The sequence below is a fragment of the Leuconostoc miyukkimchii genome (genome assembly GCF_019656055.1).
Lineage (GTDB): Bacteria > Bacillota > Bacilli > Lactobacillales > Lactobacillaceae > Leuconostoc > Leuconostoc miyukkimchii.
The window spans coordinates 1-57671 of sequence record NZ_BPKY01000004.1; the positions used below are offsets into that span (position 1 = coordinate 1).

Sequence of the window (57671 nt, forward strand, 5' to 3'; positions counted from 1 at the left end):
CTACCCGCTCGTCAATACTTTTCTTCCTCCTTTTTTCCCTTTTTATTTTCCGCTCCCTTTCTTCCCCTCCTTTCCCCCTTTCGTTAATCTTTTACTTCCCTTTCTCCCTCACTTCCTTCCCTTCGTTCGCTTTTTATGAATTTTTAAAAATAGATAATTCGCCTATTCTTTCTGCTGCCTCTACTAACCGACTTTCTTCAATTGTTAAACCAACACGAATATAACCTTCTCCTTGATCACCGAAGCCTGAAGCATCCGCTACCGCAACATTTGCTTCATGCAATAATATATCAGCAAATTCAGCTGACGTGTAACCATTGGGTACGGGCATTAGTATATAGAATGCACCCTTGGGTACATAGGGCTCCCAATTAAACTTCCGTACAGCAGCAATGAATGCGTTTCGTCGACTCTCATATGTCTCTTGTAAAGAAGTGACTGCCTTTTGACGTGCTATTGTGTTACTTAATGCTTCAACTGCAGCATCTTGCATTGCTGGGAATATAGAAACAAAAAGATGATCTTGAATCAAATTAATCCCTTCGATGATATCTGCATTACCAACCGCAAAACCAACTCGCCACCCTGCCATATTAAATGTTTTCGAGAATGTATACGTCTCAATACCAACCGCCTTAGCACCAGGTGTTTCTAGAAAAGAAATTGGTTTATTCCCATCATAGCCAATTGCACCATATGCAAAATCTGAAACAATTCCAACACTGTTTTGATTCGCAAAGGCTACTGTGTCTTCGTAAAATTTAGGCGTTGCAATTGCTCCGGTAGGATTGTTGGGGTAGTTCATATAAAGAAATTTAGCTTTCTGAGCTGTTTTTTCCGGAATACTAGCATAATCTATTAAAAAGTCATGTTCTTGTTTAAGCGGCAGTAATTCATAGTTTACACTGCCTAGAGATGCACCTGATAAGTAATCTGGATAACCAGGGTTAGGTAATAAAAGCGTATCTCCTGGGTTCATTAAAGCCCATGGTAACTCAACTAACCCAATTTTACTGCCCGCTAAAATAGCCACTTCTTTTTGTGGATCAATTGTGACACCATATTCAGATCGATAAAAATCAGCAATTGCCTCTTTAAAGCGTAATTCACCACGGAACAATGAGTACTTATGGTCGGCTGCTTGTGCTGTAGCCTCCTGCATGGCTTTAACGATATAATCAGGCGTTGGTAAATCTGGGTTCCCTTGTCCCAAATTTATAACATCAGCACCATCTGCAATTTTGGCATTTACTTTAGCAACAAGTGATGCAAAAAACTGTTTTGGTAAGGTTTTAAGTAAATCTGATTCTTCAAAATGCATAATTTCTCCTAGTAGTATAAATCCGGTCGACGATCGTCAAAAACAGGTATTTGACCTCGAACTAATTTTTCATCATCGATATCAATGTCAGCAACCAGTAACATCTCGTTATCATCACCAGCTTGACTTACAATTTGCCCCAATGGGTCAATAATTAACGATCGTCCCCCAAAAACATTGTCATCATCAGAACCAACACGATTTGCGGCAACAACAAATGCTTGGTTCTCAATAGCTCGTGCTTGTAACATGATCTGCCACTGCTCAATACGTTGAATAGGCCATTCTGCTGCAATATACAAAATTTCCTGTGGACCAGCAGCCATCATTGTGCGTAACCACTCTGGAAAACGAATATCATAACAAATCGCGCCTGCCGACAGAGCACCCGCTAATTTAAAAATATTAACACTTGATCCAGCAGACACGTATTTTTCTTCATTCATTAAACCAAAAAGATGCAATTTATTATATTCTGAAACCTTTTGTCCTGAACTATCAAAAACAAACATCGTATTATAAAACTTACCATTCTGTTGTGTAGCAACTGAACCACCAACAATATTTAAATGGTATTGCTTAGCTAGTTTTTGCAGTAGGTTTTGAGTAGCAACCCCATCATTATCTGCTAAAGTTTCTAACGACGTTAGTGCATATCCTGTATTCCACATTTCAGGATAAATCAAAACATCAACACCAGAATCGGCAGCCTTTTTAGCATAATTTTCAACTGTTTGTTGGTTTTTATTAGGGTTTCCTAAGGCAATATCAATTTGTGCTATCGCAATTTTGAGCGTCATAACTAATCCTCTTATTTGTTATTGTGCATTGTATTATACTTTTTGTCAAATTAATATCATTTTAAACTCATTATTTGGCAATAAAAAAACACCCATTGGTGTTTTAAGGAAACTTCGGATATTGTTCAAAATCAGGATTGCGTTTTTCTTTAAATGCGTCACGACCTTCCTTTGCCTCATCTGAGGTATAGTAAAGCATTGTTGCATCCCCAGCAAACTGTTGTAATCCTGCTAAACCATCAGTATCAGCATTCATTGCAGCTTTAATAAATCGCAAAGCTGTAGGGGATTTGGTTAACAACTCATCAGCCCATTCAATCGTTGCATCTTCAACTTCAGCCAAAGGAACAACTTTATTAATCCAGTTCATCTGATATGCTTCATCAGCAGTATAAAAATGGTTTAAGAACCAAACTTCTTTGGCACGTTTATGACCAATCACACGTGCAAGATACCCAGACCCATATCCAGCATCAAATGAACCAACCATTGGCCCTGTTTGCCCAAACTTAGCATTATCTGCGGCTACTGTTAAATCAGCTACCAATTGCAATACATTGCCACCACCAATAGACCAACCTTTAACCATAGCGATGATTGGTTTTGGTATAATACGCATTAACCGTTGTAGGTCTAAAACATTTAAACGCGGAATACCATCATCACCGACATATCCACCGTTGCCACGAACCTTTTGGTTGCCACCAGATGAAAAGGCTTGATCTCCAGCACCAGTCATAATGATGACACCAATTTTTGCATCATCTCGAGCAATCGTGAAAGCTTCAATCATTTCAGCTACCATCTTTGGTGTGAAAGCATTATGGGTAGCAGCATCATTCATCGTGATTTTGGCAATTTTACCAGGATTTTGGCCATCACTGTTTGTTTCAAATAAAATTTCTGTGTACGTCTTTACGGCGTTCCATGTTGTCATGTGTTATACTCCATTCAGAAAGGGGATTTCGTTCTTATGAATATTATAGAACTTTTAGGGTTAAAAACCACCTTATTATCGGCAGAAAAAACAATTGTTGAAGTCCAAGTGAGTGAAAAATTAATGCAGCCATTTGGCATTGTTCATGGCGGTGTTAATGCTCTACTTGCCGAAACAGCAGCCTCTCTTGGCGCAAATGAAGCACTATCTAGCACACAGGTTCCCGTGGGTGTAGATATACAAACTCATCACTTACGGGCCGTAACTAAAGGCACTTTGATTACAACGGCGATACCAATCAATATTGGCCACTCATTGCAAGTTTGGTCTGTTAACATAAAAGAAGAAAATACCGGTCTGTTAACAAGTACAAGTACTGTAACCCTTAAAAATCAAAATTTAAACTCATAACACGCTACTGCGTGTTATTTTTATTTTTTGTAAAAAAATTTGAAATGATATTTTTTTTCGGATGTGCTAGGTCATATGCCTGTTGACGACGGACTTCATCAGGTGTTGGGGTTTCGTATTCCAACGTACTCAATCGTTCATACTTTGGGTGATTTACAATAAGATTTACTTGATGGTTTGGCGCGATTGGATTGGTCAGGTATGTGACATCATCAATTGCACGTATGATTTTTAGATCTGCCCGTGGTTCTAGATTAACATCATCACTAATGACTGCCAAACTACCCTTAAATTTATTTTGATAATACAAAGCAGCGTAACTTGATATTGGTCCATAACCTACAAACTCAAGTTTATTAGCACGTGCTTTTTGACGTGAACTTTTAATAGCATTGATTATTTCTGCTTCATATTGGCGGTAAAATCCCGCATCAATATCCCCACTGGCAATATATTGCACTGCTTGCTGGGTTTCTTTGATCCATTCTGACATGTAATCTACTGTACCTGCTTCAGGTTCAGAAAAAATTACACGTAACGTTTTTGTCGTTACCTTATCGGGTATTTGGAGATATGTGTAAACTTTAGGCGCTATACGCGTGTCATTATCACGCAGTATACCAGTTGTTTTTTGACGTATCACAAAATCGTGAAAGACAAAACTACCACTACCTGCTGACACTAAATCTATTGTATAAAAATCATAATTATCCGGCACAGTAACCGTTATACTATCAGCGTTTTGACTGTTTTTTGATAACTGTTGGTATTGTTCATCAAAGAACGTAACAACCAGATAAGCAAACATACGATCACTGTTTTCAATATCACGTGCAATCGTGTAAGTCGCCCCACGTAATAGTTGTGGTAAATCGGATACCATTTTTTCACGTTGATAATAACGATTCGAACGCCAAGTTGCAATAGCACGTCCACTCGGTAAAAAATAGTGCTCATAATATACGTTATCTACTGCACGAAAATCTATCGTTGCCCCTTGTAATTCAAGTAATTGTGTTTGTGGTGTCCAATATATCTTATATTGCATAACAATTATTGATCCTCCTGACGCATACTATTTTTTAAAATGGTCAACTGCTTTTTCAGAAACGTGAGTATTTCAGGTGATTTAGCTGTATGTGTTCCGTCTTCACGTCTGTGTGTTAGCGGCACTTTTTTCAGTTTCAAAAAGTCTAATAATTTTGGTAAACTTTGACCATCATATTCATCTTGATTTAACGTCAATAGCGACACTTTTATTTGAGACCAATCGACATTTTGAATGTGTTCCCAAAAAATATTGTTTAACGTTTCAGTATCATTCGGATGCATTCGTCCTGCAAGGAATCGACGCACATCTAATGTCCAATCCTGATTAACCTCATGCGGGAATTCGGTATTAGCCGTAAATGTTCCTAAATTAATAATTGGTTTCGTAACCACCACAGCGTGTGGTTTTAAATCTGCAGCATAGTACATCGCAGGCAAACTACCCATAGCAGAGCCTGTCAAAATAATATCTTCTGGTTGTAAATCAAGCGTTGCCATTGCTTTTTTGATTGTTTCAATGACTTGTGTTTCATACGTTTTTATACCAATGTGAAACACGCCACTCTGCATCCTGACATCAGAAAACAATAAATAAGGTGTCCCTAGTTCGTTCAATGATTCTCTCATATCAAAGCCATCGGCATTTAAATGAACATCTGAAAAATTAACAACTAACGGTGCCTTACGATCTCCAGGATTAAAATAGCTTAGTACTTCTTCATTATTTGCTGTTAACCACCAATTGTCACCCGGCAACAATGTGCCGAATCCATGGCGATTACGTCTTTGATGTAAAACATGCAGATCTAACATCCCCTGACCTTTAGCAAATACTAAAATTTGATAATTTTGATAATCATTGATGTTACCAATAACACTTTGCTGCCGGAGCATATCCCCAGATATGATTTGAGTTGTTTGTATATGATTATCCTTAAAAAAAGTAAATCGCAATTGTACAGCAGCTGATTGCGTTTGTTCATAATCTAGCCACACGACATTTTCTAGATGTGCCGAAAAATCATCACTAAACGGATTCAATGTGCCAATCTGTTGCCATTCATTCCCAAAATCACCGCTAAATTGGGTTGAAAATCGCCCTTCTCTTTTAAAATGAACACCCTCTGGCACTATTGGTAAAAATTGCGTTTCACTAAATCGGGTTGAAAAACCAATTTGATCAAAAGATAAGTCATTTTCAATAAAGTTAATGACTGCCTCGGGTGTGGTGCTGTCCTTTATATGAAAAGCACGTCTCTCATCTAATATCTTTTGAAACGCCGGTGTCACTTGATTTGCAAAATAAATTGTTCGCAATGCAGGCCACTCACTAATTTGACTTGATAGCAAAGTACTAGAAAGGCTATCGTCAGTCAACAACACGTAAGTTTGTTCCAAAACATATGGATCTTTTTGAAAAGTTAACTGGGTAGGCAAATCTAGAATCGTCGTATAATGCCAGTCTATACGTGATGTATCAATTTGTGGTGTCCAGTCAGTGGCACCAATTTGAAGAACTGAAGTATCTGCCATTTATGCTTTCCTTTGCTTGATTTTATTGAAAATTTGTTGCCATTTAATCCAAATCATTTCTTCGCTGTATGCTTTACCAAGTTGTCTTGTTACTTCACGCACTTTTGACAGCGACTGTGGATTCTCCACATAAAAATTTAGGGCATCAGTCAATTCGGTTGGATGAGTTACTAATTTGCCATTCTCATTTGGTATCAAGTAATCCGTTTTAACGCGATTTATTTGTGGCACACTGTGCGCAATTGCCTGTGCTTGTAAGAACTGATCCGGTTGGTCGTTAAGGTCTAACAAGACACGCATATTTGACATATATCGTTGACGCTGCACTTCACCTTGTGGTGGTATAAACTGAAACCGCGTTTCATATGCCATCTGACTATCACTATCAATAATGCCATGTTGATTCGCGGCTGTTAAACTTGCAGCATGAACTATTGCATCAAATTTTTCATGTGTTTGCGCCGTTTCAATGAGAATCAGTACATTTAGATATCTTGCCAATAAGTTCGTTACAATTTCAAAATCAGACTCATTTATTGTTTGCGCTATCCAATAAATGGTTACAACAGGTTGTTCAGCCGATCGATTAGCTTGCTGTGTTACCGTATATGGCGGAATGACAGATATTGTTGATTCATCATTTGTTTGTTTAATAATTTTTTCATACGTTGCGGGCGTATCAGCAACAGAAAAATCAACACCATTATCAATTGCCAACAATTGATTTTTGTTATGTTGCTTTTCCCTCAGATCTGATTGGTAACTTAAAATTACTGGTTGTTTTGGTGTCAATTTATTCATAAAGAAAGTTGCTATTTGACTTTGTGCTACAACAAGAAATTCGTTTTCTGGCACTGTTTGTAAATGATATGCAAGCGTTGCAGCAATTAGTTCATCCATATTTGTAAAGGTTGTTTGAGATGTCCATGTCTGCTGTGTGGTCACAACACCTGACACACAATCCTCTTGCACCGCAACATCCCCGCTAGGTGTCAAATAATCCCGTCTTATTATGTCACCATGCGCATTAAAAGTAGTGACACGTGAAACAAAACCACGGTCGTCTAATAATAATTCTTGTGTTTTAACATCATTTTTCAGTAGATCAATACTTTGAAACCGTGACATATTCGGTTTTTGAAGATGGACTGTTGCAAAATGATCAGCTCCAACATGAACCAAAACATAATCGGTCATGTAAACAAATGTGGCGTTTTGAGGCCAAGAAAAATCCGTTAAAGCTAAGGGCTTATCGGTTTTCAAACGTATGCGTTGTAATAAATCATAAGCTGACCATGTGTCAGCTGCTTCTATTTTTTTTTGTGATAAAATTTGACGTAAATTTGGTAAATAATCAACTATAATTAACACAACCTTTTGACCTTGTGATAAAAAAAGTTGTGTTTGATGAATTGTATTGTTAAATTCTGGCAATTTTATACTGTAAGCATGCCAATCTGGAATAATATGCAATGTCATGTTTTACCTCTTATGTACGGGGGCACAATAAGTCCCCAAATTACTTAACCGCTAGTTGGACGTTTCACTTTTACGTGCCATAGCCATTGATATTATTATACCAATTCTATCCATGAGTTTGACATACATTCCCTTATAATCGTTCAAACGCTACGATACCATGATTATTAGTTATCACTTTTTTTAAAATAGACCCTTACGCTATCTCGGCATAAAGGTCTATTTTAATTAAAATGTTTCACGTGAAACATACAAATTATGACAAAAATTGAACTTGCCCTGATTCAAAAGATTGAATTCGCGCTAAGCTTTCTACCTGTATGCCTCGATCATCTAATATCTGACGCCCCTTTTGAAATGTTTTCTCAATGACAATACCAACACCTACTACTTGCGCATCAGCTTGTTGTGTAATGGCCAACAATCCTTCGATTGCCTGACCATTAGCTAAGAAATCATCTATCAGTAGGACGTTCTCCCCCGCCTTTAAAAAACGGTGATCAATCATAATATGATTAGTTGTTTGCTTTGTAAATGAATAAACATCTGCTATCCAGACATCATCTGGTAATGTCAATGACTTGTTTTTTCTGGCAAACACCACAGGTACATGCAATGCTAATCCGGTAAACACTGCTGGGGCAATACCTGAGGATTCAACGGTTAAAATTTTATCGATATTTTTACCGGCAAACAAACGTGCAAATTCTTCCCCAATTGCAGACAATAATTCTGGATCAATTTGATGATTCAAAAATGTATCAACTTTCAAGACATCTTGTCCTAACACACGACCATCTTTTCGTATTCGTTCTTCTAATAACTTCATAAACGCCTCTTAATCTAACCCTACTTGATTTTTTACTGTTGACTTGTTGCAAACTTGAAAAGTACTACTATTTTCTAAAAAAACCACTCAAAGCTAATATCAAGCTAACAATCGCCATGAAAAACAGCGTAATTACTAACGTGATCCACCAACCATCTTGCGTATCCGCAAATGGCAACCATTTAACGTTTTCACCATAAAATCCACTGACAATTGTCGGCACCGTCAAGACAATAGAATATACTGTCAAAACTTTCATGGTCCAATTCAAATCACGATTGCTTAAATTCCCATAAGCATCAGAAACCGAGTTAATAACAGCTATTGCGATATCTGCCATGTGTTCAGCTTGCCCGATCTCAATACGCACATCATCAATATGTTCTACCTCAACATGCGACAATTTGGCTTTAAAGTCTTGTTTAAATTCATTAATCATAACATGGTTGTTAGCAAGAGAATTTTGAATATAAATCATCTGTGTCTGAAGACGTAACAAGTCATTCATTTGTTTTGTAGTTCTTTTGTGCTGATGACCTAATTGTTCTTGTATCACACGTCGATTACGATTGATTTCTGTCACTTGTGACACATAACGTGTCATTAATGCACGTAATCCAGTCATGGCAAAATCAATTGCATTCAAGTTTTTATCATTATCAGGATGTAGCCGATTTTTAGGATCCAACATCACTGTTTTGATGTAATCCGTAACCGAATGTGAGAATGTATATAAATCACCATGTGCAAACAAGAGTCCAATTGGCCTTGTCTCAACAACATCATGCCGGTATGATATGACATCAATAACCATTAATGACTCGTCAGCGTCAACATCATATGCCATGCGCACCGATTCGTTATAATCAATTGCATATCCAATAATTTTAGCCGTTAAACGATGTTCACCAACTAATATTTGATTATCTTCTGCCGTTAAATTTGATACATGATACCATGTAAAATTATTAAATTTTTTGACTGTTTCGATCATCTCTGTATGTCACATTCGCTGGATTGTTTGTATTTGAGTGTGCGATGTTTTTAAAACCTTCGCGCTCATAAAAATGTCGTGCCCTCGTATTGTATGTCACTACTTTTAATTCAAGTGGTTTTTTAGCAGTTTGACGCGCCCATTTCAACAAGGCAGCGCCTATACCCTTTTTTTGAAAATTATCTTTAACAAATAACAGATGCAAAAAACTATCCCATGTTGATAAAGATGCAAATCCAACAATCTCACCATCAATCACTGCAACCTGTACTAATTCTCCTGAACTATCGGCACTAAAATCAGACAATGCCGGCGACTCGAGCCAAAAAAAATTAGCAACACGGGTATCTAAGTAAATATGTGAAAGTATATCGGTATCTTCAGGTTGCATTGGGCGTAATATTAAAAACCCATTTTGTGAGTTTGTTATTTTCTGTATCATTAACATGCCCGTCAACCTCTCCATACTATTAACTTGTGTTGAAGTATATTATAACAGTTTTTCCATTCCGTATGACATACTGATCACTGACTAAACAACCTAAATATTTGTTTTTTGTAACATCACAACATGCAAAACTGCGTTAGCGTACACTGCATGGTGCGATAACTTCTGCAAAAGCGTACGTGTTTCTTTTGGATAATCCGTGATGTACCCTTTCACGCCTAGTGCATAACTCGTATTAATATCCGCTTGTTTGTTTAATGTCCAGACATATAGTGCCTTATCGTATTTAACGAGTTTACGACTTATATCTGTATTAATATTAGAATATTCAATGGCATAAAACGTATTAAATCGTGCAGCATTGACATTATTAACCACTGGTGATAGCAACCCAATGGGTCGATCTGAATATTTAGCTAATCTTTTAATAGCGTTTTGATTCATTGACTGAATTTGAGATTTATTTTTAGTTAAGTATTGGCCATACTTGTTTTGAAAATCAATCAACTGTTTTGTTGTAATTGTTGTATTTATCTTCAACTCAACAAGCAATTTTTGCTGCAACTGATTTGCGCGCTTAATATACTCAAGAAATGATGTGGCAGTGATCGTACGACCGTTTTCTTCATAACGTATATTTTTTAAAACATGCCACGGTGTGTCATCAATTTGGTACGTTTTGCCATTTTTAGCTTTTATTTTAGCATCATGACTTAAGACATACACACCATCACGCGTTTTTTGGATATCTATTTCGACATAATCTGGTTTTTTACTGGCAACTTTATCTAAATTAATAATGCTATTAGCGGTTGCATTTTCTGATGATACGCCCTTATGAGCAATCACAATGTAATTTTTAATTGGCTGACCAAGAGTTTTCCCCGAAAGTGTACTACTAGCAAATCCAATAAACACGATAACAACTGTGTTAACAACGATTCTATACCATTTTCGATCACGTAAAAGTTCTTGGTATGATTTTTGATTTTCAACAATAAAAAGTAAGAATACTTGACTCGTTGCAAAATAAAAATACCCAATCCCTACTGCAATGAACATATTGGCAGTGTCTCTATTCAAGCCACCTTTTAAACTGTGGTCAAAGCTAGCTTGCAGTAAAAACAACGCGCCCATAACAATGAATACACCTAGTAAATATCTACCAATAGACAATAAAAACTGTCCATTTTGGTATCTCGTTTGCTGCCAACTTTTCTTGATATTATTTCCCAAACCATGACGTGTTGATATTGCTAAATAAGACACACGTCTCAATCGATAGACCAATAATAATATACCAATATACATTGCCACAACTGGGACCAAAATAATTGGTTGATTAATTGGGTCAATAAACGTTTTAGGAATCGTCAAGTAATGGGCAACCGGGAATTTAAAACCCAATTGATCTAAAGGTATCAGTAATACTATCATGATAAACACCGAAAAATGGATCTGAACAGATTTCAAAGCCTTGATATAATTCTGTTTACTCAACATTTGCCACGTATATAACATGACAGTGGTTACCATGGTAACGAGTAACAACCATACGACAAGATACGTTATAAGCGTTAGCCCATACGTTAACCAGTTGCTACGAATATATGTGACAAATGATCCAGTACTACCTGTTGCTATATTATAAGCACTAGGTTGATAGGACTGGCTGATGTTAATCATTTTTGATGATACATAGTTAAATAAAAACAATGCTATAATCAAGCCAGCTACAGATTTATGCCTCAGCATGCGATCTTTATTCATCTCAAATCCTCCAAAAAAGATATCTTTCTTACTTTAGGATATCATTATAATGTTGATTTGAGACGTTTTGTCGTAAATTAAGACAATAAAAAAATATGCTACCATTTAGGTACCATATTTTGATCGCTTAACGCTTCGTATTGCGTCTTGCTTTTTTAATTTTTCGTTTCAATTCGCGTTCTTTTTGTTCTTTTATTTCACGTTCACGACGAATTTTAAATGGATTTTGTAACATAAAGGTTTGAATCGTTTGAAAAAGGTTTCCAACAACCCAGTATAACGACAATGCGCTTGGCACTGCAAATGCTGAGAAGAAAATCACAACTGGAAAAATATAGGGCATTGCCTTGGTTATACCATTTTGATCAGGTGTTGCCTGAGTGGATAGCCATGATGAAGCAAAAGTAAACAGTGCCGCAAGAATTGGTAAAATGTAATATGGATCATTGCTTCCTAACTGTAGCCATAAAAACTTTCCAGATCTCAAGACTGGTGAATTATAAATTGACTGGTACAATGCAATCAACACTGGCATTTGAACGATTAAAGGTAACATCGATGCAAACGGATTCACCCCTGCGTCCTTATACAAAGCTTGTTGCTCTGCCATCATTAACTGACGACTTTCAGTATCCTTACCAGGATACTTAGCTTGCAATGCCTTAAGTGCTGGCTGTACAACCTGCATTTTCATCATTGATTGAATTTGATAGACCATTAATGGCAAAATTAAAAAACGAATTAAAATTGTAAAAACAATAATTCCCATACCATAATTATTACCAAACCATTGTGAAGCACCTAAAATCGCAGACGTAAAGGCCGCAACAATGCCACTCCAAAAACTATGTGAGGCAACCTGTCCGTTAAAACTCATAGCAGCAATAATGATGATAATTAGCGCGATAACAGCTAGAATAAGTGGTAATGGACCGATTTTCTTTAAGATATTTGTAAAACGTTTCATTCTTCTTCTACTTTCAGGATGTTAGCTAATTTTAGCACATGCACGATCTGTTCTTTAATAAATTTTTGGCTTTGCTTTGCAACTGCCGGCCGTGCGATTACTAATATATCAATTTCACTAGGCAGCTGTGGTTTTAATTCCAGAATACTCTGACGAATACGACGTTTGACCCACACACGATCATGCGCCTTACCTACCTTTTTACTAACAGAAATTCCTAGCCGAAAATGTTTTTGTTCACTTTTTTCTAGTTGATAGACAATAAAATATTTATTTGCGACAGACCGATGCTTATTAAAAACAATCTGAAAGTCGGCTGGCTTTTTAATTCGAAAGGTTTTTCTCATTTGATCCAGTCTCTCTTGATAATTTATGATTTCATATATTAGTTATTTGCGCTTGTTTCTTAAGGCCAAACTACTGCTTTATAGCCTTTTATCTAAATCAAAAAAGCCACTGCATAGCAGCGACCTTGTTAGGCTGATAGAACCTTGCGGCCCTTTGCACGACGGCGAGCCAAAACTTTACGACCGTTGCTCGTGCTCATGCGCTTACGGAATCCGTGTACGCGTTCACGATGGCGTTTCTTTGGTTGGTATGTACGCTTCATGTGTGTTCACCTCCATTCACGATTTTTACCTGCAAAAACTTTGCAATTCGATTTTAATCATAACATGAATCAACTACGTAAGCAAGACAATTCACCTGGTTTTATGTCTAAAAATGTTTTTAGTAAATGCAATACTAACATTGTACCCTTTATTATGATCAAGGACAATAGCCAATAGTCAGTTAATACATATCAAAATGTGCCCCATTATGCAGCCGTCTTTTCAAATTAACGATATCAATAATACTTGATATCACGGCCCCTAACGATTTATTTGCTTTATAATTTATCATAAACAGAAATAGGTGAACATCTAAACTTAGACGTTCACCTATTTTTTTATCAACTACAATGCTACGTTATGATGAACTGTTTGCACATCTTCATCTGATTCAAGCGCATCAATCAATTTTTCAAAAGTTGCTAAATCTTCCCCTTCAAGCGTTGTTTCTGCTTGTGGTAACATTGAAATTTCTGTCGTTGAAAACGCTGACACACCACTTTGACGAAGCGCCGCAATAGCCTTATGTAATGCGCTTGGTTCCGTATAAACAACAATTTGATCATCTTGTTGTTCGGCATCACGAACGTCCACATCGGCATCTAACAATGTTTCCAAAACAGCATCTGCATCACTACCTTCAAAAACAATAACCCCTGTTTCATCAAACAAATAACTTACTGAGCCAGCCGCACCATACGTGCCACCATTTTTGTTAAATGCTGTACGGACATTTGTCGCCGTGCGATTCACATTTGATGTTAAAGTGTCAACGATAACAAGTGAGCCATTAGGCCCAAATCCTTCATATCTACCTTCAATAAATGTTTCATCCCCTGACCCACTAGCCTTTTCAAGCGCACGTTCAATGACATGTTTTGGCACTTGTGCCTGTTTTGCACGGTCAATAACAAACTTTAATGTCGAATTAGCTTCAGGATCAACACTTTCACCCTGCTTTGCTGCAACATAAATTTCAATACCATATTTACTGTTAACTTTGGCAGCAGCACCGTCAGTCTGCGCCTTCTTCATTTTAATGTTTTCCCATTTACGTCCCATGCTTGCACCTCATTTATATTTATATCTTTTATCATTATAACGGTTTCCCATTATTTTGCACCAAAAAAGAGCTTATTTTAAAACACGGTACTGACCAGGTTTTAAATCAGCAATATGATAATCACCAATATGGGTTCGAATGAGACGCAATGTTGGTATCCCTACTGCAGCTGTCATTCGGCGAACTTGACGATTACGACCCTCTTTAATCTTAATTTGAATAAAACTTGTGGGCTGATTTTGTCGTACACGAATTGGTTTTTCACGTTCCCATAGCCACTTTGGATAAGGGATGCGTTTCACTTTAGCTGGTAATGTTAACCCATCTTTTAGGACAACACCTTGCTCCAATTGTCGTAATTGATCTTTGGTTGGGACACCTTCAACTTGGACAACATAGGTTTTATAAGCCTTGTTTTCAGGATCAGTCAACGCATGATTCAGCTTACCACTATCCGTCAAGAGCAATAACCCTTCACTATCCATATCTAGGCGTCCTGCAGCGTAGACGCGCGGAATGTCAATATATTTAGCTAGCGTTGCCCGCCCTTGATCATCAGTGAATTTTGTCAAAACGTTATATGGTTTGTTAAATAGTACAATCATAACCTTAATTATAGCAAAGTTACGTGGCTATAAGACGACAAATATTAAAGCCCTTAACCTTTTCTTTACTATTCACAATCTTATCCAAAACAAGTCACAATGCTGTGCACTACCTGGATTTCTAACAAACATAATCACATACCTGTTCACAAGTTATCCACATATCCACAACTTGTTATTGGTAAATTGTGGATAATGTTTATAACGAACCTCAAATATTGTCCTTACCCACTTTTAGATGTGTACAAAGTTGTTCGTTTGTGGATAACTCGCACATTTGTTCGTTCTTATATCCACAAACTGTTCTTTATTTTGTCCACAACTGTTGATATTTTTTAAAATTGTCATTATCCTGTGGAAAACTCATTTTCTTACTGTTATAATAATCATTGCTACTTCTTCTTTATATAGAAAAGTTGATCGGTTCGTAACGTCAGTTATAAATACTGTCGTTATTTTGGAGTACACCGAATTTATAGGAGAGATTTTCGTGACGAAACCCATAACAAAAGAAGAATTATGGAATCAGGTAAAGGCCAAATTTTATCAAGAAATTGGCCCTGTTTCCTTTGATACCTATATTGAACCACTTGCCCCAGTTACTTTGACAGAATCAAGTATCATTTTAGAGGTACCTATTGATGAAAGCACTGATATCATTGATAACTGGAATAAATCCTATGCTATGAGCTTTGTGCAATATGCCATGGAAATTGCCGAAGGTTTTATCAAACCAGAACTTCGTGTTGCTGAATCTATGCCAAAATCAACATTGATTCAAACAGAAAATCTGACGTTCACGCGAGAATCCGATTTAAACGAGAATTTCACGTTTGATAAATTCGTTGTTGGTACAGGTAATGAAAATGCTTACGCCATTGCTCGAGCAGTTGCTGAAGACCCTGGTCGTGTATACAATCCATATCTAATTTATGGTGGGGTCGGCCTAGGTAAAACACATTTAATGCAAGCCATTGGTAATGCATACTCAAAAACAACACCTTCAGCAAGAATTAAATATGCCACTGCAGAAGATTTTTTAAACGATTTTACAGAATCCTTACGCGCTGGAGAAGGTGCTACTGCTGCCTTTAAAAAGGAATATCGAACCGTTGATCTACTGTTAATTGATGATATTCAATTTTGGTCTGGTAAAGAAAAGGTACAAGAAGAGTTTTTCAATACTTTTAACGTGCTTACTAAAACAGGCAAACAGATTATCATGACATCAGATAAACTACCAACAGAGATTGTTGACTTACAATCACGCTTAACATCACGTTTTGAGGCTGGTATTTCAATGGATATCCAAAAACCTGATTTACCAACCCGTGTCGCTATCCTCAAAAACTTAGCAGAAACGGATAACTTGGATATTCCCAATGATGTTCTTGAATTAATCGCTGATAAAATAGATTCCAACATTAGAACATTAGAAGGTACATTCCATCGTTTTGAAGCCATGCTTCGATACCGAAATAAACCCGCCACTAAAGAAACCGCCCAAAAAATATTAGGCGATTTAAATATTAACCAAGGCTTTAAAATTACAGTAACCCGCATTCAACAAGTCGTCGCAGACTATTATATGCAAACCATCGACGATCTCAAAAGTACGAGTCGTAAAAAAGATCTCGTTACTGCACGACACGTTGCAATGTATCTCACTCGGACACTAACTAATGAGAGCTTACCGGATATTGGTCGTTCTTTTGGCGGGCGAGACCATTCATCTGTTCTACATGCAACAAATAAAATTACAGAAAAAGCCGAATCAGATTCACGGACAAAAGAAATGCTAGAAGCATTAACAGATGAGATAAAAAATGGAAAATAGGGCATGTGTATAACATGGCATAAGTGGGGAAGTTTTCCCACAGTATTGTGAACAAGATAAGTGTATGCCTGCGTTATGCACACTTAGTTTTCCACAACTTCAACACCCCTTATTATTACTACTAGATCTTTTATTTAATATATTTAAAAATGTCGCTACTGATGTTGCTAACCTGAAGGAGTATAATTATGCAATTTTCTATTAATCGTCAAGCTTTTATAAAATCATTAAATGATGTATCTCGTGCTATTTCATCTCGAACAACTATTCCAATTTTGACAAATATCAAAATTGTCTTAACTCAAGAAGAATTAATTTTAACTGGATCAAATAGTGATATTTCAATTGAAACACGTATTGATCAATCAGATACTAGTGCGCAATTAATTATTAAAGCAGCAGGTGGCATTACTTTATCTGCAACTTTCTTTTCAAATATTGTTAAGAACCTCCCAGCCGAGACAATGACGTTAACCGTTGATGGGGTACGTGCAAATATTACTTCAGGTGCATCAGATTTCACAATCAATGGGCAAGATGTTCGTAATTATCCTCAATTACCCGAAATGGATGATGTTCAAAGTTTGAGTGTCTCAGCAGCTCAACTTGTTGATATTATTTCACAAACCAAAATTTCTGCATCAACACAAGAAAGTCGTCCAATTTTAACGGGTATTCATTTGGCATTGAACGGAAATGATGTGAAAGCAGTCACAACTGATTCACATCGGTTGTCTCAGAGAATTGTGACACTAACTGGCACAGATGCTCATGTAAATGCTGATGTTATTATTCCTGCTAAATCGTTTAACGAACTCCAAAGTTTGCTAGAAGGACAGGACCGTGTGGATATTAAGTTGGCCACTAACCAGGCAGTCTTTGATTTAGGACACACAACATTTTATTCTCGCTTGCTAGAAGGAAACTATCCAGAAACAGATCGCTTGATTCCAACAGAAAGCACAACACAACTGACAATAGATGCTGGTGCGCTACTGGGTGCAATTAATCGTGCCAGTTTGTTGAGTCATGAAAGCCGAAATAATGTTGTACAACTGACAATTAAAAAGGGTATTGTGACACTAATTGGTACATCACAAGAAGTTGGACGTGTTCAAGAAGAATTAGTAACAAAATCTGTTGAAGGCGAAGATTTGGAGATTTCTTTTAATCCAGATTATGTACGCGACGCATTGCGTGTGTTCAATGGCAAACCTGTTGATTTGAAATTTACCAGTAACCTACGACCATTCACGTTAACACCAGCCGGTGAGACAGATAATAAACAGTTACAATTAATAACACCTGTACGTACGTTTTAAATAAAATTTGGTGTAAATAAACATTTATCCTTAAAACGGTCTAAAATCGCTTAAAATCGATTTTAGACCGTTTTTTTAGGAATAAGCAACAAAAAAATGGTATAATACAAAGGTAACTAAATATGACAAAAAATATAAAAATCACAACTGAATACATCACACTCACACAATTACTCAAAGAAGAGAACATCATTTCTTCTGGTGGCCAGGCAAAGTACTATCTAATGGATTCGCCAGTTTTGTTAAATGGTGAACCTGAAAATCGGCGTGGTAAAAAGCTGTACAACCATGATGAAATATCTGTGGCTGGCGAAACATATACCATTACATTAGCGGAAAACGCTGATGAATTAATTGCAATTGCTCAGCAAGAGAAAGAGCAACGTGCTGCAGCAGCCAAAAAAACAGTGCGTGATGATCGCATTAAGGCGCAAAAAGCTGCTGTTGCAAAGGAACGTAAGGAAGCACGATTTGCTGAATTACGAAAAAAGAATGGTACACGTGCTGGTGGCTTTGGACGTCCAAATCAGGGTAGTCGCCATACAGGGCCAAAGGGACCGGGTTCTTGGAACTCACATCGCTAAGGCTTGTTAATTATCGCAACTATACCGATTTAACGTTGAATTTTAGTGATGGTGTGAATGTTTTTTTAGGTGAGAATGCACAAGGCAAGACAAATTTATTAGAAAGTATCTATGTCTTAGCCTTAGCACGTTCACATCGAACAAGTAGTGATAAGGATTTGATTCGTTGGCAAGAAAAAGAAGCAACAATTAGTGGCCGTGTTAAAAAGAATATAAGTAATGTGCCATTGTCGCTGTACTTTTCAAACAAAGGCAAAAAAGCACGGGTGAATCATTTAGAAAAATCTAAGTTATCACAATATATCGGTCAATTAAATGTTATTTTATTTGCGCCAGAGGATTTAGAATTGGTCAAAGGTGCACCAAATGTCAGACGTCGGTTCATTGACATGGAATTTGGGCAGATGAATCCTTTATATTTGTATCATACAACACAGTATCGTCGTATATTGAAAGATCGCAATGCGTACTTAAAACGCCTGCAAATGAAACAAACAACCGATACGATTTTTTTAGACGTATTAACACAACAACTCGTTGATATTGGTTCACAAATCATATTGGCACGACACAATTTTTTAGCGAGATTAGAAGAAGCGGCGCAGCCTATCCATGCAGAAATTTCAGATCAACGTGAGATATTAACTATTAAGTATCAAACAAGTATTGAATTTGAAAAAAATTCAGAATTATCAGTAATTAAAGCTGCATTTGAACAGGACTTAAAACGACTTCAATCACGTGAAATTATGCTAGGATCAACAATTGTCGGTCCTCATCGAGATGATATTCAATTTATAGTTAACAATAATGATGTTGCTGTCTTTGGATCACAAGGACAGCAAAGAACAACGGCATTAGCAGTAAAATTAGCTGAAATTGATCTTATGCAACAAGAAACTGGTGAATATCCAATTCTGTTGCTTGATGATGTGTTAAGTGAGTTGGATGCTAATCGACAGACACATTTGTTGTTAGCGATTCAAGATAAAGTTCAAACGTTTATAACGGCACCATCTTTAAGTGACGTTGCAAGGCAGTTAATTCACGCACCTAAAGTGTTCCACGTGAAACATGGTGACATTATATTAGAAGAACAAGCCGAGTAATTGGCAAGTACATAAAGGATTTAGTATGTCTGAAGAAATAAATAATGAAGTAGAAAATGTAGATAATATTGTCACTGATGATGAAGAAATTCGTCATGCCAGCACTGTAGATGCTAGTGCTGGTGATTACAATGCAGATCAGATTCAAGTTTTAGAGGGCTTAGAAGCTGTACGTAAACGTCCAGGAATGTACATTGGAACAACGACTGCACAAGGTTTGCACCACTTAGTATGGGAAATTGTTGATAACGGTATTGATGAAGCACTGGCTGGTTTTGCAACGCATATTACAGTCACTATTGAAAAAGATAATTCAATTACCGTAACAGACGATGGTCGAGGTATTCCAGTTGATATTCAGACAAAAACTGGTAAATCTGCACTCGAAACAGTCTTCACAGTCTTACATGCTGGAGGTAAGTTTGGTGGTGGTGGCTACAAAGTATCAGGTGGACTCCATGGTGTTGGTGCATCAGTCGTCAATGCTTTGTCAACAAATTTGGATGTCCGAGTTATTCGTGGCGGACAAGTATATTACATGGACTTTAAAATAGGTCGTGTGAATACGAGTATTTTACAATTAGACGAACAACCAACAATTGAACGTGGCACAATTGTTCATTTTAATCCGGATAAAGATATCTTCCGTGAAACAACAACTTTTAATTATAAAACATTGTTGACACGTGTTCGTGAATTGGCCTTTTTAAATAAAGGGTTACGAATTTCAATTACAGATAAGCGTTTAGACACACCCGTAACAGAAAGCTTCCATTTTGAAGGTGGTATCAAGGAGTACGTATCCTATTTAGATGCTGAAAAAACAACAATTTTTCCTGAACCAGTGTATGTTGAAGGGGAAGAAAATGGTATTGTTGTCGAAGTGGCACTACAATATACAACGGACGTTAAAGATAGTTTACGTACATTTGCCAACAACATTAATACTTATGAGGGTGGCACGCACGAAACAGGATTTAAGACGGCTTTAACCCGTGTAATCAATGATTATGCCCGTAAAAATGGCCAATTAAAAGACAATGCTGAAAGTTTAACGGGTGAAGATGTTCGTGAAGGCATGACAGCTATTGTATCAATTAAGCATCCTGATCCACAATTTGAAGGTCAAACAAAGACGAAATTAGGAAACTCTGATGCGCGTCAAGCAACTGACCGCATGTTTTCAGAAACATTTAGTCGTTTTATGATGGAGAACCCAACAGTTGCCAGACAAATTGTTGAAAAGGGTATCTTAGCACAAAAAGCACGATTGGCTGCTAAACGTGCACGTGAAATGACACGGAAACAATCGGGACTAGAAATTGGCAATCTACCTGGAAAGTTAGCAGATAATACAGCGAGTGATCCAGCTGTTTCAGAATTGTTTATTGTCGAGGGTGATTCGGCCGGTGGTTCTGCTAAGCAAGGTCGCAATCGTGTCACACAAGCTATTTTACCTATTCGTGGTAAAATTTTGAACGTTGAAAAAGCAACTTTGGACAAGGTATTAGCTAACGAAGAAATCAGATCTCTGTTTACAGCAATGGGGACAGGCTTTGGGGATGATTTTAATGTCGAAAAAGCTAATTATCACAAGGTCATTATTATGACTGATGCCGATGTTGATGGTGCACATATTCGTACACTATTGCTCACACTCTTTTATCGCTACATGCGGCCACTTGTCGATGCAGGCTATATTTATATTGCCCAGCCACCACTTTATGGTGTGGCACTTGGTAATTCAAAAACGCGTGAGTATCTAGATTCTGATGAAGAACTTGAGGCATATTTGGCACAGTTACCATCGAATGTGAAACCTAAAGTTCAACGTTATAAGGGACTGGGTGAAATGGACTTTGATCAGCTTGCTGATACAACAATGGACCCGCTTAACCGTCGTTTACTCCGTGTGGATCCTTCCGATGCAGAAGCTGCTGATAGTATTTTTGATATGTTAATGGGAGATGATGTTGCACCTCGTCGTGAATTTATTGAAGAAAATGCTGTGTTTGTAGAAAACTTAGATATCTAAATGTGAGTGTGAAGTCATGTGCTATTATGGCATGTCGCAAAAATGCTCAAACTGCCTGGTGGCAGTACATAATTTCAGAATAATGTTACAAGGAGTAAAAAATGTCTGAACAAAATGACTCACGTATTCACAATGCGAATTTGTCAGAACAAATGAAAACATCATTTTTATCATACGCTATGTCAGTTATTGTGGCGCGTGCTTTACCTGATGTCCGTGATGGCATGAAACCGGTTCATCGACGTATCCTGTATTCAATGATTGAACAGGGAAATACACCTGATAAGCCACATAAAAAATCAGCACGTATTGTTGGTGATGTCATGGGTAAATACCATCCTCATGGTGATTCAGCTATTTATGAGTCAATGGTCCGTATGGCACAACCATTTTCATACCGACATATGCTTGTTGATGGACATGGAAACTTTGGTTCTGTCGATGGTGATAGCGCAGCGGCTATGCGTTATACTGAGGCGCGTCTATCCAAAGTTGCTATGGAAATGGTTCGGGATCTAAACAAAGATACAGTTAACTTCATACCAAACTATGATGGTGAAGAACGCGAACCCGAAGTTTTACCAGCACGTTTCCCCAACTTATTGGTGAACGGTGCTACTGGTATTGCTGTTGGTATGGCGACCAATATACCTACGCATAATCTTGGCGAAGTTATTTCAGCTTTGCATGTTTTGATGAATAATCCAGAAGCAACAACTTTGGATTTAATGGAGGTTCTTCCTGGGCCTGATTTCCCAACTGGTGGTATTGTGATGGGCAAGTCAGGTATTCGTCGAGCTTATGAAACAGGCCGTGGTCGTGTGACAGTTCGTGCCAAGGTAGATATTGAACAAACCAAAACAGGTAAGGAACAAATTATTGTCACAGAATTACCTTATGCTGTTAATAAGGCGCGTTTAATCGAGCGCATCTCAGAATTGGCTCGTGATAAGCGAATTGAAGGTATTACTGGTATTCGCGATGAATCTGATCGCGATGGTCTACGTGTTTCAATTGATGTACGACGCGATGCCTCAGCCAGCGTTATTTTAAACAATTTATATAAAGAAACACTGCTACAAACTAATTTTAGTTTTAATATGTTGGCAATTAATGGTGGGAAACCACAAACAATGAGTCTCAAAGAAATTCTAGTGGCTTATTTAATTCACCAACGTGAAGTCATTCGTCGCCGTACAGCTTTTGATTTACAAAAAGCACAGGCGCGTGCACATATTCTTGAGGGATTGCGAATAGCACTTGATCATATTGATGAAATCATCAGTATTATTCGGTCATCAGCAACTTCAGAAGAAGCTAAGGTGCGTTTGATTGATGGCTACTCACTTTCTGACAAGCAAGCGCAAGCTATCTTGGATATGCGACTTGTACGCTTAACTGGCTTAGAACGCGATAAAATTGAAGATGAATATCAAAAGCTTTTGGCAGTAATTGCTGATTTGAAAGATATTTTGGCTCATGAAGAACGCGTTGACCAAATTATTTATGATGAACTATTAGAAATTCAAACTAAGTTTGGGGATGCACGTCGCACAGAGTTACAAGTTGGTGATGTGACAAACTTGGAAGATGAAGATTTAATTGAAGAAGAAGATGTCATTGTGACTCTAACACGAAATGGCTATATCAAACGTGTACCACAAGCAGAATTTAAGGCACAAAATCGTGGTGGTCGTGGTGTACAAGGCATGAATGTTAATGATGAAGATTTTGTTGACCAAATGGTTGCAACGTCCACACATGACACACTGTTGTTTTTCACAAATAAAGGTAAAGTATACCGAATGAAGGGATATGAGGTCCCTGAATATGGTCGCCAGGCTAAAGGTATACCGGTTGTTAATCTTCTGAAATTTGAAGGTGATGAAAAGATTCAAACAGTTATTAATGTTCGTGGCGCAGCTGATCAAAGTAAAGAATATTTGTTCTTTGTTACACGTTTGGGTATTGTCAAACGAACAGCTGTCAGTGACTTTTCAAATATCCGTACAAATGGTTTGAAAGCATTGACTTTGCGCGATGATGATGAAGTGTTGTCTGTTCAAATTACGAATGGCACGCAAAGTGTGCTTATAGCGACCAAAGATGGTTACTCAGTAAGGTTTACTGAGGAAGATGTTCGTATCATGGGACGCGGCGCAGCTGGTGTTCGTGGTATTAGGCTACGTGAAGGCGATCTTGTTGTCGGAGCCGACGTTGTTAGTTTAAATGATAATGTTTTAATCATTACGGAAAAAGGTTACGGAAAGCAAACACCAGTCAGTGAATATCCAATTAAGGGTCGTGGTGGTAAAGGCATAAAAACCGCTAATATTACGGAAAAAAATGGTGTATTAGCAGGAATGACCATTATTCATGGTGATGAAGATATCATGGTTACCACGACGCAGGGTGTAATGATCCGATTCACAGCATCATCTATCAGTCAAACAGGCCGTGCGACACTAGGCGTGCGTTTAATTAGATTAGAAAATGGTGCAAAGGTCGCGACATTAGCGAAAGTAGATCATGAAGAAGAGATACTTGCTGAAGAGAGCGTGCAGGACGTTTCACGTGAAACACCTCTGGATGGCCAACAAATACAACAAATAACAGACTTACTAGAACGTGTAGAATCTGATGATACAAATGAAGATGAGTCATAACTAGCAAATATATAAATAAAAATCGCTGACTAGATTATCTAGTCAGCGATTTTTATTTATGATAACCCTTTTTTATTAGTAATTAGGGATGCAAGGTAGTCGAACATAGTCATTCTCCTTATTGTTGAGATACTATATTTTACGCAACTTGTTCCTATTGTACTAATTATAATTAATCTTCAGGTGTAACATCTTTGGGTGATTCGGTTGAATAATAGTGTGTTTTACGTGGTGCATCTGGTATGATAATCCAAGCTAGAATGTAAACTAGCGTACCAGGAAATGCGGCTGAAAAAATTGAAACAGCGACAAATATAATTCTCACGAGTGTGGAATCCCAACCAAAATATTCGGATATACCGCCGATAACGCCACCAATCATACGATTGCTACGTGAACGTGTAAGTGTTTGCTTTTTTGCCATGATAGAACTCCCTATTTATAAGATATTATAATGTACTATAAATTGTGCAGTGAAAAATCAAGTTTAGTATATCTTGATTGTACCAGAATCTATAGCAGCATCAATTGTAAACTCTGGATTTTGCCCATAAACACCACGTTTATAGTTATCCACATTTTTTTCAAAATTAATGTTAGTGTTTCGTTCCATATTAATCACACCAGATCTAACGGATAGATCAAAATTAAAATCCTGCGTTTCTGGCGCGGTGACTCTGACTGTACTAGCATTTGCTCGAAGTTTGAGATCATCTGTTAGTTTAGATACGCGTAAGCGTAATGGTCCTGCTTCTACACTAAATTGACCACCACCGACAAAATTATCGGCTTGAATTGAACCAGAGGTAACACTAATTTTAGCGTGAGGAATTGTGGCGTTTTTTAGTTTAATGCTACCAGATTTATTGAAAATTTCTGCGCCTTGAAGAGATAGCTCATCAACTTGAATTGATCCTGAGTTAATCTCCCAGATAGCATTTTTTGCTTTAAGATTATGTCCTTTAAAACTACCAGCATGAATAACAATATCAAAAGTGTCTAGTATTAAATCGTGTGCAGTGATACGACCACTATGATTAAGGATTTTAATACGCCCTTTCTCAAAATTTTTAGGAAGACCAATATTGATGAGAGAACGAACATGAAAGAGTAAGGGTTGTTCACCTTGTGATATTAACACACGATCGTCATCTTCTGTAACTGCTGCAAAATATCGGGCATTATCGCGGCTGAAATATTCATCTACAGTGATTAAGTCTGTTTTATCATTCGTATAAAAATTAATAGCTGTATCCTTGTAGTTGAAAATGAATTTTTTATCACTGATAGGTATTTGTACATTATGATGAGCAGTAGCCCAATGAGGCGCAGTGGTATTTTTATCATTCTCAAATTGCGCGTGATTCATTGTCATGTCGTCGTTGAACTGATAATATTTTTTGCCAACACGTGCACCGTCATGATCAACATGTAGCCATTCGCCGAACTGTACTTTGTCATGTTTACCATCAATAACAATATCATCCCCTAAGCGAACACCTTGATTATTAATATGTAAATTACCAACATGAAAGCCATCATCTGAAATATCGAAAAAAGGTGTCTTCTTTTTCTTGTCACCTTGAGATGACTCATCTGCGCTAGTTTTTTGACTTAACTCACGTAGCACGGTATCAATGTCACCTAGTTGATCAAAAGTATCATCAAGCGCTTCATCATGAGACTTATCTTGTTTGGCAAAATCTTGATAAGCTTCCATTAAATCAGCAACGAGTTCCTCTTTGAATTCTGTCAGTTCTGAATTAGGTTTGTATTTTGAAAAGATGACGTCTAGACGCGTACGTATTTCCATTTCAATTGATGTCATGATACGTCTCCTTTAGCTATCGTATCGGTAATGAGTCGATTGATAATATCCTTGGCAAATTCCCAGTCTTGTAGAGCCACAGCAAGATTTTGTTGACCAGTTGCGGTGATTTTGTAATATTTTCTTCGGGCACCTTGAGTTTCATCGCCCCAATAACTAACGACATCCCCGCTTTTTTCTAAACGTCGAAACGCAGTATATAGTGTTGCCTCGTTTAGTTCATATTGTTGTTGGCTTAATATGCGAATTGATTTAGAGACTTGGTAGCCATAAGAATCCCCCTGATTGAGAATATTTAATATAATTGTATCGGTATGTCCACGAATCAGATCTTTTGAAATAGTCATTTGATTACCTCTTATAGGTTGTAACTATATCATAAAACAAATTACTATGGTTGTCAAAGTAATTTGTTTTATGGTAGTGTTTTAATCTAATGATTTTAAGTGTATAGTGTGTTAAATTAGTTTTCAGGCAGTGTTTCTAAGGAAATGTTGGCAGTTACTGACTAATATGGTTTAGAAAACAAACATTATAATCTATAGGAAAGCGTTGAATAATGTATTTGAATAGTTTCAAAAATGCAATATTTAGGAATCTTTTTGCTAGCATTGTACTGAGTAATTTAGCTAATAGCATAGCAAATATTTCTTTAATTTGGTTGGCATATAACAGGTTTGGTTCACCAATAGTTATTGCTGTGGTTTTGGGTGCACTACAGTTACCAAGTATCATTCTCGGTCCGATTTTAGGGGGATTATTAGATAAATTCAATAAGTTGAATTTAATGATATTTGCTAATACAATCAATATTTTTGTTTTTCTATTTTTGATTTTCAATGGTTTAAACAATCATATTGATCTTTTAGTATTCATTGTTTTATTAATTATAAGTGGTGCGATGAAACCTCTACTCATGGGTGGTGACTCGATGATTATTCAAGAAATTTTTCCGAGCGGAAAAGAAAGAATGAAAGCAAATGCATTTGTTACGATGAGTTTTGATATGACATATATTTTTGGTTCGTTAACGTCTGGTTTGGTGTTGGCTTTAGGATATGGCATCAAAATTTATGCATTAGTTTCTGTCTTTTATGCGGTAATCACGTTGTTATTATTCAAAATTCGTGGCATGTTCACTTTCAATCAAGAAAGTAAACAAGTGTCTCATGAGTTGTCTTATTTACAAAACACAAAAAATGCTTTTCATATTATTTTTAGAAATAAACAATTAGTATTAGTGTTATTAATGGACTTTTTTTGGAATATGCTGCTCTGGGCAGGACTTGCTGTGTTATTGCCTGTGATGGTAAAACAAATATTACATTCAGGATCACAACAATATGGTTTATTAGAATCAATGACATCCATTGGCATTATTGTTGGTTCGTTTGTTGTTGGGCAAGTTGAAATAAAGGAGAGTTGGTTGATCAAAGGTGTAGTAGTGGCGATTGGTATTCATGGTATTTTATTCTCACTTATTGGCTTCCTTAATAATGTCTATTTGGTTTCTTTCGTGCTAGTTATTATTGGTGTCGGTGTTTCTCCAGCTTTGATATACAAAACAACATTTTATCAACAAACATTTGATGAAGAAGCCAAAGGGGCGCTTTTTACAATATCTGGCAGTATGACGTCAGCGAGTTATCCAATTGGTATTACGTTGACAAGTATCCTAGTAACATTTGGAAAGACAACCGTGCCATTTATTTTTGCCGGATATGGTGTATTAATTAGCTTGTTAGCATTGTTGGTTTATCACAATATCAAGGACACCAAAATAAAAAATAGCAGTTATATCGACTAGATTAGTTAGTATTAACAAAATGATTACCACAAAGTAATGTATTTGTCTATACATAAGAATGGGCACAGCTACAAAGATAAATCTGGTATAATAGAAAGCATTATTGTTCAAGAGGTAACAAAGGGGAGAAAAGTAATGAGTAAAAGAAATCAAGTAATTATCGCCATTATTGCAACACTGGTGATCCTGGGTATCAGTGTTATTAATATACTGAGTCTGACAGAAATTAACGGCATCAAAGTTGAAGGACAGAAAATGCTTCTGCTAGCTGCTGTTGCTAGTGTGGTGGGTGTAATTTTTGGTGCACTGATTAATAAGCTATTTATTTGGCTGTCACAATTAGGTCAAGAAGAAAAGCAGTCAGTATCATTTTTAACATCATGGTATGCTACAGGTGTTAGCCAATTACCATTTGCAATTGTTAATATATTTTTGATAACTGTTCTTGGTCTATATAATCGAGGTAATGATATTGTTACTATCGTGAGTGGCCTAATAGATACATTATTTTTTGTGCTTATTTTACGGTCAGAGAAAATAATTACACAACGTACACAGATTATTTATACTGTAATTATGGTTGTATTAACGCTTGCAATAGGTCTCATACCAATATTATTGAAATAAGTATGAAGGAATCTAAGGATAATTAAGGATGTGACATGAAAAAGCGTACAAAGGTAGTATTGATCACTGTTTCTAGTGTTGTGGCAGTTGGATTGTTAACTGTTACAAGCATAACAACTTATAATAAAATGACACACAAGGCATCATCAGTAACCAAAAAAGGTTATCAGTCATATCGCGTGACAAGCTCGCCAGCGTTGTCGATGTCTGGTAAAATTGTGGCAAATAAAACACAAACATTAAATTCACCATCTGGTAAAATACAGCAGATTAATGTGAATGATGGACAAACCGTTAAGAATGGTGAAATTCTGTTGACAGTAACTAATACAGATATACAAGAAGCCATTGAAGCACAAAATGATGTCATTTCTAAGGCTACTCGTGGTGCAAGCGCCACCGCAAGTGCGTTAAAGAGTGCACAACAACAATATCAACAAGCATCTGATGAAGAAGGCAAGGCCGCCTTAAAAGACACTGTAGCACAGGCACAGCAAGCGACAACTGATGCTAATGCTGATCTACAAGATGCACAAAATAAACTTGTTGAGTTACAAAATAAACTTAATGTTAGTTTAACGGCACCATTTGATGGCATTGTTTCAGTAGACAACAATACCAAAGATGGTATTCCTTCTTTAACAATGAATACGACGGAAAAGGTTTTGCGTGCTACGGTGTCAGAGTACGACTATGATAAAATTCATAGTGGTGATAGTGTCACTGTTAGTGGCATTGATGGTACACCGACACAAACGACAGCGATTGATAAAATCGAACAAATTCCAGCAGAACAAGGTAAAGGAACAACGTACTATCCTTTCTCTGCTAATGTCAATGGCGATTTCCTTTACGGACAAAGCGTTAAAGTAAAGGTACCACAAAATGACCTTAAGATTCCAAGTTCGGCTGTCTATAAAGGTAGTATTTATAAAGTAATTGATGGTAAAGCTAGTCGTATAAACGCTGACGTAACGAAATCAGGCACAAGTTATTTCATTAAATCAGGTGTGGTTAAAGGTGAAAAAATTGTGCTTAATCCAGATAGTCATTTAAAAAATGGTGAGGCGATCAATGATTAGTTTATCAGCGATTAGTAAAAGTTATCGTCAAGGAAATGATAATTATCAGGTGTTACATAACATTAATCTTATGATTAAGTCTGGTGAATTTGTAGCAATTATGGGTCCGTCTGGTTCTGGAAAATCAACTTTAATTAATATTATTGGTTTTTTAGACCAAAATTTTGATGGTAACTATGCTTTCAATGATGTTGTTGTTAGTGAGCTTAATCGTAAACAACATGCACAACTACGTAACCAATCGGTTGGATTTGTATTTCAGAATTTTAAGCTCATTACTAATCAAAGCGTGGGTGAAAACGTTGGATTACCCTTATTGTATGCCGGTATGAAAAGACGTGACATTGTGGCACGTGTTAATGAGGTCCTAGCACAAGTTGGTTTGCCAGATAGTTATCATAAGTTACCAAAAAATCTTTCTGGCGGTCAGCAGCAGCGAGTAGCGATTGCGCGGTCAATTGTTACAAAACCTAATTTCCTAGTGGCTGATGAACCAACAGGGGCACTTGATTCAGCCACTTCAGCAGAAATCATTGCATTGTTTAAAGATCTGAATAGTCATGGGACAACGGTAATTATGGTAACTCATGATGAACAAGTTGCTCGTCAAACTAATCGGTTGATCAAGATATTGGATGGTCGTATTCAAAGTGACGAGGAGGTAAATCATGCAAATACGTGAACTATTTGTGAGTGCTTTCCGATCATTGGTGTCTAATAAGCGGCGCAGTATACTGACTATGATTGGGATTATTATCGGTATTGCTTCGGTTATTACGATTTTGGCTTTAGGGGATGGCGCGCGCGTTGCGATGCTTAAGAATTTACAAGCTAGTGACAGTGGACAACAATCTACAGAAATTAATTTCGCAGCAAGCGGTGATAGTAAGATTAGTGGTTTTAGTGATGACGATTTAAATCGTATACGAGAAAACAATCAAGTCAATAAGGTTAGTGTACAGTCAGATGATCATGGTATTTTATCAGCTGATGGATCTGTAAATGGTAAAAACATCAATCCAATTGTCTATTTGACATCGCGAGCAAATGATGACCATTTAATTTCAGGTCAAGGAATTACCAAAAATGATAGTTTGGTTAATAATCCGGTAGCGTTAGTCAGTCAATCTTTGGCTAAAAGAGGCTACCGCAGCAACCGTAATGCCTTAAATTCTGGTATTGAAATTAATGGCACGACGTATACTATAATTGGCATCATTAGTGATGATGCAACACGTGGTAGTTATAATAATTATGATGTGGTAGTTCCCCGCCAAGTGTTCCAGTCAAATAATGCAGATGTTTCAGCCAACACACTGAAATTAACATTTGTTACTGGGGCTAATGTTTCAGAGGAGACTAAGAAAATTGCAGAGCAGCTTAACAGTAGTGGCTCACAACATAATGCAGGGTCATATGAATTCTTTGACATGGCAGCAATGCTCAAGGGCGTTAGTGCAGTAATTAAGGGAATTACTTACTTTATAGTCGCCGTAGCAGGTATTTCCTTGTTTATTGCTGGTATTGGTGTCATGAATATGATGTATATTGCTGTGAGTGAACGAACACAAGAAATTGGTATCCGAATGGCAGTAGGCGCCTCACAGCAACAAATATTATGGCAGTTTTTGATTGAGGCGGTGATGTTAACCTTGAGTGGTGGCATGATTGGTTATCTCAGTGGACTCGGTATCGCTATGGGAGTTTCGGTTTTTCTACCATTTACAGCAACTGTTTCATTGTCAACATTTTTACTGGCATTTGGTACGTCAACGGCTGTTGGTTTGGTGTTTGGTATATTGCCAGCTAAAACAGCAAGTAACAAGAATTTGATTGATATTTTGAGATAAACCAAGATATTTAAATGACATAAAAAATTGCAAGTGTGCCAGTTTTTGGCACACTTGCAATTTTTTAATATAGTGATTAGTCTTTTAGAACAGCAACCATGAAGTCCATAAAGTCACGAACAAAACGTTGGGAGTTAACACTAACGGCAATTTTAGTTGTTGTTGGTTCAAGTAGTCGTGCTTTGTCGCCAATTGTACGGCCATAGTCTTTTGTGGTCTCATCGAAAGTGACATGCATATTCAAGGGTATGGTGACGACGTAACTTGGGTCAATGGCTACAGCGACAGCCAAGGGATCATGTAGTGCGGCACCATGATGATCGATATTTAATTGATCATAAGCATCAATATAGAAATCCATTAAATCGGCATAAGTAATACCAGCTTGTGTGCCTAAGTCACGCCACTGTTGTGTTTCATTTTTGGTTAATAATGTGCGCAAAGTGACATCTAAGCCAACCATAGTTAAATTTTCTTGTGTTGTGAAAACATGATCTGCTGCTTCGGGATCTTGATTGATATTTGCTTCAGTAAAAGGCGTCACATTACCTGGTACGGTAAGTGCACCACCCATTAATGTGGTGTTACCAATCAAGTTGGCAATTTTTGGATCAATTTCTAAAGCCTTGGACATATTTGTTAAAGGGCCAGTAGGCACATAAACTAAGGCATCTTGATACTTATGTGCCATATCAATCAAAAATTGAATGCCACTTGTTTGTTCAATCGTTCGTGTGGCAGGTTTTAATAACAAATTGGCAATACCATTATCACCGTGAATAGATTTTGATATAGGCATGACGTTAAAATTTTCAGTCGTTGATGAATGTGATTCACCTAAATAGACTGGAACGTCAGTTGCACCTAGTAAATGCAACAGGTTAAGTGTATTTTGTGCGGAGGTTTCGACTAAGGTATTACCATATGAGGCAATCACCCCGATAAGATCCACACGAGGATCACATACAGCCAAGGCCAAAGCCAATGCGTCATCAATACCTGTATCTAAATCCAAAATCATTTTTGTTGAAGCCATACTAAATCGCCCCTTCTCGAGATTGATTCATAACAGGAATTTGTTCTAAGAACCAATCTTCAAATGCCTGTACATCTATATCAACTGCAACCTTTGCATTAACTTTGCCATTAGACCAACGATTTTGTGTGTCCGCGATCGTTGCACCAGCAGCTGGGCCGTTTGTTATCACATCAACCCAATAATCTTTTGTTGTATAAAATTCTGGTTTCAATAAGTAACAAATCGTGTTGACATCGTGCATTGGTTTGCCACCTGGTTCACTATCACCATATGCTGTCATCAATTTTTGTAGCATGCTTCCAGATTCACCAATATGAGCCACATTATCAATAGTTTTAAGTGGTAATAAGGCTTTCAATGTCACATCAAGCCCAATCATAACAATAGGGACACCGCTTTTAAAAACAATGTCAGCAGCGTCGGGATCTGTAAAGACATTAAATTCTGCTACTGATGAAACATTGCCACCAGATAGTGAACCACCCATCAAAACAAATTGTTTAATTTGTTTTAATAGTTCAGGGTGTTGTTGGATGAGTAAGGCAATATTAGTGTACGATCCAGTGGCAACAATAGTCATCGGCTCTGGTGACATTGATAATACTTGTGCCATAGCTGTTGTCGCATCGACTGGCAAGGTTTTGGCTGTGACTTGTGGGAAGTCATAACCAGGCATGCCTGATTTTCCGTGAATATAAGATGCATCAACGAATGGCTTTTTCAACGGCGCTGAGGCACCGCTTGCAACTGGTACATTGGTTTTATTAAAAAAAGTAGTTAATTTTAAAAGATTGTTGGTTGTTTTATCAACAGAAACGTTACCAGCAACGCTCGTTAGTAATTTAATATCAATTGCTGGGTGTGTTAGTGCAATTGACAACGCAACTGCATCATCAATACCTGGATCCATATCTAAAATAATAGGGGTTATGTTGTTCATTTTTTGCCTTTCTAATTCATATTGTTAAAGTTTACCAAACAAATAAACCAGCTGTTGCTGCTGACAATAGTGAGACTAAAATACCAGATAGTAGCATATATGGGACACGCGAACTAATATAATCATTTTTTTCTTTGCTAACTAAGCCTTTAAAGGCACCAATGATCATACCAAGTGTACCAAAGTTGGCAAAACTTGTTAAGAAGACAGTCAGTACAACACGAGCATGTTCATTGGCAAATAAACCTTTACCAGCCATAATTGACTTGGAAACTTCACCCATAACAACAAATTCGTTGGTAACCAATTTTGTTCCCATGAATTGTGCTAATTTGAAAGCATCGTCTACGCTGAATCCAAGCAACCAAGCAAATGGGAACATGATAACACCGAAGATATTTTCAAGTGTTAACCAATGTAGACCAGTTAAACTAAATAGCTGATTAATTAAGGCAGCCAGCGATACAAAGGCGATAACTGTTGCTGTGATGATTAAGATTAATTTACCGGCACCAAGAATAGAGTCGCCTAAGAATGAGAAGAAGGGTTCCTTTTTAGTGCCTTTTTCATTGATATTAACAATGACATCATCTTCTGGGGCAACCTTATTAGGATTTAAGATAGAGGTGATCACAATGGCACCTAATATGTTAAGTGGAATAGCCGTTAGAACATAATTTCCAGGAACCATTTGTGTGTATGACCCAATAATTGCCGAAGTGACACAGCTCATTGACATCATGGCTAATGTTAAGTTACGGCTTGCTGACATATTGTCTAATTGGGATTTAGAAACGGCTAGTACTTCAGTGTTACCAAGAAACATCATTTCAATGGAGAAGAATGCTTCGAACTTAGGTTGCCCAGTGACGAAAGCCAAACCTTTACCAACCCACTTAATTAACCAAGGGAGGATACCAATATATGTCAAAATGTCAAAAAGTGGGACAACTAATAGGATTGGTAACAGGGCTGAAGTAACGAAATTTGGGCCACCATTGTTTGATGTCAACCACTCAGGCAAAGCAAAGGCAATACCTTGTGATGCAACAGACACGAGCCAATTGAATCCATCAGCCGCGGATTGGACTGCAATTTGCCCAGCTTTGAATTGCGTAAAGAACCAGGCAAGGGCTAATTCAATAATAAGAACGATACCAACAGATTTCCACTGGATATGCTTTCTATCTCTGGAAAACAGAGCAGCAATAGCAATGAAAACAACGATACCAAGGGCATTAGCAAATAAAAACATAGTTCTTCCTTTCTCGAACAGAAAACAAAATAAGTAAATCGTTTAACCGAAGACATTGTAGCACATATTATTTGAAAATGGAAACGCTTTCAATAATCGTTTTAGGGTACAATGGATATATTACAGTATACCATTACGATAAGGAATAGAGTTTATGCGCAAAACTTCAATTAAAGATGTCGCTAAAAAAGCAAATGTGTCTATTGCAGCAGTTTCTCAAATTTTAAACGATAAGGGTCAACGATTTTCAAAAAATACGATAGAAAAAGTTCTGCAAGCAAGAGATGATTTGGGATATGTTCCTAATAGCGCTGCTCGAAACTTGAAGGGACCACATAATCGTTTAATTGGTATTATTGTGCCATCGTTTCGGATGCCTTTTTTTGCAGATATTATTCAGAGTATGCAAGATAATGCGCCATCAGATGTTAACCTGGTATTTTTTGGTTCAACTGATGAAAATTTGCAGCGTGCCATATACTCTTTAGTTGAGCGTGGGGTACAAGCACTCATTTTTGGTAAACCAATTCCTGATCGTGCAGAAATGAACGAATTTTTAAAAAAAAGACATATTCCTTATTTAGTACTTGATCAAAATGCTGACATTAATGCACAAGATATGGTGCAAACAAATGAATTTACAGGGGGAAGCCTAGTTGCAAGTCATCTTCTTTCATTAGGGCATCGAAAAATAGCATTAGTGTTGCCTAATACATTGACTGATAATATGCGTCAACGCCGTTCAGGTTTCTTGGATACCTTATCTACAGCTAATTTGGCTCCTACTACTATTATAACCGCAACGCTATCCAAACATGGAGGATTAGCTGCAGTTCATCAATTAATTCAAAGTGAAGCAACCGCAGCTTTCGTATTAAACGATGAAATGGCTATTGGTGTGTTGCGTGGTTTGGCGTATCAAAACGTCAATGTGCCTGGTGATATTTCCATTGCAGGTTATGATGATACTGATTATGCAGAATTTATGATACCAACTTTAACGACTGTGACGCAACCGGTTTTAGAAATCGGTCGTGCTGCATTAAACATGATATTACGTCGATTAGATCATCCTAATCTACCATTTCAAACTGCTTTTTTTGATGTCAAACTGGTTGTACGAGAATCTACTGGACCAGTGAAAAAATAAATCAGTGCTAATTATATAAGATACAAACTTTTATAATTGAAGGTGTATCAACATAAAAATCATGATTGAGAGTACAACGCTGTTGTTTGGTATTATCATAAATAAAGACGATTATCAAAAAGATAATCGTCTTTATTTATGACTGATCTATATCCATAAGTTCGGACAAGGAAGCCATGCGTTTTTGAAATGTAGCTAAGGGTTCGGGTGTAGGCTGGCTCATCCATACAGAAATAAAGGTCATTAATGTTTCAGTTAAATAGGCAGTATCTAAGGTGTTTTGTGCAGTGTCTGGTAGATATTTAATGAGAACAGACCGATACTTTGATCTAATGAACTGCATCCAAATATTTTTAATATATGGTCGTGTATATAGAATATGAAGGAACTCTTTTTTACTGTACAATAGTGGTGCCATGTCATTTATAAATACTGAAATGGCACTGTGATTTGAAGATAAACGTTCCTCGACCTTGATTTTAATGTCTTGATCGATATTGTTTATAAATGCATAGACCAAATCGTCATAGGAAGGAAATAATTTTTGAATACGTTGAGTTGATAGACCAGATATTTGCTGGATTATTTCGATATCTGGTGCTTCTTCACGACATCGAGACATAGCTTTATAAAAAGCTGAAAATATAAGTGCTTCCTCACTAATGTTTTGTGGATTAGTTGTTTGTGACATGAAAAAGTTTAGCGGTAAGTCGAAAGTCTCAATGATTGTTAGCATCATGGCTGTCGTGGGGTGACCTCTTTGACGCTCCCAATTTGACACCGATTGATAGGAAATGTAAACTTTTTCAGCAAACTCTTGTTGTGTTAAATTGTGGGCTGTACGTAATTGTTTAATTTGATCGCCAATAGTCATAGATACCCCAGAAAAATTAATTATTTAATAATTATATCATACAGCAAATTAAGAAGTAATCAATATTTATTAGTGAAAAATGAGTAATATAAGCAATATAAGTGAATTGGCCGTTGAAGTTGATACTATCTAAAAGCTGTTCGAATCAATATTGGTGTCGATTTTAGTGCATAAATACCAACAATTTGGACCTGATGATTAATTTTAAATTGTATATACTATTCCTAAAACTGCGGTTAGTCATCAGTTTTACTTGAAAATAAGTGAATGAACATTTACTATTAACATATAAGTATCGTTTAAATGACTAAAAATTTTTAGGAGATAAATATGATTATTTACTTTTCGCAGGGTGGTCACACCAAGAAAATTGCCGAAAAAATTGCAAGCAAAACTGGTGATCGACTATATGCAATTGAGTTATTTGATCCCTATCCGGTAAGCACATTGAAGGCATCACCGAGAATTGGTAGGGAAATTGTTACCAATGATATACCAAAAGTTAAAAAGGCGCCTAAAAATGTCTTATCAGACGATATCATTTATCTTGGCTACCCTATGTTTGGCATGGACATGGCGCATGCTATGAGAGGTTTTTTACAAGCTAACGATTTATCTGGTAAAGTGATTAAGCCATTTATGACAAGTGGCACTGCCACGTTAAAAATGAGTTTAAAAACATTGAAAAAATTAGCACCAAACAGCACAATTGATGAAGCCTTTGATCCTCAAAAATTGTAAATAACTTTGCTGAGTGAATTGCTATTGAGTTTATTAAATGGGGTGTAGAAACTATGACTGGTAAGCAAACAACAATTATCGTGATATCAGCAATAGTTGCTGGTATCGTTAATGAATTTATTATCCCATGGGGTAGTTTTATTCAAAATAATCTATTGACAATCATAGTAAAACTCATTATATTATCTGGGACAATTTATGTAACCAGTAAAAGTTTAAAGTTAGATAAAATTGACAGAAAATAAAAAATGCCATAACTTGAACAGATGTTTACGCTGTTCAAGTTATGGCGTTTTTATTTATTAATATTGAGATGGGGACGACATTTTTAATGCTATTGTGACCCTGAATTATCATGTACATAAAGGGTTTAATAAGTTAGTACTTGACAATAATAAAATAAAGCGTTAAATTGTAATTAAAGAAAGCGCTTACACAGTAAAAATGTTTAGCTTCTTTTTTTGAACAAAAAGTAAAACGTTTTACTAAAAAGGAGAAGAAATGAAAAAGATTGGCGTATTGAATTCGGATGTCTCGGCAGTTATTGCTAACATGGGGCATCAAGATTGGCTGGCAGTTGGCGATGCTGGTACACCCGTTCCTGCTAACACAAAAAAGATTGACTTGAGTGTCAAAAACGGTTTACCACATGTTGTAGAAGTGATTGACAGCATTCTAATTGAGTTAGAAGTTCAAAAAATTTATTTGGCAGAAGAAATTAAGTCAGGTAATCCAGAAATATTACACCAGATACAGGAAAGATTTTCGGACCAAGTAGCCATAGAATTTATCTCGCATGAACAACTAAAACAAAATTTAAACAGTAGTAAAGCATTTATTAGAACTGGCGAAATGACACCGTACGCCAATGTTATTTTAGAAAGTGGTGTTGTGTTTTGATGAAAAGGAAAAGTGAAAAAGATGAAAATTGATATGATTGGTATTTCTAAGTCATTTGGTAATAATCACGTTTTACGTGACGTAGATTTTCATTTAGGAAGTGCGGAAGTGCACGCCTTAATGGGTGAAAATGGTGCTGGTAAATCAACATTAATGAATATTTTGACTGGATTAATAAACTCTGATTCGGGGACAATTTTGGTCGACGACCAAGAAGTTCATTTCAATGGACCTAAAGACGCAGAAGAACATGGCATTAGTTTTATTCATCAAGAAATGAACAATTTTGGTGAAATGACGGTTTTAGAAAATATGTTTTTAAATAATGAAGTCAAAAACAAATGGGGTATTGTAGACGAAAAAACAATGCGTACAGCAGCATTAAAAATTTTTAAAACTTTGCATATTAATTACGATTTAAATGAAATAATTGGAAACTTAAGCATTGGTGCGCAACAAATGATTGAAATTTCCAAAGCAATGATGTCTGACGCCAAGGTCATTATTATGGATGAGCCGACAGCGGCCTTAACTAATTCTGAAATTACTTCTTTATTTACCACTGTTAATAATTTAAAAGCACAGGGGGTCAGTTTTATTTATATCAGTCATCGTGTTGAGGAAAATATGAAAATTGCCGATAAGATTACGATTATGCGTGATGGCCACACAGTCGATGAATCTTTAATATCTGATAATAGTGTTGAGAAAATTGTCACTAACATGGTGGGAAGAGATATTGGAGACTTTTATCCAGAGCGACATGTACATGCTGGCAAAAAAGTTTTGTCGGTTAGTCATTTTGAAAGCGAAGGTAAATTTCACGACATTAATTTTACTGTTGAGGCAGGTGAAATATTAGGATTTTCGGGTTTAATGGGTTCGGGACGAACAGAAGTTATGCGAGCAATTTTTGGAGTCGATCATAGAAACGCTGGGGATCTTTTAATTAATGACAAAAAAGTTAAAATTACTTCGCCGTCGGATGCTATCCAGCATGGTATTGGATTTGTTACTGAAAATCGAAAGGATGAAGGTTTGATTTTGGACTTTTCAGTTTCTGAAAATATTATCATGCCGAGTCTAAAGGATTTAGTTAAGAAATATTTCATTGATGAAAAAGTTAAGGATGATTTTGTCAACCTGTTAGTAAAACGATTAACTATAAAAACAGAAGGTACTGATATTAACGCAGGTAGTTTATCTGGTGGAAATCAACAAAAGGTTGTCTTAGCAAAATGGATTGGTGCTGGTAGTAATATTTTAATTTTAGATGAACCAACTAGAGGCGTTGATGTCGGAGCAAAGCGAGAAATATATGATTTGATCAATGAACTAACTGATCGTGGTGTAGCTATCATTATGGTTTCTAGTGATCTACCGGAAATTTTGGCAATGAGTGATCGTATTGCCGTCATGTATGAAGGACAGATGATGGCTATTGTTGATAATAGTCATCATGTGACAGAGTCTGATATTATGACACTTGCAACTGGAGGAAAGATGAATGACTAATACTGATCGTGAACAAAAAGTGGTAAAAGAAGTGAAAGACAAAAAAGTATTACAAAAATTGTCGGGCTTAGGGCCAGTTCTGGCGTTAATAGTTTTAGCCTTAATTACAACAGTGATGAATCCTAGTTTTCTTGATCCAAATAACTTACTCAATCTTTTGAGGCAAGTCTCAATTAATGGCTTGATAGCGTTTGGTATGACTTTTGTTATCTTAACGGGTGGTATAGATTTGTCAGTCGGTGCCATTTTGGCTTTGACATCTGCGCTGTCAGCGATGATGATCACCAGCGGTGTACCAACACTTATTGCAATGTTAATTGGTATTATATTTGGTGGTTTGTTAGGTGGCTTGAATGGTTTGCTAATTACAAAAGGTGGGGCTGCGCCATTTATCGCCTCTTTGGCCACAATGACAATTTTCCGTGGCGCAACTTATGTGTTCACCGATGGCAATCCAATTACAAGCAAAGTCATGAATGACAGTTTCATTTTCCAATTTATTGGACGTGGTTACTTTTTCGGAATACCAGTGCCAGTAATTATTATGTTGATTTCATTTTTAATCCTTTATATGCTTTTGCACAAAATGACCTTTGGTCGTAAGACATACGCTTTGGGTGGCAACGAAAAAGCTGCATTTGTTTCAGGAATTAAAGTTAATCTTACAAAAACATGGATTTACGTTATTTCTGGCATTATGAGTTCAGCTGCTGGTATGATTCTAATTTCACGTTTAAGTTCTGCGCAACCTGATGCAGGAACAGGATTTGAAATGGACGCCATTGCTGCTGTTGTTCTGGGTGGCACATCGCTGGCTGGTGGCCGTGGCCGCATATTTGGCACACTGATTGGTGCATTGATTATTGGCACATTGAATAATGGTATGAACTTAATTGGTATTTCTAGTTTCTATCAGCAAATTGTCAAGGGTATTGTGATTATCATTGCTGTTTTGATAGATCGTCGAAAGAAAGTTTAAGTGAGGAGCTAAAATATCATGACAAAAAAAATATTGAGTATTGCCGTTGGCGCTTTGGTATTGATTTATGCTATTGTGTTCGTTGTTTCTGGTCGAGCTGTATTTTCAATTAGCAATCCATTTCAAACTAATACGGTGTTGCAACATAAAAAACCAAGTGAGTTAAAAATTGGTGTGTCATTATCTACTTTGAATAATCCTTTCTTCATTTCTATCAGGCAAGGTGTTACTGAAACAGCAAAACAGTCTGGTTCAAAAGTTCAAGTTTATGATGGTCAAAACAGCACTAATAAGCAAAGCAATGATGTTGAAGATTTAATTCAAAAGAAGGTAGATGTTTTAATTATTAATCCAGTTGACTCTTCAGCTATTACCCCAGAAGTCAAGTCAGCTAATGAGGCTGGCATTCCAGTCATCACCATTGATCGTTCATCTGATGGTGGTAAAGTACTGAGTTTAGTGGCTTCTGATTCAAAAGAAGGTGGTAAGATGGCTGCTGACTTTATGATTAAGACACTTGGTCAGGGGGCAAAAATTGCTGAATTACAAGGAACGCCAGGCGCTTCAGCTACACGTGAGCGTGGTGCTGGTTTTGATAATACGGCAAAAGGACACTTAGACATTGTAACCAAGCAGACAGCAAATTTTGATCGCACTGCAGGTTTAAATACGGCAGAAAATATTGCCCAAGCTCATCCTGATATCAAGGGATTATTTTCTCAAAATGATGAAATGGCATTAGGAGCGGTTCAAGCATTGAAGTCAAATCCAGATGTCGTTATTGTTGGTTTTGATGGATCAGCTGACGGTATTAATGCGGTTGAAAAGCGACAAATGGCTGCAACTGTGGCCCAAAAACCAAAAGAAATGGGAAAACTGGCAGTTCAAGCTGCTTACAAACATTTCAAAGGTGAAAAGGTATCAAGTCAGATTAAATCACCTTTAGAATTGATTGTTGCGGATAAATATAAATAACCATTGAAAGTGATTATGAAAGGTTTTAAATGATGAATAAGATTGTTGTGATTGGAAGTTTGAACATAGATTTGATTACCAAAGTGGGGCGCTTACCAGTTCAAGGAGAGACCATGTTGGTCAGGGAGCAGGAAAATAGTTTTGGCGGAAAAGGTGCAAACCAAGCTGTAGCTGCTGCTAGACAAGGAGCGGATGTTACCTTTATTGGTGCGGTAGGTAATGACGAAAATGGTGTCGCGTTTAAAAAATTATTGCGTCAAGAAAATATTAATACTGATTATATTGTTTCAAAAAATAAAAGTACAGGTTCAGCAGTTATTTTATTGGAAGAAAATGGACATAATACGATTTTAGTGAATGGTGGTGCTAATATGTGCCTTAACATCGCTGATATTCAAAAAGCTAAGCAGTCAATTCAAGAAGCAGATGTCGTTGTTGCACAGTTGGAAGTGCCAAGTGAGACCGTTACCGAAGCTTTTAAAATTGCTAAGCAAGCCGGCGTGATGACTATTTTAAATCCTGCACCAGTTAGGCAAAGTTTAGATAAAACGTTAATCAGATATACCGATCTTGTTATTCCAAACGAAACTGAAGCTGCTTCACTGACAAATGAAAAACCCACGACTGATTTATCGATTATCGAGCACACAATTTATCAAGACTTGAAAGCACAAGGGTTGAACAATGTCATTATTACATTAGGAGATAAAGGTGTTTACTATAATGTTTTGAATAAAAGTGAACGACTACCAATTTTCAAAGTCAATACATTAGACACGACTGCTGCAGGAGACACATTTATTGGTACTATCATATCAGAGATACACACAGATTTTTCAAATCTCGAGGATGTTTTGTTGCGAAGTAGAATAGCTAGCTCAATTGCTGTTAGTAGAGAAGGGGCGATTGCATCAATACCCTACAGAGAAGATATAGTGGAACAGTTGGCACAACGCAACATCAGTGCGGGGGTATTATGACGATAACACAAGAAAATTTTAAACAAAAAGCTGCGTTTGCTGCGCTTGACTATATTAAAGATGGCATGGTTGTCGGTTTAGGAACAGGATCCACAGTAGCGTATCTGTTAGATGCCTTGTCCGACAAAAAAATGGACATTATTGGCGTGACAACATCTAAGGATACTTCAAAAAAATGCCGCGCACTAGGTATCAGAGTCGTTGATATTGACACTGTTGATCATATTGATGTCACAGTGGACGGTGCCGATGAAGTAGACTCTTATATGAATGGCATAAAAGGCGGTGGTGCTGCACTTTTAATGGAAAAAATTGTAGCCAAAAACTCCAATACCAACATATGGATTGTTGACGAGAGCAAAGTACACAGCGTGTTAGGAACCTTTCCTTTACCAGTTGAAATTATTCCTTATGGCAGTGGCAAACTTTTTCAAAAGTTTGAAGACAAGGGATATCAGCCTGTTTTAAGAGTTGATAATTATAATAACCCGATTGTCACTGATACAGGACACCATATCGTTGATTTACATCTAAACTATATTGATAATCCACAAGAATTAGCTGATTATTTGGAAAGACAAGTTGGTGTTGTAGAACATGGTCTATTCTTAAATATTGCTGATGTCGTGATAGTTGGTGGTGAACAAATTAAAATTAACACCAGACGCTGACTTTCTGGCTACTAGAATAAAACGAGATACTAATAAATTGTCCCTTGAAAGCTCAAACAACTTTCAAGGGACAATTTATTTTTTGTAGTAATTTATATTTTTTTTGCTGACATGTATGTTAAAGTTAGGTTTTAGTCATCTAATTATGTTGTCAAAATTGTTTGACAATGATAAATACCAGCATTATAAACATCTTTGGCAGACATAATCGTCTAATAAACTTAAACTAGAAATAATCAAAGGGAAGATATTAAATGAAACTAGGTAAACAAATAAAAAAATATCGCAATGTGTTGGACTATTCTCAGGAACAACTCGCAGAAAAAACGTTTGTCTCAAGACAAACAATTTCAAATTGGGAAACTGATAAAAGCTATCCAGATATTCAAAGTCTTTTGTTACTTAGTTCAATATTTGATACTTCCTTAGATGAACTAGTTAAGGGAGACTTACAGATTATGAAAAATGAGATACAGAATGATGGTAGCAATAGGAAATTAAATCTATATTCTTGGATTATGGTTTTTTCGTTTTTGTTAACTGCAGTATCAATGGGACCAATAATCCTGTCTGATAATTTAGTTCTGATGTGTATACCATTTTTATTACTTATTCCTGCGCTATACTTTAGTAGCAGAGTAGAAAAATTAAAAAAATCATCTGATCTAATCACTTATTCAGAAATATTAGCGTATATTCAAGGTGAATCAGTTGATGAATTAAGAAAGTATAGAAATAAAACATCTAACTTTTTTGAAAAATTTGCTATTGTATCCATTTTTTTAATAGTGTTTGTTGGTATTTGTTTCATTTCTATATGGCTAGCAAAAATTTTTATGTCATAAAATTTGTGAATTTTAAAAATTGATATGACTATTAAGTGAAGTGAACTTGATGATTCGGATAAAATAAAACTTATTAACATATAAGGTGAAGATCATTCTCGACGGAGATTATCATCACCTATTTTTGATTTATTCTAAAATAGGTGATGAAACATAGGTCGCACGGATTTTTGCCACTAGATGTCGCGTATAGAATATTAAGTGGTGATGGCTGCCAGTGACTGTTTCAATTAATTATTTTTTGGAGGTGCACCCATGTACGTTCCCAATTTGATAATGATTGGTAAGAAATATAAATTTCTTAAGAAAACTCTTGTTGTGTTAAAGTGTGAGCTGTACGTATTTTTTTAATTTGATCACCAATAGTCATAGGTACTCCAGAAAATTAAATATTTAATAATTATAGAATACCGCAAATTGATAAGTAGTCAAGACGTATTAATGAAAAAATGAGTAATATAAAATAACATGTGCCAATATTAAAAAGTATTAATTTACAAACTTTATCTTAATTATGATACATCAAATTTTTTTGTAATCATTAGCATAGCAAGCCTTTAATGCAAAAATATAACACTAGTCATTGATTTATAGAATTTAAATTTGACTTACATTGATCGACCGGTTAAATAACCCGGTGATCTCACTTAACGGTGAAAGCTCACCAACTTTTGATATTAAGTTAACTAACTCATACTGAAAATAAAATTAAATGCCGACTTGACAAAATTTTATTTAGAGATAAGATGAAATTGTTCACAAACAGGAGGGGAATTTATGGTTTGAAGCAGCCCTAATCAAAATATTTTTCGAAGTTACAGATATGAAAAAGAACCTAATGTAATTAGCAGAAGAATCGTCGGGTGATGTTTCAGAGGTATTAAATCATGGATCAATCGTTGAGGAAGGCATTTATTAAGAATTAACGGCTAAAAAAGGTTTATATTATAGAAATTTTGTTGATAAAAAATAGACCGAAAGGGAAAAGAGTTAATGGATTTAAATAGTGAGTACGTTCTAACAACAGATCACTTAACAAAAAAATACGGGACACAAATTAGTGTTAACAATCTAAGTATCCATTTAAAAAAGGGTCAAATTTATGGACTACTAGGTAAAAATGGTGCTGGTAAAAGTACTACCATGAAGATGATTTTAGGTTTGATTAAACCTAGTTCTGGTATATATTCACTGTTTGGGAAAGATATGTCGCGTATTTCAAATAGTGATTTAAAAACGGTTTTGGCTAGAGTAGGAAACACAATTGAATCGCCGGGATTTTATCCTAACTTAACTGGAACTGAGAATTTGCGAATATTTGCAAGGTTACGAAAGTTACCAGAAGGTACGATTGAAGATTCATTAAAGAAATTAAAATTACCTTACAAAGACAAAAAACTGTTTTCAGAGTATTCTTTAGGTATGAAACAACGGCTAGCAATTGCTAATGCAACTATGAATTCACCAGAACTTCTAATCCTAGATGAACCAATTAATGGATTAGACCCAGAAGGTATCGTGGATATCCGTAAATTACTAATAGATTTAAGTCAGAATCATGGCACTACTATTTTAATATCTAGCCATATTTTATCTGAAATTCAACTTGTTGCTAATGATATTGGTATTATTGATAATGGCGCTTTGCTAATTGAGTCTTCATTGAAAGAATTAATTGAGCAAAACAGTAATTCGTTTATTTTTAAAGCCTCAAATAGTGCTAGCATAGCCCGTGCTGCAAAGATTTTAGAGCAACAATTTAAGTTGAGAGATGTGACAATTGTTGATGAGCAAACTTTATCTATTGGACACGCCATTACCAACTCTGCCGAAGTTATTAAAACATTTATTAATAATGATATTGATATTCAAATGGCTTATTTAGAAGAAGGAACGCTCGAAAATTATTTTAAATCTATTACTAATGAGGGTAGCCATAATGATTAGTCTCGTATCTTGTGAATTTAAAAAATTAAAACGTAATAGTATTTTAAAATATACTGTTCTAGCTGCTTTTTTATTTCCAGTCCCTCTTTCCATATTGGCATTACATGCTAATATGTCATTTGATAAATTAAAAATGTTCGTTTTTATTTTTGGATTTTACTTATTAATGCCCATTTTTATGGGCCTAATACTGGCAACGCTAATCTTTGAAGAACGAGATAATAATACCTTAAAAAACATTTTAACAATTCCCATTTCTAAGAAACGTCTGCTGTTGGCAAAAATTGTAATAGCGCTAATAATCGGCTTACTTTTTTCAATTGTCTCTTTAATATTACCAATCGTACTGGGCATAGTACGTGGAAATATCAATATTGAACAACTTGTTTCAACAGTGTGTCTGGGGTTGATCATTGGTATTATGGTAACAGTAGCGGCTTTACCATTGCTTATAGTGGTTTTGAAAATCAAAAACAACTATCTTATGTCGTTTGTCGTGAGCTTGGCATACACTGTCTTGAGTTTCGTAATCTCACTACAATATAACCGATTTCCGTTACCACTTTCTGTGGTTTTTAAGTGGTCGCTACCGCATATTTCATCTGGAACGATGTCGCCAAGTATCACTCGACTTTTTTTCTCCACTACCTCTTGTATCGGAATTTTATGTATTGTTGGGATTTTATCCTATTTCGTAACGGTAAAACTATTCGAAAGTGAGGCAGAGTAGAAAGTGGGAACATTAATTATCAATGAATTTCGAAAACTTAAGAGATGTGACGTTTTATTCGTATTTTTTATATCTCTCATCTTCACTGATTTACTTGCGGTGTTTCAATTATATAGTGGTAATGAGCAATCAGTTTATAACTACACTGATTTTATGAATATTGTCATATGGGATACTTTTAGTTTAGTTTTACCTGCAATGATTGTTATTTTTAGTAATTATTTAATTAATCTTGAAAATATTTCAGGAGCACTCAAGAATAACTTAACTTGCGCAGTTTCTGTTAGTCAATTATATGCTAGTAAGCTAATTATCTTATGCTTAATCAACTTGGCGTTTGCTTTGTCAAATGCCTTCTTAACATACTTGCTATTTCTATTTTTACCACACCGGAGCGAACCATTGTATAGTTCTTTTAGTGTAATGGTTCAGTTACTTGGTACTAGTTTCGGTGTTTTTATAGCTGTTTTACCAATTATAATATTGTTTATTCGTCAAGCATCGTCCTATTTAAACGTTGTCGTTGCCTTTGTCTATGGTTTCATTGGTGTCTTTGTAGCTGGGCAAAATCTACAAGACTTTTATCCAGTGACCGCTTTTTTAAAAATTGTTAATTATAATAATGGGTCATTAATTTATCATGGAAATACAAGTTATATAACTGTATTCATAGTATTGTTATGTTCAATAATCATCTGGATACTGGTGGCACAAGGTTTAAATAACACCGATTACTCATAATACTTTGGGTCAAATCACAAGAACAGTATTAACTTTACTTTCAAAAAGTTAGATTTTAATTTTTGAGTTGAGAAACATGATTCTGTTTTGAAGGATGCATTTGTGTTAAAAGAACTTGTGAGTGGTTATTGATAAGACATAATATTTTTGATTGGTAGATAAGCACTAAGGGACTAAAAAAACAATATTAATTTAAATGGGTAAATTAACATTGTCTTTTTAGTTATGGGTACTCACAAGACCATGAGCAACGATATTGAAAATTTGCTTAAGCGACATTAAATTAAAACAAGAATTTTTCTTTCCTCCCAGTACCCCAAATGGTATTAATTGGTTCAACACCGAAAGCAAGCATCAGAATAAATGTCCAGAAAGTTATCGGGTTTCTTCATTTTTTCGCATTTTAATTATATTTCTTCATGAGGTAAGCGTGAAAATACATTATGAAAAACTAGGTAGCTCTCTAAGTTACTTAATGATTATAAATGCAAGAAGGTTTTTTATCTTCTTTGGCCAAGTATATTTAAAATCCATAGTATTAGACGCATCAAATTTGTTTAACATAAACAACACGCGGACATTTAGCAAGAAGACAATCCAAATGACCCAACCAATCCATCCAAGCTTAATAACATTGAATAAGTCTAGTAAGTCTACTACCAACAAAATATTAACAATCACTAATATGTTCCGATAGATGGGCTTTAAATTCTTTTTAACTGTTTGTTTTTCCAAAAATAAGCGCATTTGCTTGTCTTCTCGCAATATTTCATCTATGGAAAATTTAAAATAATCACTTAATTTAATTAAGGTCATAATGTCGGGATAGCTATTACCATTTTCCCAACTAGATATTGTTTGTCTAGTGATAAAAAAATCATCAGCAATTTTTTGTTGTGTTAGATTCATGCCCAAACGAGCAACTTTTAGTTTTTGTCCAAAATTCATAGTTTTCTCCTAAACGTATTATTTCAATCCTAATTGAATAAGTAAAGCAAATATTATTTGCTAGCATTAAAAGCTATCATATTAACTAAAATTGACTTGATATAACCTAAATTCATACAGTCAGTTTACCGTAAGACAGTAGGGTGAGCTGTATTGGGAGGTTTAGAAGTATCATAAAAACTGTTCTATTAATTATTTGTCACCAGTGGCGTAAATTTTATAAAACGATCACATTAAAAGCACACTGTTTGAAAATTTTCAGACAGTGTGCTTTTAGATTTTATAACCTATATCTGCATATGAGTTATTCATTAACGGGCATAGTAATTTTTTACTGTTTAATTTAACATATAGCCACTGTTCGCATCAAAGTAGTGTATACGACCATCTTTTAACTTCACGGAACCACCCTTAACTTGTGTACCATCTGGATTAAAGTAATAAGTGTGCCCATCAATGACTTGTAGACCAGTTACTGGCAGCCCATTATTACCAAAATATTGCCATTTGCCATTACTCATTTCAACGAATTGGTTCTTCAACTGACTGGTTTTTTGTGAATTAGTTATACCAAAAGGATACAAAATGGCTGAGATATTTTTCTCTGAACTTGTGCTCGTAACCATCGCTGTCAACTTTTGTGCACGGCTATTATTAAACGAATTACCAGCAAAAGCGCCAGAACCAACGCGTTGGATATTAGCTGGTAAAGTGACATCTGTGATTTGGTTATCAATAAATGTACCGTCACCGATTGTTTGTAGTGTGTTGGGTAGTGAAATACCTGTTAGTTTATTATCGGCAAAAACAAAATCATTTAATGCGCTCAAGTTGTTATTAGGTAAGCTAATGTTGGTGATATTATTTGAGGCAAAAGCATACCAACCTATTCCTGAAATATTATTATTTAGGCTATTTGGTAAAGTGAGTTTATTTGAAATCTGGTTATCATAAAAGGCAAAGTTGCCAATTGTTTTTAAGTTTGTAGCCTTGGAAAAATCAACACCAACAATACCTAATGATTTAAAAGCATTATCAGCAATTTTAGTGACATAAGATGGTATAACGATGGTTTTACCAAGGGTTGTCGTACCAGATTTTACACCAGTAATTACTGTATGATCGTTGTTGTCATAGGTAAAGCTATTTGTATTGTCTATCTTGCCAGGCGTTCCAGCGCTATAATTTTGATGCTTTAATGCGTATTGCTTAGCGATAGTAGCTGCTTGACCAGTATTGCCACCAAATGCTTCATAACCGTACCAACGAATAGGTTGATGCCCACTACTGTCTAACAAATTATTTGGTAAAACGGATACTTGCGATGATTGATTACCATAGAAAGCACCAGAACCTACGCTTAAGCTATTTGTGTTTTGAATCGTTGTCAGATTAACGTTATGTAAATTATCTCCAGCAAACACCCAATCACCGAGGGATGTTATTGTTTTTGGAAATGTTACAGTCTGCAGTGTTGGGTTATTTGCGAAAGCACCGTCATTAATATGTGTCACACCATTTGCAAAAGTCAAAGAAGAAATGGTATTGTCATAAAAAATATACCAGCCTAAATTGTTGTCATCAAGTTTAGGATACTGAACCGAGGTTAGCAAATTTTTAGCGAATGCAAAATCACCGATAGATTTCAAGTGAGTTGCTGAACTGAAATCGACACTGCTGATTCCTTGATTATAAAATGCCGTATTAGCAATACTCGTTACATTACTTGGAATCACGACATTGGCACCTATGTGCCGAGATTTACCGTCCGAAAATCCGTATAAAACATTATTTTGTATTTTTAATGCTGTTTGCGGTACAGTATCTGCATTAATTGTTACCCTATGGATTAATGTATCGCTAACGATACAAGTTAGAATAAATAATATGTTAATCAGAAAAACTTTCTTTCCCAAAACATGTTTGTATAATTTATTGTGATCATATATTGCTCTATTGCTATAAATCATTTTCCAGCCCCCTTGATTAAAATTGAAATCGCATATATCAATGCTTCGCAGTGCGATTTCACTTTTATTATAGAACATAAAATGTTGAGGGTAAAATACTTTGCTCAGAAGTCAAAGGTTACAACCAAACCTGTGTAATCATGTTAAATGATATTTAGTGTCACTATTTTATGTCGTCTTGTTTTGAATAAAGGTCTTAATATTTTCATTCATACAAGCAGCCATTATGCCAGAAAGTAGTAAACTAAAAGCGATTGCAATACCTAAATCAATTAGGATATGCCGAAATAAGTGTCGGTTTAAATCCAAATCAACATTTAAAAGGAACCACAGCAGTGCTGTATTAATAAAATACACTAAAAACAGCTTCAGTTTAGAAAATATCATAGTGTCAGTTGAAGCTAAAGGTTTAAAAAATAGATACATTGAATAAATTGTCCATAATGCAACAATTTCAATCAGTAGCATTCTTAAAAAGTTAACTACAATTAAATCAGAGTCAAAGTTTATTAACAAACTAAGCAATGGTAAAGTAATACAAAACCACTGCCACTTATGTAAATAGTTACCAAAGTTTGCTGTTTTTAAAAATAGCATTTGTTCGTTGAATTTATTTTGATTTATTGCGTCCAAAATGCGCCCCCTTAAGTCATTACTTTTGTCTGATATTTATTTCAGAACAAACTTAGTATACCAAAACAAGACATTATTGTGAAATTAACCAAAGGGTACTCGGAGCATCTCTTCCGGAATACTGGTCTGGTAGTTTTAAAAAAGATGGCGAAGAAAGCTTCTTTAATATTAGAAGAGAGAATAAGCCAGTAGTGATTCAGTTAAAAAATGAAAAATATACGCGTTTAATTTTAGGTGTTGATGATCCAGAGAATGTTGTTGATTTAATCAATAACAATATTAATTAAATAGAACACAAAAGATCACATATCGTATAAAGATGTGTGATCTTTTAAAATCTTGTGCTCTTATTATTTTTAAGTTGATTAACAACTGTCCCAAAGGATAATTTGCATGGTTTAATATCAACAGTTTTCTTGTCAATTTATATTATTTTGTAAAAATTTTCTGTCAAACACTATACTAAGACTAAGGATCAAGAGTACTAGTGACAAAGCTATTCCCCAGTTAACTCTAATGCTACTGGTTATATTATTTGATAGTAAGTTCATTACGGTAGAACCAATCGCTGTGCCACTAGCAATTGCAATGTTTTGAACCATTCTTTGTAACGAACCAAGGCTTCCTTGTTCATTTTGGTTACCAATGTTCATAATAGTTGCAATATTGGCTGGCTGAAATATACCACCACCTATGCCATAAACAAACAAGAAACAGGTCATGATCAGTGCAGGCCACTGATAGTTCATAGTTAGTAGTCCTACCAACGAGGCACAGATAGCAAATAGTCCCCAAAAACTGAAAGCACTATTGTGCATACCATGGTTCAATTGACCAGAAATTCTGGAAAAGATGACCAAACCAAGCGGGGCACCTAAGACCAACAAACCAGTTAAACCAACATTTAAGTTCATTATTTTCTCAAATACAAATGGTGGTAAAAGAAAAATCATTGCTGATGAAAAACCAAAAACAAATGTTTGTCCTAAATAAAGCCATGCTTTTGGATTAGTATTTAGCGTTTTGAAATTAATTAGGGGTGTTTTTTTTCTAATTTCGAATAAGTAAAAAATAATGATAAGAATCACACCTAAAAGTATTAACGATAAAGCAAGGGTTAAATTTTTAGGATTGCTTAATAAAGAAAATCCAGCTAATAAAGATATTACCAACAAAGAGTTCAAAATACTTCCCCAAATATCAAAGTAATTGCGAATTTTTTTTCTGAAATGGTTTTTATTAGTAAATAATTACACGCCACTCCTAAAACTACAAAAGGAACATTTATCCAAAATATTAACCGCCATAAGCCCATAGACAAGAACAATCCACCAATTGATGGTCCAAGAACTGGACCTAAACCAATCATAATTCCCAGGATTCCTAGAGCATTGGAAATAAATTTACGATCAACTAGCGTAGTAATTAAGGCAGCGGAAGTTGCTTGAAGAGCAGCTGCCCCAATTCCTTGAATTGCTCGAAATAGAATCAGTTCAAAAATATTATTAGCTGTACCACATAAAATGGATCCTAAACCAAAAAGGATCAAGCCAATTAATGAAATTTTTAGCTTTCCAAATTGATCACTTAAGTAGCCAAAGGGTAGAATCAAAATCGATAAACTCAATGTGTAGCTCACGACGCTCAGAGCGGATAAGCTTGCCGAAACATTAAATTCTTTTTGAAAAAAAGGTAAAGCAACATTAATAATTCCTGTGTCTAATGTTGACAGTAACATGCCCATACCTGAAATGGTGATAATAAATATATTTCTCGTTCTAATTGTCATTTAATTACATGCCGCCTTTTCTTTATCTATAATGGTATGTTAGAATAAAAATAATTTATATTCAAACGATTTCTAAATTTTGAAATTAAAAAAGGAAGCTTTATGGCAATCAATGTTAAATTTAGTCCCTACGCACTTCAGAATAATGAAACACTTATTCAGCGGGTCCAATTTGTTTATTCACCATTAAATGAATTATTTCGTAGTTTACATGTTTTGTTAAATCCACGTCATCATGGAATGAATATTGATTGGGCACTAGACATTCAAAAGAAATTGCCTAATAATTTTTTTAATAATTTACACTACTTTTCTCTACTTTATGATCTCGAGGTACCATCTTTTTTATTTAATGATTTTGAAAAAATAAGTTCTAATTTGGATCAAGAAATTGAACAGTTAAGTCACCACCTATCTCAGGTCAATCCTAGTGACATAATAAGTATTTTAGAAAAAATTGTGCATGATCGAAATAATCAATTTATACCTACATTGGCTAAAAATTTGGAATGGCAAGGATTCACACTAAATTCGTCTTGTGAACTAATAGATGATTTAAAAAAAGACCCACATGAGGTCTATCAACACTTACTGAGTTTTGTTCAAAATTATCGTAAACAAGTTTTTGATAAAATTTGGGAGGAAAAAGGCTTAGAGAAATTCCTAAAAAACGAAATAAAACAGCAATCTATTTATTTAAGTAGTTATGGATTTAATAATTTGATTGACCATTTACAAGTTGATCGAATTTTTTGGCAAAAAAAACAGTTAGTAATTGTTAAGCCCTTTGAGAAAAAAATCCAATTAACTGATCAAGATGTCGTTTTATTTATACCCAGTTATTTCATATGGCCCCACTTATTTGTTAATCAATTCAAACATGGTATCGTAATTTGTTACGATGCCCTTAACAAACTAGAAACTAGTATTAATCCTCAGCAACTTGCAACGGTCTTCAATGCATTAAGTGATGTTATTAGATTAAAGATTATGAAGTACTTATCTGATCGTCCTAGTACTACGCAAGCGTTAGGTCAAATTTTGATTATGAGTGATTCTACAGTATCACATCATTTGAAACTACTGAAAGAAGCTGGATTAGTGATAACTCACAAACAGGGAAAATTTGTATTGTATGAGCCGACTCCAACTGTTAATGATTTAATACCAGGATTTTATAGTTATTTAGAAAGTAACTCATTACAAAAATAAATTGGCTATTCTTTTTGATATCGTAGACACATAAGTATCATTTGTTATTTAATCTGAATAGGCGTCAAACGTTTCTCTTCTTATCAGTCCAGATAGATAATGGCACACAAAGTAAGGTGAGGATGCCAGTTAGTAGGAATACTTTATCAAATGCATGCGATATTTCGTTATTTTTGGTTTCTTTTATTTCATCTAAAGCCTGTGTTAATTCATCTTTTTGAGCCAATAATTTAATTGCAGTTAGAACTTTATCTTGACCAAGAATCAATGGTGAAACATAACGTGATAATTGTGGTACATTTGCAATTTCCTTAGCACCATCATTGAGTTTAGTGTTGGCATCATAAAGCTTGCGGTAATTAGAGTTAGGTTTAGGTAGTGGGAGTTCCGTTGTCTGTTCAGCTGCCTTTTTAACATTTTGTTTGATTGATGCTTGTTTTCCTGAGATATCACTACTGCTTTTGCTATATTTAAAGTTTTTCTGTATTTCATCATGAAAGACATGTTTAACATTTTTTGATAAATTACGCGTTCTGATTTGATGATTTGCTGCTGATTTAATGTTTGATCTTGCATCTGCAATGTTATTATTTAATGCGGTCACTAACAGTGCCATACCAATAGCTTGACCAATATAACGTGATGCATTAACCACACCAGAACCTATGCCAGTCTTGTTAGCAGGTAGAAATTTAACTGATGAGGTAAAAGACATTGCGGTAAATCCAAGTCCCAAACCTATAATAATATTGCACCCGATAATAACTGCAGCCGATGTTTCGTAACGAATTACACTCAGCATCAACAGCCCACCGGTCGTAATAATAAGACCTACAGCAATCAAAAGTCTAGAAGAAATTTTGCGATACATTTTTGTTGCAGCAATCATGCCAATAGCAATGAACAAAGAAGTTGGAATGATTAAATAAGAAGCATGAAGTGCTGAATAATGCCGTACATTTTGTAGAAAATAATTCAATATTAGAGAAGGGGCAATGATAGCAAATCCAAAAATTGCGTAAATAATACTAGAAGCGGTGAAAGTTTTTTCTTTGAAGAGATTAAGATCGATCGTAGGTTCTTTTACTTTTAATTCGGTGATAATAAATAAAATCAAGCTAATGATAGAAATAGTGAACGCGATGATAATAGTTGTTGACGTCCAACCATAATTTCTACCTTTCAAAAGACTAAAAGTTAGCCCACCCATGAAAAGAATGAGTAATATCATGCCAGCCCAATCGACGCTTCTCAACACTGAGCGATCATATGATTCTTTCGTGCCAATAAAAATAGCAATAAAAGCTATTATAGCGATGGGAACATTAATTCCAAAAATCCAGTGATAAGTGGCAGAATTAATAATTATACCACCAATAGCAGGACCAGCAGCTGCGGCAACTGCTGAAAAAGCGCCAACGGCGGCTGCAACTTTACTTGTGTTTTCTTTACCGAACAGTTCAAGTCCCATTGGCAAAACGATAGGCGTCATAATTGCACCACCGATCCCTTGAAAAAACCGATAAATAATTAAGAGTGAGAGAGAATTGGCGGTCATGCAGGCAAAAGAAAATCCGCCAAAAAGAACGATGCCAATTAGCATAACAATCTTACGACCATAAATGTCCGCTAACTTTGAAGCAGTTATTATGAATGCAGCCATAGCCAGAACATATATGGTACCTACCCAACTGGCGTCAGTGAGACCGGCGTTTAAATCGGTCATAATATCAGGCAGTGCAATATTAACGATTGTCGCATCTAATGCGCCCATAAACACGGCTAAAATCAGACCAGTAAAGCCTATGATTTTTAATTTTTTGGTATTTTGCATAAATATTCTCCTTTGCTATTAGCAATATATTTTCATTATTGACACACGTGTGCCAAATGTTCTAAGATAAATATAAGATAAGAAATTTTAAAAATCAATCATGTCATACAAATTTTAACTCTTGTCACAAAAAACAGAATATGCCACGAACAAGGAGCGTTGATATGGCGAATAGAATGTCAGAACAAACGAAACAGAAGTTATTGGATGCATTTTTTGAATTATTAAAAGTCGAAAATTATGAAAAAATTGCTATCATCGATATTACTGAAAAAGCTGCAGTTTCAAGAAGAAGTTTTTACAGAGCCTATGAAAGTAAGGCAGATTTGTTGAATAAATATTTAGATGGTATTGTGGTGTCATGGCGAGGGCACACATCTCATCTAACAATTAATTCGTACAGCCAGCTCATTGATGAAATTTTTAAATTTTGGACAAAATATATTTCAGAACTGACAGTACTCGTGAAGGCCAATTTATCTTTTTTTGTGCTAGATAAACTAAATACAGAGTTTCCTAAATATTTTGATAAATTGTATAGTGGTTTCCAGTATGAAGCAGGTTGGGTAAACCAGTCAGAAAAGGAAAAAGAACTTTACATCAAGTATATGTTCCGTTTAAGTATTGGGGCGCTTTGGAATGTCTTTTCTCACTGGCTTTTAAATCCAGATGATATGACACGAGAAGAACTTGTTTTACTTGTGAAATCAGGATTTCTTCAGTTGGGTAGTTGAAACATTGATCAAAAAATTATGTCAGTACAAGGTACAAGATATTGATAATTTTATACATCTAGTTCACTTATAATAAACTTTATTTTTCGATTTAATTAAAAAACATATTGACAAAATAATATAAAGATGTGACAATATAACAAATAGATGAGACAAAGAAGAGATAAGTAAGTTTTTATAGTAATTTAAGAGAGCTAATGTTTGGTGCAAGTTAGTATTACGAAGAAATTGAAAATGGTCTTGGAGTCGTCAGTGATGTGAGCATTGATGTAAATGTCACTCGGGTGCGCCCGTTATTGCGTTAGGGTATCTCATTTTTGATGTACCTGTTGAGTATGAAGTAGAAATACTTTATAAAACTTGGGTGGTAACGCGATTCAGTTCGTCCCATATTTTTTGTGTAAATTGCAAAAAATATGGGACGTTTTTTATTTATTTAATAATAATCTTGGGAGATATGTTCTATGACTAATAAGCTGATGTTAATTTAAATACCTGTTAGATGGGGTTATTGTTGTAATGGTAATCTAAATAAATATGATTATTTAGATATTTTTAAAAGGAGAAAGAATCATGAGTGAAACAAATAGAGTTAAAAGAGTAAATTATACAACTTCGGGGGTGGCAACTATTGTATTAGTTGGTTTATTTGCTGCCATTACGTACGTAGGCATACAGTTTTTTAGAATTCCTTTGCCTGCTGC

The 57671-nt window shown here is 35.7% G+C and carries 54 protein-coding genes, 1 pseudogene and 1 other annotated feature (1 of these 56 running past the window's edge); of the genes and pseudogenes, 28 read left to right on the top strand and 27 right to left on the bottom strand.

Annotated elements, in window-relative coordinates:
* Positions 1–133: 133 nt before the first annotated feature.
* The 3 genes from K5Q13_RS04495 to menB form a co-directional block, all read right to left on the bottom strand.
* Positions 134–1321, bottom strand: a complete 1188-nt coding sequence (locus tag K5Q13_RS04495; RefSeq protein WP_220740384.1) for a pyridoxal phosphate-dependent aminotransferase — start codon at positions 1319–1321, stop codon at positions 134–136.
* 8 nt (positions 1322–1329) lie between these two features.
* On the bottom strand, positions 1330–2121 hold the full coding sequence (locus K5Q13_RS04500) for a carbon-nitrogen family hydrolase (protein ID WP_220740386.1): 792 nt from the start codon (positions 2119–2121) through the stop codon (positions 1330–1332).
* A 103-nt stretch (positions 2122–2224) separates the two neighbouring features.
* Complete coding sequence (gene menB, locus K5Q13_RS04505; protein ID WP_220740388.1) at positions 2225–3058, bottom strand: 1,4-dihydroxy-2-naphthoyl-CoA synthase; 834 nt, start codon at positions 3056–3058, stop codon at positions 2225–2227.
* Positions 3059–3094: 36 nt separating this feature from the next.
* Between menB and K5Q13_RS04510 the strand changes: the two genes are divergently transcribed.
* Positions 3095–3469, top strand: a complete 375-nt coding sequence (locus tag K5Q13_RS04510; RefSeq protein WP_220740390.1) for a PaaI family thioesterase — start codon at positions 3095–3097, stop codon at positions 3467–3469.
* A gap of 4 nt (positions 3470–3473) precedes the next feature.
* Here K5Q13_RS04510 and asp3 read toward each other — a convergent pair whose 3' ends face one another.
* The 12 genes from asp3 to K5Q13_RS04570 all read right to left on the bottom strand — a co-directional run bounded on the left by asp3 (position 3474) and on the right by K5Q13_RS04570 (position 14818).
* Positions 3474–4517 (bottom strand): accessory Sec system protein Asp3, encoded by a 1044-nt coding sequence (gene asp3 / locus K5Q13_RS04515; protein ID WP_220740391.1) that lies wholly within the window; start codon positions 4515–4517, stop codon positions 3474–3476.
* A gap of 5 nt (positions 4518–4522) precedes the next feature.
* Entirely contained in the window at positions 4523–6052 is a 1530-nt protein-coding gene (gene asp2, locus K5Q13_RS04520) for an accessory Sec system protein Asp2 (RefSeq protein ID WP_220740393.1), read from the bottom strand.
* On the bottom strand, positions 6053–7531 hold the full coding sequence (asp1, locus tag K5Q13_RS04525; RefSeq protein ID WP_220740395.1) for an accessory Sec system protein Asp1: 1479 nt from the start codon (positions 7529–7531) through the stop codon (positions 6053–6055). It abuts the gene before it with no gap.
* Positions 7532–7787: 256 nt separating this feature from the next.
* On the bottom strand, positions 7788–8360 hold the full coding sequence (locus K5Q13_RS04530; protein WP_220740397.1) for a xanthine phosphoribosyltransferase: 573 nt from the start codon (positions 8358–8360) through the stop codon (positions 7788–7790).
* A 67-nt stretch (positions 8361–8427) separates the two neighbouring features.
* Positions 8428–9354, bottom strand: coding sequence for a magnesium transporter CorA family protein (locus K5Q13_RS04535; protein WP_220740399.1), 927 nt, complete (start codon positions 9352–9354; stop codon positions 8428–8430).
* Positions 9329–9796 (bottom strand): GNAT family N-acetyltransferase, encoded by a 468-nt coding sequence (locus K5Q13_RS04540; RefSeq protein ID WP_220740678.1) that lies wholly within the window; start codon positions 9794–9796, stop codon positions 9329–9331. The genes K5Q13_RS04535 and K5Q13_RS04540 overlap by 26 nt, the downstream gene beginning before the upstream one ends.
* A 99-nt stretch (positions 9797–9895) precedes the next feature.
* The gene (locus tag K5Q13_RS04545; protein ID WP_220740401.1) at positions 9896–11572 is read right to left on the bottom strand and encodes a glycerophosphodiester phosphodiesterase family protein; all 1677 of its coding nucleotides are present in this window, start codon (positions 11570–11572) and stop codon (positions 9896–9898) included.
* 127 nt (positions 11573–11699) lie between these two features.
* Positions 11700–12539 carry a YidC/Oxa1 family membrane protein insertase gene (locus tag K5Q13_RS04550; RefSeq protein ID WP_220740404.1) on the bottom strand — a complete coding sequence of 280 codons (840 nt, stop codon included), beginning with the start codon at positions 12537–12539 and terminating at the stop codon, positions 11700–11702.
* Positions 12536–12886 carry a ribonuclease P protein component gene (gene rnpA, locus K5Q13_RS04555; RefSeq protein WP_220740406.1) on the bottom strand — a complete coding sequence of 117 codons (351 nt, stop codon included), beginning with the start codon at positions 12884–12886 and terminating at the stop codon, positions 12536–12538. Before rnpA ends, K5Q13_RS04550 begins: the two co-directional genes overlap by 4 nt.
* A gap of 128 nt (positions 12887–13014) precedes the next feature.
* Positions 13015–13149, bottom strand: coding sequence for a 50S ribosomal protein L34 (gene rpmH / locus K5Q13_RS04560; RefSeq protein ID WP_002816117.1), 135 nt, complete (start codon positions 13147–13149; stop codon positions 13015–13017).
* A gap of 346 nt (positions 13150–13495) precedes the next feature.
* Positions 13496–14212 (bottom strand): YebC/PmpR family DNA-binding transcriptional regulator, encoded by a 717-nt coding sequence (locus tag K5Q13_RS04565; RefSeq protein ID WP_220740408.1) that lies wholly within the window; start codon positions 14210–14212, stop codon positions 13496–13498.
* Between the two features lie 72 nt (positions 14213–14284).
* Complete coding sequence (locus tag K5Q13_RS04570; RefSeq protein WP_220740410.1) at positions 14285–14818, bottom strand: rRNA large subunit pseudouridine synthase E; 534 nt, start codon at positions 14816–14818, stop codon at positions 14285–14287.
* Between the two features lie 490 nt (positions 14819–15308).
* Here K5Q13_RS04570 and dnaA point away from each other — a divergent pair, with 490 nt between their 5' ends.
* The 6 genes from dnaA (at position 15309) to gyrA (ending at position 24371) form a co-directional block, all read left to right on the top strand.
* Positions 15309–16655 carry a chromosomal replication initiator protein DnaA gene (gene dnaA, locus K5Q13_RS04575; protein ID WP_220740412.1) on the top strand — a complete coding sequence of 449 codons (1347 nt, stop codon included), beginning with the start codon at positions 15309–15311 and terminating at the stop codon, positions 16653–16655.
* Between the two features lie 188 nt (positions 16656–16843).
* The gene (gene dnaN / locus K5Q13_RS04580; RefSeq protein WP_220740414.1) at positions 16844–17977 is read left to right on the top strand and encodes a DNA polymerase III subunit beta; all 1134 of its coding nucleotides are present in this window, start codon (positions 16844–16846) and stop codon (positions 17975–17977) included.
* A 122-nt stretch (positions 17978–18099) separates the two neighbouring features.
* Complete coding sequence (yaaA, locus tag K5Q13_RS04585) at positions 18100–18561, top strand: S4 domain-containing protein YaaA (protein ID WP_220740417.1); 462 nt, start codon at positions 18100–18102, stop codon at positions 18559–18561.
* Complete coding sequence (recF, locus tag K5Q13_RS04590) at positions 18543–19670, top strand: DNA replication/repair protein RecF (protein WP_220740419.1); 1128 nt, start codon at positions 18543–18545, stop codon at positions 19668–19670. Before yaaA ends, recF begins: the two co-directional genes overlap by 19 nt.
* 25 nt (positions 19671–19695) lie before the next feature.
* The gene (gene gyrB / locus K5Q13_RS04595) at positions 19696–21705 is read left to right on the top strand and encodes a DNA topoisomerase (ATP-hydrolyzing) subunit B (protein WP_246574157.1); all 2010 of its coding nucleotides are present in this window, start codon (positions 19696–19698) and stop codon (positions 21703–21705) included.
* 101 nt (positions 21706–21806) lie between these two features.
* Positions 21807–24371 carry a DNA gyrase subunit A gene (gyrA, locus tag K5Q13_RS04600; protein WP_220740421.1) on the top strand — a complete coding sequence of 855 codons (2565 nt, stop codon included), beginning with the start codon at positions 21807–21809 and terminating at the stop codon, positions 24369–24371.
* A 172-nt stretch (positions 24372–24543) separates the two neighbouring features.
* Here gyrA and K5Q13_RS04605 read toward each other — a convergent pair whose 3' ends face one another.
* The 3 genes from K5Q13_RS04605 to K5Q13_RS04615 form a co-directional block, all read right to left on the bottom strand.
* Positions 24544–24795 (bottom strand): PspC domain-containing protein, encoded by a 252-nt coding sequence (locus tag K5Q13_RS04605; protein ID WP_220740423.1) that lies wholly within the window; start codon positions 24793–24795, stop codon positions 24544–24546.
* 63 nt (positions 24796–24858) lie between these two features.
* Complete coding sequence (locus tag K5Q13_RS04610) at positions 24859–26199, bottom strand: DUF4097 family beta strand repeat-containing protein (protein ID WP_220740425.1); 1341 nt, start codon at positions 26197–26199, stop codon at positions 24859–24861.
* On the bottom strand, positions 26196–26546 hold the full coding sequence (locus tag K5Q13_RS04615) for a PadR family transcriptional regulator (RefSeq protein WP_220740428.1): 351 nt from the start codon (positions 26544–26546) through the stop codon (positions 26196–26198). The genes K5Q13_RS04610 and K5Q13_RS04615 overlap by 4 nt, the downstream gene beginning before the upstream one ends.
* 212 nt (positions 26547–26758) lie before the next feature.
* Here K5Q13_RS04615 and K5Q13_RS04620 point away from each other — a divergent pair, with 212 nt between their 5' ends.
* The 5 genes from K5Q13_RS04620 to K5Q13_RS04640 all read left to right on the top strand — a co-directional run bounded on the left by K5Q13_RS04620 (position 26759) and on the right by K5Q13_RS04640 (position 31565).
* Positions 26759–28006, top strand: coding sequence for an MFS transporter (locus tag K5Q13_RS04620; RefSeq protein ID WP_220740430.1), 1248 nt, complete (start codon positions 26759–26761; stop codon positions 28004–28006).
* A gap of 135 nt (positions 28007–28141) precedes the next feature.
* Positions 28142–28633, top strand: a complete 492-nt coding sequence (locus K5Q13_RS04625; protein ID WP_220740432.1) for an MFS transporter — start codon at positions 28142–28144, stop codon at positions 28631–28633.
* 35 nt (positions 28634–28668) lie between these two features.
* Positions 28669–29715: an efflux RND transporter periplasmic adaptor subunit gene (locus tag K5Q13_RS04630; RefSeq protein ID WP_220740434.1), complete on the top strand. Its 1047-nt coding sequence runs from the start codon at positions 28669–28671 to the stop codon at positions 29713–29715.
* On the top strand, positions 29708–30397 hold the full coding sequence (locus K5Q13_RS04635; RefSeq protein WP_220740436.1) for an ABC transporter ATP-binding protein: 690 nt from the start codon (positions 29708–29710) through the stop codon (positions 30395–30397). The genes K5Q13_RS04630 and K5Q13_RS04635 overlap by 8 nt, the downstream gene beginning before the upstream one ends.
* Positions 30384–31565 carry an ABC transporter permease gene (locus K5Q13_RS04640; protein WP_220740438.1) on the top strand — a complete coding sequence of 394 codons (1182 nt, stop codon included), beginning with the start codon at positions 30384–30386 and terminating at the stop codon, positions 31563–31565. The genes K5Q13_RS04635 and K5Q13_RS04640 overlap by 14 nt, the downstream gene beginning before the upstream one ends.
* Positions 31566–31641: 76 nt before the next feature.
* Here K5Q13_RS04640 and K5Q13_RS04645 read toward each other — a convergent pair whose 3' ends face one another.
* Genes K5Q13_RS04645 through K5Q13_RS04655 form a run of 3 tightly spaced genes read right to left on the bottom strand, consistent with a single transcriptional unit; the run spans position 31642 to position 34799 of the window.
* The gene (locus K5Q13_RS04645; protein WP_220740440.1) at positions 31642–32601 is read right to left on the bottom strand and encodes a nucleoside hydrolase; all 960 of its coding nucleotides are present in this window, start codon (positions 32599–32601) and stop codon (positions 31642–31644) included.
* Between the two features lies 1 nt (position 32602).
* A complete protein-coding gene (gene rihC / locus K5Q13_RS04650) occupies positions 32603–33535 on the bottom strand; it encodes a ribonucleoside hydrolase RihC (protein ID WP_220740680.1) in 933 nt (310 codons plus the stop codon).
* 40 nt (positions 33536–33575) lie between these two features.
* Positions 33576–34799: a NupC/NupG family nucleoside CNT transporter gene (locus tag K5Q13_RS04655; RefSeq protein WP_220740442.1), complete on the bottom strand. Its 1224-nt coding sequence runs from the start codon at positions 34797–34799 to the stop codon at positions 33576–33578.
* Between the two features lie 154 nt (positions 34800–34953).
* Between K5Q13_RS04655 and rbsR the strand changes: the two genes are divergently transcribed.
* Positions 34954–35949, top strand: coding sequence for a ribose utilization transcriptional repressor RbsR (gene rbsR / locus K5Q13_RS04660; RefSeq protein ID WP_220740444.1), 996 nt, complete (start codon positions 34954–34956; stop codon positions 35947–35949).
* 136 nt (positions 35950–36085) lie between these two features.
* On the opposite strand, the gene K5Q13_RS04665 is transcribed toward rbsR, so the two are convergent.
* Positions 36086–36823: a helix-turn-helix domain-containing protein gene (locus tag K5Q13_RS04665; RefSeq protein ID WP_220740446.1), complete on the bottom strand. Its 738-nt coding sequence runs from the start codon at positions 36821–36823 to the stop codon at positions 36086–36088.
* Positions 36824–37153: 330 nt separating this feature from the next.
* On the opposite strand from K5Q13_RS04665, the gene K5Q13_RS04670 reads away from it, so the two are divergent.
* The 12 genes from K5Q13_RS04670 to K5Q13_RS04725 all read left to right on the top strand — a co-directional run bounded on the left by K5Q13_RS04670 (position 37154) and on the right by K5Q13_RS04725 (position 47847).
* The gene (locus K5Q13_RS04670; RefSeq protein ID WP_220740448.1) at positions 37154–37564 is read left to right on the top strand and encodes a flavodoxin; all 411 of its coding nucleotides are present in this window, start codon (positions 37154–37156) and stop codon (positions 37562–37564) included.
* A 53-nt stretch (positions 37565–37617) separates the two neighbouring features.
* Positions 37618–37809 (top strand): hypothetical protein, encoded by a 192-nt coding sequence (locus K5Q13_RS04675; protein ID WP_220740450.1) that lies wholly within the window; start codon positions 37618–37620, stop codon positions 37807–37809.
* A gap of 256 nt (positions 37810–38065) precedes the next feature.
* The gene (rbsD, locus tag K5Q13_RS04680; RefSeq protein WP_220740452.1) at positions 38066–38464 is read left to right on the top strand and encodes a D-ribose pyranase; all 399 of its coding nucleotides are present in this window, start codon (positions 38066–38068) and stop codon (positions 38462–38464) included.
* A gap of 21 nt (positions 38465–38485) precedes the next feature.
* Positions 38486–39979 carry a sugar ABC transporter ATP-binding protein gene (locus K5Q13_RS04685; protein ID WP_220740454.1) on the top strand — a complete coding sequence of 498 codons (1494 nt, stop codon included), beginning with the start codon at positions 38486–38488 and terminating at the stop codon, positions 39977–39979.
* A complete protein-coding gene (locus tag K5Q13_RS04690) occupies positions 39972–40958 on the top strand; it encodes an ABC transporter permease subunit (RefSeq protein ID WP_220740456.1) in 987 nt (328 codons plus the stop codon). Before K5Q13_RS04685 ends, K5Q13_RS04690 begins: the two co-directional genes overlap by 8 nt.
* Positions 40959–40976: 18 nt before the next feature.
* Complete coding sequence (locus tag K5Q13_RS04695) at positions 40977–41933, top strand: D-ribose ABC transporter substrate-binding protein (protein ID WP_220740458.1); 957 nt, start codon at positions 40977–40979, stop codon at positions 41931–41933.
* Positions 41934–41962: 29 nt separating this feature from the next.
* Positions 41963–42913: a ribokinase gene (rbsK, locus tag K5Q13_RS04700; protein ID WP_220740460.1), complete on the top strand. Its 951-nt coding sequence runs from the start codon at positions 41963–41965 to the stop codon at positions 42911–42913.
* The gene (rpiA, locus tag K5Q13_RS04705) at positions 42910–43584 is read left to right on the top strand and encodes a ribose-5-phosphate isomerase RpiA (RefSeq protein WP_220740462.1); all 675 of its coding nucleotides are present in this window, start codon (positions 42910–42912) and stop codon (positions 43582–43584) included. The genes rbsK and rpiA overlap by 4 nt, the downstream gene beginning before the upstream one ends.
* A 254-nt stretch (positions 43585–43838) precedes the next feature.
* Complete coding sequence (locus K5Q13_RS04710) at positions 43839–44429, top strand: helix-turn-helix transcriptional regulator (RefSeq protein WP_220740464.1); 591 nt, start codon at positions 43839–43841, stop codon at positions 44427–44429.
* A gap of 993 nt (positions 44430–45422) precedes the next feature.
* On the top strand, positions 45423–46376 hold the full coding sequence (locus tag K5Q13_RS04715; RefSeq protein WP_220740466.1) for an ABC transporter ATP-binding protein: 954 nt from the start codon (positions 45423–45425) through the stop codon (positions 46374–46376).
* A complete protein-coding gene (locus tag K5Q13_RS04720; RefSeq protein ID WP_220740468.1) occupies positions 46369–47106 on the top strand; it encodes an ABC transporter permease in 738 nt (245 codons plus the stop codon). The genes K5Q13_RS04715 and K5Q13_RS04720 overlap by 8 nt, the downstream gene beginning before the upstream one ends.
* 3 nt (positions 47107–47109) lie before the next feature.
* Positions 47110–47847, top strand: a complete 738-nt coding sequence (locus K5Q13_RS04725) for an ABC transporter permease (protein ID WP_220740470.1) — start codon at positions 47110–47112, stop codon at positions 47845–47847.
* A gap of 468 nt (positions 47848–48315) precedes the next feature.
* Here K5Q13_RS04725 and K5Q13_RS04730 read toward each other — a convergent pair whose 3' ends face one another.
* The 4 genes and pseudogenes from K5Q13_RS04730 to K5Q13_RS04745 all read right to left on the bottom strand — a co-directional run bounded on the left by K5Q13_RS04730 (position 48316) and on the right by K5Q13_RS04745 (position 53187).
* A complete protein-coding gene (locus tag K5Q13_RS04730; protein ID WP_220740472.1) occupies positions 48316–48795 on the bottom strand; it encodes a helix-turn-helix domain-containing protein in 480 nt (159 codons plus the stop codon).
* A 338-nt stretch (positions 48796–49133) separates the two neighbouring features.
* Positions 49134–50765 (bottom strand): leucine-rich repeat protein, encoded by a 1632-nt coding sequence (locus K5Q13_RS04735; protein WP_220740474.1) that lies wholly within the window; start codon positions 50763–50765, stop codon positions 49134–49136.
* A 168-nt stretch (positions 50766–50933) separates the two neighbouring features.
* Positions 50934–51398: a hypothetical protein gene (locus tag K5Q13_RS04740; protein WP_220740476.1), complete on the bottom strand. Its 465-nt coding sequence runs from the start codon at positions 51396–51398 to the stop codon at positions 50934–50936.
* Between the two features lie 419 nt (positions 51399–51817).
* Positions 51818–53187, bottom strand: a pseudogene (locus tag K5Q13_RS04745) (MFS transporter).
* 102 nt (positions 53188–53289) lie between these two features.
* Here K5Q13_RS04745 and K5Q13_RS04750 point away from each other — a divergent pair.
* Positions 53290–54399 carry an ArsR/SmtB family transcription factor gene (locus K5Q13_RS04750; RefSeq protein WP_220740478.1) on the top strand — a complete coding sequence of 370 codons (1110 nt, stop codon included), beginning with the start codon at positions 53290–53292 and terminating at the stop codon, positions 54397–54399.
* A 64-nt stretch (positions 54400–54463) separates the two neighbouring features.
* Here K5Q13_RS04750 and K5Q13_RS04755 read toward each other — a convergent pair whose 3' ends face one another.
* A complete protein-coding gene (locus K5Q13_RS04755; RefSeq protein WP_220740481.1) occupies positions 54464–56233 on the bottom strand; it encodes a DHA2 family efflux MFS transporter permease subunit in 1770 nt (589 codons plus the stop codon).
* Positions 56234–56397: 164 nt separating this feature from the next.
* Here K5Q13_RS04755 and K5Q13_RS04760 point away from each other — a divergent pair, with 164 nt between their 5' ends.
* The gene (locus K5Q13_RS04760) at positions 56398–56967 is read left to right on the top strand and encodes a TetR/AcrR family transcriptional regulator (RefSeq protein ID WP_220740483.1); all 570 of its coding nucleotides are present in this window, start codon (positions 56398–56400) and stop codon (positions 56965–56967) included.
* 146 nt (positions 56968–57113) lie between these two features.
* Positions 57114–57360 (top strand) — a binding site (T-box leader).
* A gap of 180 nt (positions 57361–57540) precedes the next feature.
* Positions 57541–57671, top strand: partial view of an ECF transporter S component gene (locus K5Q13_RS04765; RefSeq protein ID WP_220740485.1) — the 5' end (the start) only. The gene runs 460 nt beyond the window's last position; only the first 131 of its 591 coding nucleotides appear in the window; it begins with the start codon at positions 57541–57543; the stop codon falls past the right edge of the window.

Coding starts and splice junctions, on each gene's coding strand:
- K5Q13_RS04495 (WP_220740384.1), bottom strand. CDS start 1,321: ATGCATTTTGAAGAATCAGATTTACTTAAAACCTTACCAAAACAGTTT.
- K5Q13_RS04500 (WP_220740386.1), bottom strand. CDS start 2,121: ATGACGCTCAAAATTGCGATAGCACAAATTGATATTGCCTTAGGAAAC.
- menB (WP_220740388.1), bottom strand. CDS start 3,058: ATGACAACATGGAACGCCGTAAAGACGTACACAGAAATTTTATTTGAA.
- K5Q13_RS04510 (WP_220740390.1), top strand. CDS start 3,095: ATGAATATTATAGAACTTTTAGGGTTAAAAACCACCTTATTATCGGCA.
- asp3 (WP_220740391.1), bottom strand. CDS start 4,517: ATGCAATATAAGATATATTGGACACCACAAACACAATTACTTGAATTA.
- asp2 (WP_220740393.1), bottom strand. CDS start 6,052: ATGGCAGATACTTCAGTTCTTCAAATTGGTGCCACTGACTGGACACCA.
- asp1 (WP_220740395.1), bottom strand. CDS start 7,531: ATGACATTGCATATTATTCCAGATTGGCATGCTTACAGTATAAAATTG.
- K5Q13_RS04530 (WP_220740397.1), bottom strand. CDS start 8,360: ATGAAGTTATTAGAAGAACGAATACGAAAAGATGGTCGTGTGTTAGGA.
- K5Q13_RS04535 (WP_220740399.1), bottom strand. CDS start 9,354: ATGATCGAAACAGTCAAAAAATTTAATAATTTTACATGGTATCATGTA.
- K5Q13_RS04540 (WP_220740678.1), bottom strand. CDS start 9,796: ATGATACAGAAAATAACAAACTCACAAAATGGGTTTTTAATATTACGC.
- K5Q13_RS04545 (WP_220740401.1), bottom strand. CDS start 11,572: ATGAATAAAGATCGCATGCTGAGGCATAAATCTGTAGCTGGCTTGATT.
- K5Q13_RS04550 (WP_220740404.1), bottom strand. CDS start 12,539: ATGAAACGTTTTACAAATATCTTAAAGAAAATCGGTCCATTACCACTT.
- rnpA (WP_220740406.1), bottom strand. CDS start 12,886: ATGAGAAAAACCTTTCGAATTAAAAAGCCAGCCGACTTTCAGATTGTT.
- rpmH (WP_002816117.1), bottom strand. CDS start 13,149: ATGAAGCGTACATACCAACCAAAGAAACGCCATCGTGAACGCGTACAC.
- K5Q13_RS04565 (WP_220740408.1), bottom strand. CDS start 14,212: ATGGGACGTAAATGGGAAAACATTAAAATGAAGAAGGCGCAGACTGAC.
- K5Q13_RS04570 (WP_220740410.1), bottom strand. CDS start 14,818: ATGATTGTACTATTTAACAAACCATATAACGTTTTGACAAAATTCACT.
- dnaN (WP_220740414.1), top strand. CDS start 16,844: ATGCAATTTTCTATTAATCGTCAAGCTTTTATAAAATCATTAAATGAT.
- yaaA (WP_220740417.1), top strand. CDS start 18,100: ATGACAAAAAATATAAAAATCACAACTGAATACATCACACTCACACAA.
- gyrB (WP_246574157.1), top strand. CDS start 19,696: ATGTCTGAAGAAATAAATAATGAAGTAGAAAATGTAGATAATATTGTC.
- gyrA (WP_220740421.1), top strand. CDS start 21,807: ATGTCTGAACAAAATGACTCACGTATTCACAATGCGAATTTGTCAGAA.
- K5Q13_RS04605 (WP_220740423.1), bottom strand. CDS start 24,795: ATGGCAAAAAAGCAAACACTTACACGTTCACGTAGCAATCGTATGATT.
- K5Q13_RS04610 (WP_220740425.1), bottom strand. CDS start 26,199: ATGACATCAATTGAAATGGAAATACGTACGCGTCTAGACGTCATCTTT.
- K5Q13_RS04615 (WP_220740428.1), bottom strand. CDS start 26,546: ATGACTATTTCAAAAGATCTGATTCGTGGACATACCGATACAATTATA.
- K5Q13_RS04620 (WP_220740430.1), top strand. CDS start 26,759: ATGTATTTGAATAGTTTCAAAAATGCAATATTTAGGAATCTTTTTGCT.
- K5Q13_RS04625 (WP_220740432.1), top strand. CDS start 28,142: ATGAGTAAAAGAAATCAAGTAATTATCGCCATTATTGCAACACTGGTG.
- K5Q13_RS04630 (WP_220740434.1), top strand. CDS start 28,669: ATGAAAAAGCGTACAAAGGTAGTATTGATCACTGTTTCTAGTGTTGTG.
- K5Q13_RS04635 (WP_220740436.1), top strand. CDS start 29,708: ATGATTAGTTTATCAGCGATTAGTAAAAGTTATCGTCAAGGAAATGAT.
- K5Q13_RS04640 (WP_220740438.1), top strand. CDS start 30,384: ATGCAAATACGTGAACTATTTGTGAGTGCTTTCCGATCATTGGTGTCT.
- K5Q13_RS04645 (WP_220740440.1), bottom strand. CDS start 32,601: ATGGCTTCAACAAAAATGATTTTGGATTTAGATACAGGTATTGATGAC.
- K5Q13_RS04655 (WP_220740442.1), bottom strand. CDS start 34,799: ATGTTTTTATTTGCTAATGCCCTTGGTATCGTTGTTTTCATTGCTATT.
- rbsR (WP_220740444.1), top strand. CDS start 34,954: ATGCGCAAAACTTCAATTAAAGATGTCGCTAAAAAAGCAAATGTGTCT.
- K5Q13_RS04665 (WP_220740446.1), bottom strand. CDS start 36,823: ATGACTATTGGCGATCAAATTAAACAATTACGTACAGCCCACAATTTA.
- K5Q13_RS04670 (WP_220740448.1), top strand. CDS start 37,154: ATGATTATTTACTTTTCGCAGGGTGGTCACACCAAGAAAATTGCCGAA.
- K5Q13_RS04675 (WP_220740450.1), top strand. CDS start 37,618: ATGACTGGTAAGCAAACAACAATTATCGTGATATCAGCAATAGTTGCT.
- rbsD (WP_220740452.1), top strand. CDS start 38,066: ATGAAAAAGATTGGCGTATTGAATTCGGATGTCTCGGCAGTTATTGCT.
- K5Q13_RS04685 (WP_220740454.1), top strand. CDS start 38,486: ATGAAAATTGATATGATTGGTATTTCTAAGTCATTTGGTAATAATCAC.
- K5Q13_RS04690 (WP_220740456.1), top strand. CDS start 39,972: ATGACTAATACTGATCGTGAACAAAAAGTGGTAAAAGAAGTGAAAGAC.
- K5Q13_RS04695 (WP_220740458.1), top strand. CDS start 40,977: ATGACAAAAAAAATATTGAGTATTGCCGTTGGCGCTTTGGTATTGATT.
- rbsK (WP_220740460.1), top strand. CDS start 41,963: ATGATGAATAAGATTGTTGTGATTGGAAGTTTGAACATAGATTTGATT.
- rpiA (WP_220740462.1), top strand. CDS start 42,910: ATGACGATAACACAAGAAAATTTTAAACAAAAAGCTGCGTTTGCTGCG.
- K5Q13_RS04710 (WP_220740464.1), top strand. CDS start 43,839: ATGAAACTAGGTAAACAAATAAAAAAATATCGCAATGTGTTGGACTAT.
- K5Q13_RS04715 (WP_220740466.1), top strand. CDS start 45,423: ATGGATTTAAATAGTGAGTACGTTCTAACAACAGATCACTTAACAAAA.
- K5Q13_RS04720 (WP_220740468.1), top strand. CDS start 46,369: ATGATTAGTCTCGTATCTTGTGAATTTAAAAAATTAAAACGTAATAGT.
- K5Q13_RS04730 (WP_220740472.1), bottom strand. CDS start 48,795: ATGAATTTTGGACAAAAACTAAAAGTTGCTCGTTTGGGCATGAATCTA.
- K5Q13_RS04735 (WP_220740474.1), bottom strand. CDS start 50,765: ATGATTTATAGCAATAGAGCAATATATGATCACAATAAATTATACAAA.
- K5Q13_RS04750 (WP_220740478.1), top strand. CDS start 53,290: ATGGCAATCAATGTTAAATTTAGTCCCTACGCACTTCAGAATAATGAA.
- K5Q13_RS04755 (WP_220740481.1), bottom strand. CDS start 56,233: ATGCAAAATACCAAAAAATTAAAAATCATAGGCTTTACTGGTCTGATT.
- K5Q13_RS04760 (WP_220740483.1), top strand. CDS start 56,398: ATGGCGAATAGAATGTCAGAACAAACGAAACAGAAGTTATTGGATGCA.